Genomic DNA, 57,671 nt, shown 5'->3' on the forward strand with positions numbered 1-57,671 from the left:
GCATCTGCCCCTGCTCCCGCACCCCCGGCTTCGGCGGCTGAGGAAACCGTCGTCGTTCCTCCCCCTCCACCCGAGTCGGTGTCCGCTGCCGAGCCTGTGCGGGCGCCCCTGCCGAGGCCTGCCGCCGCTTCCGCGCCGGTGCCCGCGTCGGCCCTTGCCGAGCCTGTGCCGGCCTCTGCTGCCGGTCCTGGGCGACCGGGGCCTGTGTCCGCCCCGGGGGACCCCACCGCACCTGTGCTCCGCTCCGTCGCCGACCCCCTGGACCACCCCGATCCGTACACCGCCGCCCAGGCCGCGGCCACGGAGAGCCTGATCCGCTGCTGGACCCGGGAGGCCGACGTACCCGCCCCCGACAACGGCGTCCTCCACGTGCCGCTCCCGGCCTGGGGTGCGGGTGCGGCCCTGGCCGTTCCCGTCCACTACTGGTCCCCGACCGGGCTGCACCGCTTCGGCCTCCCACGCCTGGCCGGCGCGCCCGCCCCGGCGCCCCCCGTGGACGCGGTCACGCTGGCCGCGCTGCTTGTGCGGGAGACGGCCGGCGCCCCGGGCCCGGACGCTCCCGACCTCGTCGCGCGTGTCGCCGACTCCGTCCGCCGCACCGCCGTATTCCTCCGCGATCGCGAGGCACGCCCCGACTGCGACACCGGTCATCCGGCGCCGCCGCCCCCCGACCTGTTCCTCGCCGCCGAGCAGGCGCTTCTCCTCGGGCACCCGCTGCATCCCACCCCGAAGAGCCGCGAAGGCCTCACCGAGGCGGAGGCGCGCCGGTACTCACCGGAACTGCGCGGCTCCTTCCCCCTGCACTGGGTGGCCGTCGCGCCCTGCGTACTGGCCGCCGACTCGGCCTGGACCGAGCGCGGCCGCCCGGTCACCGCGCCCATGCTCACCGCGCGCCTGGCCGCGGACGATCCGGCGCCGCCGGACGGATACGCGGTCCTTCCGATGCACCCCTGGCAGTTCCGCGCGGTCATGCACCGGCCCGGGCCCGCCGCACTGCTGGCCGCCGGGCTGCTCAGGGACCTCGGAGTCCAGGGTGCCCCATGGCATCCCACCTCCTCCCTGCGGACCGTGCACCGCACCGGTGCCCCCGCCATGCTCAAGCTCTCCCTGGCCCTGCACATCACCAACTCCCGACGGGAGAACCTCCGCAAGGAACTCCACCGCGGGGTCGAGGTCCACCGGCTGCTGCGCCGCGGCCTGTCCCGCCAGTGGCAGGCGGCCCATCCGGACTTCGACGTCGTCCGCGACCCGGCCTGGCTCGCCGTCGACGGACCGGACGGCAGGCCCGTGCGCGGGCTGGACGTCGTCATCCGCCACAACCCCTTCCGGCCCACGGACGACGTGTCCTGCGTGGCCGGTCTCGTCGCGCCGCGACCGCACGCGCGCGTGGACGGCTCCGACCCGCACCCCGCTGCCGCCTCCGTCCCGCGCTCCCGGCTGGCCGAGGTCGTCACCCGGCTCGCCGGGCGGACCGGCCGCCCGCGCGGAGCCGTCGCCGCCGAGTGGTTCCTGCGCTACCTGCACCACGTCGTACGTCCCGTCCTGTGGCTGGACGCCCACGCGGGAATCGCCCTGGAGGCGCACCAGCAGAACACGCTCGTGCTCCTGGACGCCGACGGCTGGCCCGCCGGCGGCCGCTACCGCGACAACCAGGGCTACTACTTCCGCGAGTCCCGGCGCGCGGAACTCGACGCCAGGCTGCCCGGGATCGCGGAGCACAGCGACACCTTCGTGGCCGACGAGGTGACCGACGAGCGCTTCGCGTACTACCTCGCCGTCAACAACGTGTTCGGCCTCATCGGCGCCTTCGGCTCCCAGCGTCTCGCCGACGAACGGCTGCTGCTGGCCGCCTTCCGCCACTTCCTCGGCACGCTCTCCTCGGGCCCGGCCCCCATGGGCGGTTCGCTCCCGGCACGTCTCCTCGACTCGCCCGTCCTGCGTTGCAAGGCCAACCTGCTGACCCGTTTGCACGGCCTCGACGAACTCGTCGGCCCGGTGGACACCCAGTCCGTCTACGTCACGATCACCAACCCGCTGCGCGCCTGACCGGCTCGCCGCCGCCCTCTCACCGGCCCACTTCACTCCGCCCCAGCCCACTTCACACTCCGCCCTCCCGAAAGAGCGACACCTTGTCTTCCACGCCACCCACCGACGCGAGCGCCGACGACACCCTGGACCTGCACCTGCCCGACGACTTCCTCGCCCTCTTCGGGAACGCGGGTCCTGAGGGCACGGAGCACGCGGAGGCGGGCGCGACACCGGCCGGTCAGGACCTGCTCGACCGCGTCGCCGACTGGGGCCCGGCCCTCACCCCCGCGGGCGTGTTCCAGTTGGTGCCCGTCCGCGTCGAACGGGACGTTCCGCTGGTCGCCCGCTGGATGAACGACCCCGCCGTCGCCGCGTACTGGGAGCTGACCGGGCCGCGGAGCGTGACGGAGGACCACGTGCGGGCGCAGCTCACCGGCGACGGTCGCAGCGTGCCGTGCGTCGGGGTGCTGGACGGGGTGCCGATGAGCTACTGGGAGATCTACCGGGCCGACCTCGACCCGTTGGCCCGGTACTGTCCCGTCCGGCCGCACGACACCGGCATCCACCTCCTGATCGGCGATGACGCCGACCGTGGGCAGGGCATCGGGACCACGCTGATCAGGACCGTCACCGACCTCGTCCTGGCCGGACGGCCCGCCTGCACGCGGGTGCTCGCCGAACCTGACGTCCGCAACACCCCCTCCGTCGCCGCGTTTCTCGGCGCGGGGTTCCGGTTCGCCGCTGAGGTCGACCTGCCCGCCAAGCGAGCCGCCCTCCTGGTCCGCGAGCGCACGGCGCCCGAATTCCCGTGACTCCCGCGACTCCAGTGACATTCGTGATGCCCGTGATTCCCGGTCCCGCCCCATCAGGAGCCACCCTTGCCCCGGCTGTCCCCACCTGCCCTCCGGCCTCTTCCGTCCCTCGCGCCCGCCTTGCCCGCCCGTTTGTCAGTCCCGGGCCGTAGGGTGGTCGCGCTATGACGAAGCCCTCACTCCCCGAACTCCTGCACGCCGCCGTCACCGCCGTCGGCGGCACGGAGCGTCCCGGCCAGGTGACCATGGCCGGAGCCGTCGAGGAAGCCATCGACGGTGGCTCCCATCTGCTGGTCCAGGCCGGCACCGGCACCGGAAAGTCACTGGGTTACCTGGTGCCCGCGCTGGCGCACGGGGCGGGGGGTCCCCCGGGCGAAGCCGCCGGGAGGGTCGTCGTGGCCACGGCGACCCTGGCCCTGCAGCGCCAGCTCGTCGAGCGGGACCTGCCCCGTACGGTCGACGCGCTCCACCCCCAACTGCGCCGCCGCCCGGAGTTCGCGATGCTCAAGGGCAGGTCGAACTACCTGTGCCTGCACCGCCTGCACGAGGGAGTCCCGCAGGACGAGGAGGAGGGCCTCTTCGACCAGTTCGAGGCCGCCGCTCCCACCAGCAAGCTGGGCCAGGACCTGCTGCGGATGCGCGACTGGGCGGACGCGACCGAGACCGGTGACCGGGACGACCTCACGCCGGGCGTCTCCGACCGCGCCTGGTCGCAGGTGTCGGTGTCCTCCCGGGAGTGCCTCGGCGCCTCGAAGTGCGCCTACGGCGCCGAGTGCTTCGCCGAGATGGCCCGCGAGCGCGCCAAGCTCTCCGAGGTGGTCGTCACCAACCACGCGCTGCTCGCCATCGACGCCATTGAGGGCGCCCCCGTCCTGCCGCCGCACGAGGTGCTGATCGTCGACGAGGCGCACGAGCTGGTCTCCCGGGTCACCGGGGTCGCCACCGGCGAGCTCACGCCCGGCCAGGTCAACCGCGCGGTGCGCCGCGCCGCGAAGCTGGCCAACGAGAAGGCCGCCGACCAGCTCCAGACCGCCGCGGAGGGCTTCGAGCGGCTGATGGAGCTGGCGCTGCCGGGCCGCCTCGAGGAGATCCCGGAGGACCTCGGATACGCGCTGATGGCGCTGCGCGACGCCTGCCGCACGGTCATCTCCGCGATCGGCGCGACCCGCGACAAGTCCGTGCAGGACGAGGACGCCGTCCGCAAGCAGGCACTGGCCTCCGTCGAGTCCGTGCACGACGTGGCGGAGCGGATCACGAACGGCTCCGAGTGGGACGTCGTCTGGTACGAGCGACACGAGCCCCGCGGCGGAGCCGCATATCGACACAGTGGTGCCTCGCTGCGCGTCGCACCCATGTCCGTCGCGGGCCTGCTGCGCGAGAAGCTGTTCACCGACCGCTCGGTCGTCCTGACCTCCGCGACCCTGAAGCTGGGCGGCGACTTCAACGGCGTCGGGGCGTCGCTGGGCCTCGCCCCCGAGGGCACCGAGGGCGACGACGTGCCCCAGTGGAAGGGCGTCGACGTGGGCTCCCCCTTCGACTACCGCAAGCAGGGCATCCTCTACGTCGCCAAGCACCTGGCGCGCCCCGCCCGGGACGGCGACCGCGGCGACATGCTCGACGAGCTCACCGAGCTGGTCCAGGCGGCGGGCGGCCGCACGCTCGGCCTGTTCTCCTCGATGCGCGCGGCCCAGATGGCCGCCGAGGAGCTGCGCTCGCGCATCCCGGAGTATCCGATCCTCCTCCAGGGCGAGGAGACGCTCGGCGAGCTGATCAAGAACTTCGCCGCCGACCCGAGGACCTGCCTCTTCGGCACGCTGTCACTGTGGCAGGGGGTCGACGTTCCCGGGCCGAGCTGCCAACTGGTCGTCATGGACAAGATCCCCTTCCCGCGCCCGGACGACCCCCTGATGAGCGCCCGCCAGAAGGCGGTGGAGGAGGCCGGGGGCAACGGCTTCATGGCGGTCGCCGCGACGCACGCCGCGCTGCTGATGGCCCAGGGCGCGGGCCGGCTCGTCCGGGCGTCCGGCGACCGCGGTGTGGTCGCCGTACTGGACCAGCGGCTGGCGACGGCCCGGTACGGGAGCTATCTGAAGGCGTCCCTGCCCGACTTCTGGTTCACCACGGACCGCAACCAGGTCCGCAAGTCGCTCGCCGCGATCGACGCGAAGGCACGGCAGACCGAGGTCGCAGGTCAGACCGAGGGCGCAGGCCAGGCGGAGAGCGCGGGGCCGGTGGAGGGCGACTGACTGCTCGCCGCGGCCCGCCCCGCGCCCTGCCGGGGCCGCCGGACCCCGCACAGCGCGGGGCCCCGGAACCGGCGCAGAGGTTCCGGGGCCCGGTCGGGTCGGCGGGTCGCCGTCACGGCGTACCCGCCCGCCGCGGCGCTCAGACGCGGCGCAGTACGGCCACCACCTTGCCGAGGATGGTCGCGTCGTCACCGGGGATCGGCTCGTACGCCGAGTTGTGCGGGAGGAGCCAGACGTGGCCGTCCTCGCGCTTGAAGCGCTTGACGGTGGCCTCGCCGTCGAGCATCGCGGCCACGATGTCGCCGTTCTCGGCGACGGGCTGGCGGCGGACCGTGACCCAGTCGCCGTCGCAGATCGCGGCCTCGATCATGGAGTCGCCGACGACCTTCAGGACGAACAGCTCACCGTCGCCGACCAGTTGCCGGGGGAGCGGGAAGACGTCCTCGACGGACTCCTCGGCGAGGATCGGACCACCGGCGGCGATGCGTCCGACCAGCGGGACATACGACGCGGCCGGCTTTCCGGCGGTGTCCGTGGGCTGCACCGAGGCGGCCTGGTCGGAGCCGCGCACCTCGTAGGCGCGCGGACGGTGCGGGTCGCGGCGCAGGAAGCCCTTGCGCTCCAGTGCCATGAGCTGGTGTGCGACGGACGAGGTGCTGGAGAGACCGACGGCCTGGCCGATCTCCCGCATCGACGGCGGGTATCCGCGTCGCTGCACCGAGTCGCGGATCACCTCGATCACCCGGCGCTGGCGGTCGGTGAGTCCCGAGCTGTCCGCCCGGATGCCGGGAGGTCGTCCCGGCATGGAGCGCTTGTGCCCCTCGGGATTCACGGCGTCGTTCATCGCGTTCACCGGCTCAGGTCGGCCCTGGGGGCGGTCCTGGGCAGTGATGGTGGCACTGTCGGCGGTGGTGGTCACGTCGGCCCCTCTCGATGGTCTCCCTGCTGCACAACGGTAGTAGCTTTCGAAAGGTTGCGCCAAACACACGTTCGAGTGAAAAACCGCGAATCACTCGCCCGCATCGCATGTCTGGGTGTATGGCTACCGTGGTGCCTGGCGGACAAAAGGGCTCATTGCTGTACTCTTCACCGCCGTGGTGACAACCTCGGGGATGTCGCTCCAGTCTGCCATCCGGCATCCCGTTCGACGGGGCGGGTCTCCCATCCCTCGCGGTAGTCCCACGCCCCCTCCTCGCGGTGCCCACCGTATCTCCGCATGCTCCTGGGGGATACGGCTGTGCGCGTGTCCCCCGGCGCCCGCGTCACGACCCTGCGCGCGTGGGGCCGCCGTGTCCGCGTGGCAGTGCGGACGCGTACGTACAGGCGCGACACGCGTGCAAGGCGTGAATGTGTGCGCCAATCCCCACATGTAGTGGTTGGATTGCAGCAGCAGCCCACAAGTTGTGGTCCCCCGGGTCTTCGAGCCCGCCGCGATCGCCTATGCTGGGGGCTGCTTCGAGGGGCCTGAAGGGCCTTTCGAGGCCATTGAGTCTGCTGTGAGGAGGGTTCGGAGTCCATGCACTGCCCCTTCTGCAGGCACCCCGACAGCCGTGTCGTCGACAGCCGTACGACCGACGACGGCACGTCGATCCGCAGGCGCCGCCAGTGTCCTGACTGCTCCCGTCGGTTCACGACCGTGGAGACGTGCTCGCTCATGGTGGTGAAGCGGTCCGGGGTCACCGAACCGTTCAGCCGCACCAAGGTCATCAACGGTGTACGCAAGGCCTGCCAGGGCCGGCCCGCCACCGAGGACGCGCTCGCCCAGCTCGGCCAGCGGGTCGAGGAGGCGGTGCGGGCCACCGGAAGCGCCGAGCTGACCACCCACGACGTGGGGCTGGCCATCCTCGGCCCCTTGCAGGAGCTCGACCTCGTCGCCTATCTGCGATTCGCCTCCGTCTATCGGGCGTTCGACTCGCTGGAGGACTTCGAGGCCGCGATCGCGGAACTGAGAGAGACGACGGGGCATCCCGGCGCAGACGACGACGCCGGCGCGGGGAGCCAGGGGAACGACCGCGGGTCCACGGGGGCGGGACAGGTCCCCGAACCCGCAGGCGCCGCCGACTGACACGGCGGGCCGGCCCGGACTTCGGCGCCCGGGCCCGGCCGGACGGCGGCGAGTGAGAAAGACCTGTTGCGGGCGGGACGTGAGATGCCCGCAACACCAGACAGCACACCGTGCCACGGGAACAATCGCGGCACTTCAGGGCGTTTTCGCCCGTACAGGGAGGCGGCATGACAGAGACGGCGAGCGGTCCGGCACGGAGTACCCGTGCCAAGGGCACCAAGGCGGGCAAGGGGCTCCGCGTCGAACGCGTCCACACCACTCCCGGCGTCCACCCCTACGACGAGGTGGCCTGGGAGCGTCGTGACGTCGTCATGACCAACTGGCGCGACGGCTCGGTCAACTTCGAGCAGCGTGGCGTCGAGTTCCCCGAGTTCTGGTCGGTGAACGCGGTCAACATCGTCACCAGCAAGTACTTCCGCGGTGCCGTGGGCACCCCGCAGCGCGAGGTGAGCCTGAAGCAGCTCATCGACCGCATCGTGAAGACGTACCGGAAGGCCGGCGAGGACAACAAGTACTTCGCCTCGCCCGCCGACGCCGAGATCTTCGAGCACGAGCTGGCGTACGCCCTCCTGCACCAGATCTTCAGCTTCAACAGCCCCGTCTGGTTCAACGTGGGCACGCCCCAGCCGCAGCAGGTCTCCGCCTGCTTCATCCTGTCCGTCGACGACTCCATGGAGTCGATCCTCGACTGGTACAAGGAAGAGGGCATGATCTTCAAGGGCGGCTCCGGCGCCGGCCTGAACCTCTCCCGGATCCGCTCCTCCAAGGAACTGCTCTCCTCCGGCGGCAACGCCTCGGGACCGGTCTCCTTCATGCGCGGCGCCGACGCCTCCGCCGGCACGATCAAGTCAGGTGGCGCCACCCGCCGCGCCGCCAAGATGGTCATTCTCGACGTCGACCACCCCGACATCGAGGACTTCATCCAGACCAAGGTCTCGGAGGAGGAGAAGATCCGCGCCCTGCGCGACGCGGGCTTCGACATGGACCTGGGCGGCGACGACATCACGTCCGTCCAGTACCAGAACGCCAACAACTCGGTCCGTGTGAACGACACGTTCATGAAGGCCGTCCAGGACGGCGGCAAGTTCGGCCTGACGTCCCGCATGACCGGCGAGGTCATCGAGGAGGTCGACGCCAAGGCGCTCTTCCGCAAGATGGCCGAGGCCGCCTGGGCCTGCGCCGACCCGGGCATCCAGTACGACGACACCATCAATCAGTGGCACACCTGCCCGGAGTCCGGCCGCATCAACGGCTCGAACCCGTGCAGCGAGTACATGCACCTGGACAACACGTCCTGCAACCTCGCCTCGCTGAACCTGATGAAGTTCCTGAAGGACGACGGCAAGGGCAACCAGTCCTTCGACGCCGAGCGCTTCTCGAAGGTCGTCGAGCTCGTCATCACCGCGATGGACATCTCCATCTGCTTCGCGGACTTCCCGACCCAGAAGATCGGCGAGAACACCCGCGCCTTCCGCCAGCTCGGCATCGGCTACGCCAACCTCGGCGCCCTGCTGATGGCGACCGGCCACGCGTACGACTCCGACGGCGGCCGTTCCCTGGCCGGCGCCATCACCTCCCTGATGACCGGAACCTCGTACCGGCGCTCCGCCGAACTCGCCGCGATCGTCGGCCCGTACGACGGCTACGCCCGCAACGCCAAGCCGCACCTGCGGGTCATGAAGCAGCACTCGGACGAGAACGCCAAGGCCGTCCGCGTGGACGACCTCGACACGCCGATCTGGGCCGCCGCCACCGAGGCCTGGCAGGACGTGCTGCGACTCGGCGAGAAGAACGGCTTCCGCAACGCGCAGGCCTCCGTCATCGCCCCGACCGGCACCATCGGTCTGGCGATGTCCTGCGACACCACCGGCCTCGAGCCCGACCTCGCCCTGGTCAAGTTCAAGAAGCTGGTCGGCGGCGGCTCGATGCAGATCGTCAACGGCACCGTCCCGCAGGCCCTGCGCCGCCTGGGCTACCAGGAGGAGCAGATCGAGGCGATCGTCGATCACATCGCCGAGCACGGCAATGTGATCGACGCCCCCGGCCTCAGGCCCGAGCACTACGAGGTCTTCGACTGCGCCATGGGCGAGCGCTCCATCTCCGCGATGGGCCACGTCCGCATGATGGCCGCGATCCAGCCGTGGATCTCCGGCGCCCTCTCCAAGACGGTCAACCTGCCGGAGTCGGCGACCGTCGAGGACGTCGAGGAGGTCTACTTCGAGGCCTGGAAGATGGGCGTCAAGGCGCTCGCCATCTACCGCGACAACTGCAAGGTCGGCCAGCCGCTCTCCGCCAAGACCAAGGAGAAGCCCGCGACGGACGCCGCCGCGGAGAAGGCCGAGGCGACCATCCGCGAGACGGTCGAGAAGGTCGTCGAGTACCGCCCGGTACGCAAGCGCCTCCCGAAGGGCCGGCCCGGCATCACCACCTCCTTCACGGTCGGCGGCGCCGAGGGCTACATGACCGCCAACTCCTACCCGGACGACGGTCTCGGCGAGGTCTTCCTCAAGATGTCCAAGCAGGGCTCGACCCTCGCGGGCATGATGGACGCCTTCTCCATCGCCGTCTCCGTCGGCCTCCAGTACGGCGTGCCGCTGGAGACCTACGTCTCGAAGTTCACCAACATGCGCTTCGAGCCGGCCGGTATGACGGACGACCCGGACGTGCGGATGGCGCAGTCGATCGTCGACTACATCTTCCGCCGCCTGGCGCTGGACTTCCTGCCCTTCGAGACGCGCTCGGCGCTCGGCATCCACTCCGCCGAGGAGCGCCAGCGCCACCTGGAAACGGGTTCGTACGAATCGTCCGACGACGAGGTCGACGTCGAGGGCCTGGCCCAGTCGGCGCCGCGCGCCCAGGAGCTGAAGGCCGTCGCCACGCCGAAGGCCGAGGTCGAGGCGGCCAAGCCCGCTCCGCAGCAGGCGCACACCAGCGCCGAACTGGTGGAGATGCAACTGGGCATCCAGGCCGACGCCCCGCTGTGCTTCTCCTGCGGCACGAAGATGCAGCGCGCCGGTTCCTGCTACATCTGCGAGGGCTGCGGCTCGACCAGCGGCTGCAGCTAACGCTGACGCGTAGCGCCACATGAGTAAGGGGCGTCCGCCATGGCGGACGCCCCTTACTCATGCACTGACCGCCCTTCTCGATCGCTTCGATCGCCTCGCTCGTTCGCCTTGGCCACGCCGCTCGCACCGGCGCGGTCAGGGCCGGCGCGTCGCGCCCATCGTGGCGGCGAACGTGGCGGGATCGCCCTCGAAGCCGTGTACGCCGGCCCGGAACTCCCAGGCTCCCGTCTCGTCCCGGACGAACTCCGCGACCGTCGCCGCGGTGGCCCCCAGGACGCCGCCGAAGTCCTCCGTGGCCAGGTCCGTGTACCCCTCCCGGATGCGCAGGCCCGGGTGGGTCACGTCGCCGAAGGTCCGGTCCTCGGTGCCCTGCTGGATGGCGACGCCCACCACCACGCGCGCGTACCGGGCGTCTAGCCGCTCCAGCTCCAGCGTCATGACCTCGTCGAAACCGAAGCCCTTGCCGTCCTTGCTGTCCCGGTTGAGATAGATGGTCCCGTCGGGGGAGCGGCTGTCGAAGTGCACCACGTACGACGGGCTGCCGTATGGATCGTCGGCCGGATAGGTCCCGGCGACGAGGTCCAGGTCGGCGGGTGGCTGCCCCGCCGGATTCGGGTCCCACCGCAGCGCGACCTCGACCTTGCGCATGCCCTTGCTGAGGCCGTTCACAGACTTCCCCTTCCCAGGTCCCCCGCCCTGCCCGGCCATCTGAACTGCCGAGCGGTGACGGCCTGTTGTCCATCCTGCCACGCACAGAGACGGAGGTGCGGACAAGTGGTCCCGTGGAGAGTGACCGGTGCCACGTTCCCTGGCCTTACCATGGCGCGGTGCTGGTCAAGTGGATTCGCTGCACCGTGGTGGACCGCCGCGGTTTCGAGCGGGGGCAGCGGAAATGGGCGGGGCTTCCGGGGGAGCCGGGCTTTCGGGGACAGGGGGGTGGCTGGAGCCGGGGACGGCCGGACGTGGCGCACGTCTTCGCCTTCTGGGAGAGCCGTGCCTTCTACGACTCCTTCATGGCCCGCTCCCACGACAGGCTGGCCTCCGCCCAGATGGGCACCTTCAAGGACGCCCAGGTCAGGCTCTTCGACTACCGGTTCGACGTGAAGACCGGGTTCGAGCCGCGCTTCACCGACGCCGACCTGCTGCGGGTGGCGCTGTGCCGGGTCCACGAGGAGCGGGCCGAGCACTACGTCCTCATGCAGGAGAAGGTCTGGAACCCCGCGATGGCCGGCTCGCCCGGAATGATCCGCGGCCTGTTCGGCGAGGCGCCGGGGAACACGTACAACGAGTACCTCGTGCTCTCCATGTGGCGGTCGGCCGCCGAGCACGGCAAGTACCGCACCGAGCGGGTGGAGCGGCTCGCCCTGCGCGCCCAGACGGAGGCGGACGTCGCGGCGCTGACGGGGGACATCATTCAACTGGAACCCTCCTGGACCGTTTGAGATCCGGACCCACCGGTGACCGTCAGTGACCCGCCAGTCCCCGCCCACGTGTGGAATCTGTGTGACGTACGCCGTATGGGGCCCGTACGAGTGCTTGGTTCCACCCGACTCGATCTAGGGTTCTGGCATGGCACGACCACGGCGCATCGTTCTTGTCCGGCACGGCGAGTCGACCGGCAACGTCGATGACACCGTGTACGAGCGCGAACCCGACCACGCGCTGGCCCTCACCGACCGGGGCCGGACGCAGGCGGAGGAGACCGGCAAAGGGCTTCGCGAGGTGTTCGGCCGCGAGCGGGTCAGCGTGTACGTCTCCCCGTACCGCCGCACCCACGAGACGCTCCGCGCCTTCCACCTCGACCCCGAACTCATACGGATACGCGAGGAGCCCCGGCTGCGTGAGCAGGACTGGGGCAACTGGCAGGACCGCGACGACGTGCGCCTCCAGAAGGCCTACCGCGACGCCTACGGGCACTTCTTCTACCGCTTCGCCCAGGGCGAGTCCGGTGCCGACGTGTACGACCGGGTCGGCGGCTTCCTGGAGAGCCTGTTCCGCAGCTTCGAGGACCCCGGCCATCCGCCGAACGTGCTCCTGGTGACCCATGGGCTCGCCATGCGGCTGTTCTGCATGAGGTGGTTCCACTGGACGGTCGCGGAGTTCGAGTCGCTGTCCAACCCCGGGAACGCCGAGATGCGGATGCTCGTTCTCGGTGAGGACGGCAGGTACACCCTTGACCGGCCCTTCGAACGCTGGCGAGATCCGGAACCGTACGGGATCACCGGATAGAGTGGCAGGGCGATGACCGCTCATTCATCTCCTGACGGGCGCCTGGACCGGGCCCTGTCCAGCCTGCGCGGCCTTTCGGTGGGCGACGCGCTGGGCTCACAGTTCTTCGTCCCCGCGAACTATCCGCTGCTCAAGCGCCGCGAGCTGCCGCCCGGCACCTGGCAGTGGACCGACGACACGGAGATGGCCTGCTCCGTGGTCTCCGTCCTGGCCACCCACCACCGCGTCGACCAGGACGCGCTGGCGCTCTCCTTCGCCCGGCACCACGACTTCGACCGGGGCTACGGCCCGGCGGTCAACCGGCTGCTGCGGCTGGTCAGGGAAGGCGGCGACTGGCGCGAGCTGGCCGCGGCGCTGTTCAACGGGCAGGGCTCCTGGGGCAACGGCGCCGCCATGCGCATCGCGCCGCTCGGCGCCTGGTACGCGGACGATCCGGAACAGGCGACCCACCAGGCGGAGATCTCGGCCTACCCGACGCACCAGCACCGTGAGGCGGTGGTCGGCGCCATGGCCGTCGCGGCGGCGGCGTCGCTGGCCGCGGATCCGGCCGGCCCGCCCAGTGCGCACGCGCTCCTCGACGGGGTGATCGCACTGGTACCGAAGAGCGCGGTGGGCGCCGGCCTGCGCCGCGCCCGGGACATGCTCGACTACGCCGACGCGGCCACCGTCGCGGCGGTACTGGGCTGTGGCCGGCGCACGACCGCGCATGACACGGTTCCCTTCGCTCTCTGGTCCGCCGCCCGAGCCCTTGGAGCGTACGAGACCGCGTTCTGGACGACCGCCCAGGTCGGCGGTGACGTGGACACGACCTGCGCCATCGTGGGCGGCGTGATCGCGGCCGGGAAGGCGGGGGTGCCGCCGGCCGAGTGGGCGGGGCGGGTCGAGGCGCTGCCCGCCTGGATGGCGGCCCCGGCCTGACGACTCCACGTGGAGACTCTCCGTGTGTGACGGGAACTCTCCGTGACCACTTGCCCGTTGTCGTGACAACCGCTGTGCGAGGCCTCGGCCCCGCACGGGCCCGGGAAGGTCACGAGGGGGTGGGACGTGGGGGTGCTCTCGGTGTTCGTCGCGCTGTTGGCCGTCGTCGTGCCCGTCATCCTGCGCGGTCGGCCGACGACGCCGGCGACCGCGTGCCGACGGGGCCCGTCCCGGCGGGCGTGTGGGACGCCCGCCGGTGTCCCCCGCCCGGCCCGCGGTGCCGCAGGGTCAGCCCGCTCCCGGCCCGGCCGAGCCGGACAGGGCCTCCAGGTCGCTCTTGCGTACCCGGATCACCAGCCACGCCGTGGCCAGGGCGAGTACGGCCATGGCGGCGGCCGGGATGAAGGCGGCCGAGATGCCCTGTGCCAGCACGTCGTGCGCCCAGGGCGCCGGGAGCTGGTGCGTCTGGGCGAACTCAGCCTGCTGTTGCGGCGAAGCGTTGGTGAGGAAGTCCGGCACCTGCTTCTCCGCCTCGTTCTTGCCGGCGGTGCCGAAGACCGTCGTCAGGATGGCGAGGCCGATCGATCCGCCCACCTGCTGCATCGCGTTCAGCAGACCGGACGCCGCACCCGCCTCGTGCTGGGCGACTCCGGAGACCGCGGTCAGCGTCAGTGTCACGAAGTTCAGCCCCATGCCGAAGCCGAAGATCAGCATCGGCCCCAGGATCCCGCCGACATACGAGCTGTCGGCGCTGATGAGGGCCTGCCAGCCGAGTCCGAGCGCGGCGAGCGCCGAGCCGACGAGCATGAACGGTTTTGGACCGAAGACGGGCAGGAACCGCTGCGACAGACCCGCACCGAGCGCGATCACCACCGTGACCGGCAGGAAGGCCAGACCGGCCTCGATGGGGGTGTAGCCCAGCACGTTCTGCACGAACAGCACGATGTAGAAGAACATGCCGAACATCGCCGCGGCCAGGCTCAGCATGATCACGTACGTGCCGGAGCGATTGCGGTCGGCGAACATCTTCAGCGGAGTGATCGGTTCCTTGGCCCGCGACTCGATGAGGACGAAGGCCAGCAGCAGGACCGCCGCGGCGGCGAAGGAGCCGATGGTCAGGTTGTCCCGCCAGCCCTCGTCCGCGGCCCGGATGAAGCCGTAGACGAGGGATGCCATACCCGCCGTCGAGGTCACCGCCCCGGCGATGTCGAAGCGGCCGGAGTGCCGTTCGGACTCGCTGATGTACAGCGGGGCGAGCACGGCGATCAGCACACCAATCGGCACGTTGACGAAGAGCACCCAGCGCCAGTCGAGCCATTCGGTGAGCATGCCGCCCGCCAGCAGGCCGATGGCGCCACCGCCCGCGGAGACGGCCGCGAAGACGCCGAAGGCCCGATTGCGTTCCGGCCCCTCGGGGAAGGTGGTGGTGATAAGGGCGAGCGACGTGGGCGACGCGATGGCGCCTCCCATGCCTTGCAGGACGCGCGCCGCCAGCAGTTGCCAGGGTTCCTGGGCGAATCCGCCGAGCAGCGAGGCGAAGGTGAACAGCAGGATGCCGGTCATGAAGACGCGGCGCCTGCCGAGGATGTCACCGGCTCGGCCGCCGAGCAGGAGCAGGCCGCCGAAGGTGAGCGTGTACGCGCTGACGACCCAGGTGAGGTCGGTGGTGCTGAACTTGAGCGCGTCTTGAATGTGCGGGAGCGCGATGTTCACAATCGTCGCGTCGAGTACCACCATGAGTTGGCAGGCCGCGATGACGGCGAGTGCGATGCCGGGATGCCCCTCCCGGCGGGCCGCTCCCGGCTTCTGGTCTTTGATCAGAGAAGAGGTTGTCACTATGTGTCCCCCACGAACGACTTAGTGAACGCTCGCGTTCACTGTTGCCTCAACGTTAGTGACTCGCGGACAGTGAACGCAACCGTTCACTTTTTGTCTCGCCGTGTGCCCCGTCCCCCGTTGAGGTCGCGCGGCGCGTCACTCATCCCCGAATACCCGTTTTTCCCGCTTTCCGCTTTCCGCTTTCTGGAGACCAACGACATGGTTGCTTCGCACTGGGTGGCCGCCTCCGCCCAGACGTCCTCCCGCCGGCGCGGCGCGGTCCTGGAGCGCGCGATCCTCGATGCCGCGCTGGATCAGCTCGGCACCGTCGGCTGGAACGGACTGACGATGGAGGGTGTGGCCGCCGGCGCGCAGACCGGCAAGGCGGCCGTCTATCGCCGGTGGCCGTCCAAGGAGGACCTCGTCGCGGACGCGCTGCTCTCCGGGCTGCCCCACTTCGACACGGTGCCCGATCTCGGAAGCGTCCGCGAGGATCTGCTGGAGTTGTGCCGCAGGGCGCGCGACGCGATGTTCTCCCGGCCTGGCTTCGCTTGGCGTTCGGTGATTCACGAATGCGACCCCACGCAGGCCGAGCGCTTCCATGCGGTGATCATCAAGGGTGTGGTCGAGCCGACCCTCGAGATGCTCTGTGAGGTCATCAACCGTGGAATAGAGCGGGGAGAGGTTCGCCGTGACGCGGCCAACGGATACGTCTTCGACGCCATCCCGGCGATGATGATGTACCGATCGAAGATTTGTGCAAGTGAATTGACTGACCAGGAGCTGGAGGAAATGATCGACCAGTTGATGGTCCCGCTGCTGCGGCCCGACGGCGCCTGATCCCGGCCGTCGAGAGCCCCGGTCCCGTTTGGGGAACCGGGGTGTCGCCGGACGTTCACAGCGGCGTACGCTGGGGGCGCCATGCCGTACGAACCGCCTACTCACACCGTCGAGCGCTCCCTTCGCGCCACGACCGGAGTGAAGGTCATTGCCGGTGTCGACGAGGTGGGGCGCGGCGCGTGGGCCGGTCCGGTCACCGTCTGCGCCGCGATCACCGGACTGCGTCGCCCCCCGGTCGGCCTGACCGACTCCAAGCTGCTCACCATCAAGCGACGCACCGAACTCGCCGTGGAGTTGCGGACCTGGGTCACGTCCTACGCCCTGGGGCACGCCTCTCCGGAGGAGATCGACGCACTGGGGATGACCGCCGCGCTGCGACTGGCGGCGGTGCGAGCCCTGGAAACCCTGCCGGTCCGCCCCGAAGCCGTCATCCTCGACGGCAAGCACGACTATCTCGGGGTGCCTTGGCGGGTTCGTACGGTGATCAAGGGCGACCAGTCCTGCGTCGCCGTCGCGGCGGCCTCGGTGCTCGCCAAGGTCCAGCGCGACAAAATGATGGCCGAACTGGGTGTCGACCATGCAGACTTCGCCTTTGCGGACAACGCCGGGTATCCGTCGCCCGTGCACAGGGCCGCACTGGAGGAGCGGGGCCCCACCCCGCACCACCGGTTGTCGTGGGCGTATCTTGATGCGCTGCCCCAGTGGCGGCACCTCAAGAAGGTCCGCAGTTGGGTGGACGGAAGCGTTCCGGAAATCGAGGGTCAGCTCGGATTCGATTTCTGACGGTTCCGCTCGCAGGCATGTGCCACCCGCCGACGCGAGCCGCACCAACGTTTGATAAATATCAGCTCATGCCTCTCATTCCCGAGGAGCCTCAGATTCACGAGCAGGCCCAGGGTCCCCGCGCCACTCCGGCCAGTGGCCGCACCGCGCCGACCCCCCGCCCCGTACCCGGTCCCCGTCCCGCGGCTCCGCCGCGCCCCGGCCGTCCCGGCCCGGTGCGGCCGGCACCGCCGGCGCAACGCGCGTCGCGAGACACTGCCCCGGCCAAGCCCGGACCCTCGGGTCCGGCCACTCCGGCAGCCGCCCCGGCCGCCCCGCAGATCCAGTTGATCCCGGCCACGCCCGACGGCGCGCTCGACGCCGCCGAAGAGGCCGTGGACCTGCTGCTGGACTCGGGTCGTACCCCCGGTGACGTGCTGGTGATCACCACTGGCGAACCCCACCCGTGGGCGGCCCACGAACTGTCCTTCGGTGACGCCGCCTACTGGGCGCAGCACGACGCGGGCGACGACGTCTTCTACGCCGACGCCGCCGTCGCGGACCGTGCCGCGTCGCGGACCGTGGTCGTGGTGGCGCTCAACGGTGGCCCGGAGGCCGCCGCTGTCACCGCCCTGACCGTGGCCCACTCCCGGGCCGGCGCCCTGCTGATCGTCTGCGGAGACCCGCAGCGGATCAACTCGGTGCTGGGCGCGGGCGTCTGAGCCCGTTCCGCCGCGCGCGGCGGACGCCGGTGTGACACAGGGGGCGCCGGGCCGGAGCCCCCGCACGGTGGCGGCTTCGGTGTGCCCAGCCGCACCCGACGTCCTGGCGACGCACGCCGGCTCCCCGCGCGACGAGACAAGACGGGCGGCACGGGTGGGCGTGCCCGCCAGGACAACAGCGGCGTACGGGTGATGCCGCGTCCTGTCACTGGTCGGGCCCTCCCGTAGCGGTCCCCGGACCGCCACTCGTGGCGCTCAGCGGGCCGCCGCACGGCGCAGGACATCCGACGCGACACCGCCGGTGCGCGGCGGCGGAGGGGGCGTCTCCGACGTGGCGAAGGGCTCCGGCGCCGACGCCGCGTTCGGCCGGCGCCCGGCGCGGCCCTCGCCGAGGACCTGCCAGCCGTCCCGGGTCAGCGTGATGTACGCGCCGCAGCGCAGCCCGTGCAACGTGCACGCGTCCCGCAGCCCCCACATCCAGGCGCCGTCCTCCTCCGTCCAACGCGCGTCGCCCTCACGGCAGTAGAGCAGCACGGCGGTGCGCACCGGTGTGCGGCGCCGCAGATCGTGCGGGATGACGCGGCGCAACTGGGAGAGCAGTGCGTTGCGGAACATCCATCCGTCGGCGGGGGAGCGGCGGCTGGTGAAGGAGGCGCTGGCGCGCAGTCGTTCGTCCGGATCGAGTACGGCCACGACCGCCGTCGCCGGTCTGGGACGGTGCCGCGAGTGCAGCCCGCTGACGACCTCCCGAGGATTGCGCAGCAGCGGGATTCCGGCGGCAGCCCACTCCGCCGGTTCGAGCATGCGACTGGCGGAAACGGCGGACGACGAAAACGAGGCCGCCGAGGACGGAGCGAATCCGAAGGTCACGTTCCTCCCTTCGGCTACGCGCCCACACTGCGGGCAGGGTCGGATTCGGGGAGCGCGCACCGCAGTGAAGCCCTGCCGGATCACGGGAGGGCCGTGCGGGGAGCGGACTTCAATTCTTCCTGTCGAACTTGGATGCGGCAACGAGCAATTGAGACCGACGACCGTTATCGACTGATGTGCGTTCTATATCCCTACCCGGAGCGCCGCCTGGTGACGCATGGGACGCGGCACGCGCAACGGCACCGGAGCTGGCGGCCACGCGTGACGTTGTGGCTGATTCGCTGATTGTCAGTGCCATCGGGTTGCATGGGGGCATGGACCATCAGGAGCTCCGCACCGAAGCCGACGCCGTCCTCGCCGAGCTCGTCGGCGATCCCGGGGGCCCCGCGCGGCTGCGTGAGGACCAGTGGCAGGCGGTGGCGGCCCTGGTGGAGGAGCACCGGCGCGCGCTGGTGGTGCAGCGCACCGGCTGGGGCAAGTCGGCGGTGTACTTCGTTGCCACCGCACTGCTGCGTCGGCGTGGCGCCGGCCCCACGGTGATCATCTCCCCACTGCTGGCGCTGATGCGCAACCAGGTCGAGTCGGCGGCACGGGCGGGAATCCGGGCGCGCACGATCAACTCGGCGAACCCGGAGGAGTGGGAGAAGATCTACGGGGAGGTCGAGCGGGGTGAGACCGACGTTCTCCTGGTGAGCCCCGAGCGCCTCAATTCCGTGGACTTCCGCGATCAAGTACTGCCGAAGCTCGCGGCCACGACCGGCCTGCTCGTGGTGGACGAGGCGCACTGCATCTCCGACTGGGGTCACGACTTCCGTCCCGACTACCGTCGGCTGCGCACCATGCTCGCCGAGCTGCCGGCCGGGGTGCCGGTGCTGGCCACCACCGCGACCGCCAACGCACGGGTCACGGCCGACGTGGCAGAGCAACTGGGTACGGGGGGTGGGGACGCTCTGGTGCTGCGGGGGCCGCTTGACCGGGAAAGTCTTCGGTTGGGTGTGCTCCGGCTGCCGGATGCGGCGCATCGGCTGGCGTGGCTGGGGGAGCGGCTGGGGGAGCTGCCTGGCTCCGGGATCATCTACACCCTGACGGTGGCGGCGGCGGAGGAGGTCGCGGCGTTCCTGCGGCAGCGGGGACATCCGGTGGCTTCCTACACGGGGAAGACGGAGAACGCCGACAGGCTGCAGGCGGAGGAGGACCTGCTGGCGAACCGGGTGAAGGCGCTCGTGGCGACCTCGGCGCTGGGCATGGGCTTCGACAAGCCCGACCTGGGGTTCGTCGTGCATCTGGGGTCGCCCTCGTCCCCGATCGCCTACTACCAGCAGGTGGGGCGTGCGGGGCGCGGCGTGGACCACGCCGATGTTCTGCTGCTGCCGGGACGGGAGGACGAGGCGATCTGGGCCTACTTCGCTTCGGTGGGCTTCCCGCCGGAGGAGCAGGTGCGGCGCACGCTGGCGGTGCTGGAGGAAGCGGGTCGTCCCTTGTCGCTGCCGGCGCTGGAGCCGTTGGTGGACCTTCGCCGTTCGCGGCTGGAGACGATGCTGAAGGTCCTGGACGTGGACGGCGCGGTCAAGCGCGTCAAGGGGGGCTGGACCGCGACGGGACAGCCGTGGGCATACGACGCGGAACGGTACGCGTGGGTGGCCCGGCAGCGGCAGGCGGAGCAGCAGGCCATGCGGGACTACGTGGCGACCACGGGGTGCCGGATGGAGTTCTTGCAGCGGCAGCTCGACGACGAGAAGGCGGTCCCGTGCGGTCGCTGCGACATCTGCGCCGGGCCCTGGCTCGATCCCGCCGTCTCCTCCGCGGCCCTCGCGGCGGCGACGGGGGAGCTGGACCGCCCGGGCGTGGAGGTCGAGCCCCGCAAGATGTGGCCGACCGGGCTCGCCGCGGTGGGCATGGACATCAAGGGACGCATCCCCGTGGGCCGGCAGGCCGTCACCGGGCGCGCGCTCGGGAGGCTGTCGGACATCGGCTGGGGCAACCGCCTGCGGCCGCTCCTGTCGGCGCAGGCGGTGGACGGTCCGGTCCCGGACGACGTACTGGACGCCGTCGTGACGGTGCTGGCCGACTGGGCCCGCTCACCGGGCGGCTGGGCCGGCGGCGCTCCTGACGCGGTGGCGAGGCCCGTGGGCGTCGTCGCCATGCCCTCCCGCACCCGCCCCCAACTGGTCGCCTCACTGGCCCAGGGCGTGGCCCGGGTCGGCAGGCTCCCGCTGCTGGGCAGCCTCGCCCACACCCCCCACTCCGACGAGCACGCCGCCCACCGCAGCAACTCCGCCCAACGGCTGCGCGCCCTGGCAGAGTCGTTCACCGTGCCCGACGAACTGGCCGCAGCCCTGGCCGGCACCCCCGGCCCCGTCCTGCTCGTCGACGACTACACCGACTCCGGCTGGACCCTGGCCGTGGGCGCACGCCTCCTGCGCGAGGCCGGTGCCGCGGAGGTGCTCCCGCTCGTTCTCGCCGTGGCCGGATAGCCGGATAGCCGGGCAGTCGAACTCCGCCGGGGCGGGGGGCGGGGTGACGTGTCCCTGATGGGAGTTATCCACAGGTAAAAGCGGAACTTCCCGATTCGCGAGATCGTCGGTCCATGACGAACCACAGCGAAACGACTGGATCCTCCGAGAACGGCGACATCTCGGGAGCCGCGGAGCCTGGTCAGACGGACGGCACCGCGCACGACGGCCCCGGAGACGAACACCAGGTCACTCTGCGCACCCCCGCCGAACTGGCCGACGCCCTGCCGTACCTGCTCGGGTACCGCCCCGAGGACAGCATCGTCCTGGCCGCCCTGCGCGACAGGGACGGACGGGGCCGATTCGGCGGCCGGGCGAGGCTCGGCATCCCCGCGAGCGCGGACGACTGGGCGGGCGCGGCCGGGCAACTGGTCCACGGCCTGGTGATCGGAAGCGAGCGGCGAGGGGTCCGGCCCGAGCAGATGGTCGCCTACCTCTGCCAGGAACCGGCCCGGGGCGAGACCGGCCGGGACGTGATGGAGCGACTGCGGCCGCTGGCCCAGAAACTGCGCGTGGAGTGCGGTGCCCTCGACGTCCCCGTGGTCGAGGCCCTGTGCATCTCGGCCGGGCGTTTCTGGTCGTACTGCTGTGACGACCAGGTCTGCTGCCCGGACGAGGGCGTCCCCATGGGACTGCCGGGTACGTCGGTGCTGGCCGCGGCGGCCACCTACGCCGGCCTCCAGGTGCGCGGCTCGCTCAGTGAACTGCGGGCCAGGCTGCTTCCCGGGGAGAGCGCGACGGTCGAGCAGGTGGCCGCCCTGGACGCCGCCGCCACGACGCTGGTCTCCCGGATCCTGGACGCCGCAGGCCGCTCGGACGTGGCCGAGGAGACGCTGGAGACGGCGGAGCGGGCCATGCGACGCCTCGCCGAGGCCCCGCCCGTGTCCGGCACGCCGGCCCAGGACCTGCGCGACGACCAACTACTCGGGTACGACGAGGCGGCGGCGTTGATCCTCGGACTCCAGGACCGTACGACACGCGACCGCGCGGCCGCATGGATGGAGGGTGACGAAGCGGGACCCGCGATGCGCCTCTGGCGGGCGCTGGCACGTCGCTGCGCCGGACCGTACGGCGAACACGCGGCCGCGCCCCTCACCCTCGCCGGATGGGTCGCCTGGTCCACCGGTGACGAACTGGAGGCCCGGGAGGCCCTGGCCATGGCTCTCGGCGCTGATCCCGACTACCTCTTCGCCCGGCTCCTGCACCAGGCGTGCAACGAGGGCCTCGATCCCGAGTCGATCCGCCGCTGCCTGCGCGAGGGCAGGGGCGGCGGCGGGCGCACGGCGGGCGGCGCTTCGGACGCCGCTTCAAACGGCGCTTCGGACGGTGACGGGCAGAGCGGTGCGCCGGCGGAGCGGGAGCCCGCCGAGCCCTCGTCCGCTCCGCCGCCCGGCCGCCGGCGCCGCTCGCGCTCCCTCGCCCCGGCCAACGGCGCCCGTCGCCGCGGGAGGGCGCAGGGCCGCGAGCCGGGCGTGAGGAGTGTGCGACCCCGCACTCCGTCCGGGAGCGATCGCCCCGGGGCCACAGGGCCGGGCCAGACCCGTTCTCGCGTCTCCGGGACACGGCCCACGGGCCGAAAGGACGCCTGCCCGGAAGGCGCGCGTACGGCAGAGCGCGGGACCGAAGGGAGCGAGAGCGGCAGCGAGCGCCCCTGAAGCGGACGAGCGCCGGGGCGTCCCAGGAGTGAGGGCGCCCCTGGGAGAGCTTGCTCGGCGTGGTCGAAGAAGCGTCTTCCGGGCAGAAATCATGGGCTTGACCTGGTATGACGCGTCCGCACCCGGCCCTCCGGGCGGGCGATGGGAGGCGCGCGGGGCGGAAGTGGATCAGCGCCCGCAGCGGTTGGTGAAGGGAGTGTTTATCGTCAGGCAGACGACTATGATCGCCGCATGCCCTACGACCCGTCAGCCTTTCCGCCCTTCGCCGTCACTGTGGACCTGGTCGTGCTGACCGTGCGCCGCCACTCCCTGTGCGCGCTGGCGGTGCGCAGGGGCGAGCCGCCGTTCCAGGGCCGCTGGGCCCTGCCCGGCGGGTTCGTGCGGGCCGACGAGGACCTGGCGCAGGCCGCGGCGCGGGAGTTGGCCGAGGAGACCGGGCTGTGTGTCCACGACCCGGCGGCGCCGATCCAGGACAATGGCGCCCACCTGGAGCAACTCGCGACCTACGGCGACCCCGGGCGGGATCCCCGCATGCGGGTGGTCAGCGTCGCCCACCTCGCGCTCGCTCCCGACCTGCCCGCACCGCGGGCGGGCGGTGACGCCAGCAACGCTCGCTGGGCTCCGGTCGAGGAACTGCTGGAGCAGAGTGGCTACGGCCGCGTCGACGAGGCGGTGGCACCGCTCGCCTTCGACCACGCCCAGATCCTGGCGGACGGGGTGGAGCGAGCCCGCTCCAAGATCGAGTACTCGTCACTGGCCACCGCGTTCTGCCCGCCCGAGTTCACCGTCGGCGAGCTGCGCCGTGTCTACGAGGCGGTGTGGAGCGTGGCGCTCGACCCCCGCAACTTCCACCGCAAGGTGACGGGTACTCCGGGCTTCCTCGTTCCCACCGGCGGAACGACCACCCGTCAGGGCGGCCGCCCCGCCCAGCTCTTCCGCGCGGGCGGCGCCACCCTCCTCAACCCCCCGATGCTGCGTCCCGAGGTGTGACACCGAGCCCGGGCGGGGGACCTCGGAGCGAGGGGCGGACAAGAGGTCAACGGCCCGATAGGTCGTGCGATACCGGAAAAATCGGGTATGGCGCGCTATCTTGCTACGGGTGATCCAGGCCTTCGGACTGACCAGCAACCCCCGCAAGGAGCTTCCGCCCGCCGTCGACGACGTCTCGTTCGAGGCGCGCGCGGGCCGCGTCACCGCACTGCTCGGAGCATCGGGCGCCGGCAAGACGACGGCACTCAGACTCATGCTCGAACTCCAACGCGGCCGGGGTCTCACCCACTTCAGAGGCCGCCCCCTGCACCGCATCGCCCACCCCTCGCGCGAGGTCGGCGTGCTGCTCGGAGACGTCCCGGGGCACCCGGCCCGTACGGTGCGCGGCCATCTGCGCATGCTGTGCGCGGCGGCCGGTGTTCCGGTCCGCAGGGCCGACGAAGTCCTGGAGTCGGTCGGTCTCGTGAGCTTGCGCGACGAACGCCTCGGAACCCTCTCCCGAGGCATGGACCGACGCCTCGGACTGGCCTGCGCCCTGGTACCCGACCCGCACACCCTGGTCTTCGACGACCCCGCCGGCGCACTGTCCGCTCATGAGGCCCGCACGCTCCACGGCGTACTGCGAGCCCACGCCGCCCAGGGGGGCACCGTCCTGTTCAGCACGGCGGACCCCAAGGAGGCCGCGCGCACCGCCGACCACGTCGTCACCCTGGAGCGGGGCAGAGTCGTCGCCGACCAGGAGGCCGCGGACTTCTCCCGTACCCGGCTGCGCCCCCGCGTCGCCGTCCGCAGCCCGCACGCGGCCCGTCTCGCCGCCCTCCTGACCAAGGAGGCACGCGCGGCACGCCGTTCCGTCGAGGTCGTACGCGAGGGCGGCAACCGGCTCGCGGTGTACGGGAGTACGTGCGCGGACATCGGCGAGTCCGCCTTCCGCCACGGGATCCTCGTGCACCAACTGGCCGACGAGATCGGTGACATGGGCCCTGGAGCCGGTGCGGTTCCCGCGGCCCGGCAACAGGAGACCGACGGCGTTCGGGCGCAGGACGTCGGGAGGCCGAGCGTCACCCGCCCGTCGCCCGCCGGGCCACCGCACCCGGCCCCCGCCGACCCGCTCAGGCCCCCCGGCCCCGTCGGCCCGCGGCCCGGCGGCCCCACGTCGATCCCAGCCGACGCCACGCAGCCGCCTCCCGACGACGGACGACCCCTCGGCGGCCCCGGGCAGACGTCCCCCGCCACGGACGGGGGCACGGACGGGGGCACGGACGGCCCCGCGCCCGGGACCGCCCTCCACAGAGCCCCTGGGCCCCGCCACGCCTTCGCGCCCGCCCGCGCCCTCACCTCCGACAAGCAATCCGCACCCCACAAGGCCCCGGCGGCAGCCGGCACCGCTCGAGGCCCGCGCCCGTTCACCGTCCTCGTCCCCGGCACGGCGAAGTCCCGGGAAGCGGCCTCCGCACTTCCGCCTCCCATCTCCGTCCGCTCCGCCCCCAGCCCCCTCCGTCCGCTGCGCTACGAACTCCGTCGTGCGGTGGGTGTCAGTACCGGGTTCATCACCGGCACGGCCGTACTCGTCGTGTCCGTCGTCGCCGCTGTCATCCTGGCCCGCGTCGGTCACACACCCCAGGCGCGGCTCCTGGCCGCGTGGCCGCGGGAACTCCCACTGCCGCCCGCGGCGCTCGGCGCGGGACTGCTCGGCGCGCTCGCCTTCGGCGACGAGTTCCGCCACCCCGCCCTGGCGGCGGACCGCGGCACGGTGCCCCGCCGAATCGGGCTGCTGACCGCCAAACTCCTCGTCTCCGCGGCCGTCGCACTCGTGCTGGCCGCCCTGACGGTTGGCTGCAACGCCGAAGTGCTGCGTCTGTTCTACGGACAGGAGCTTGCGAAGGTTCCCGCCGACTGGCCCGCGCTGAGCGCCGGTTGGCTCGGGCTCGTGATCGGGTGCGCCTGGTCCGGCGTGCTCGCCGCCGGCGTCTTCCGGTCCACCACCGCCGGGCTGGCGGCGGTGGTGGCCGTCCCGGTCCTCGTCGTACCGCTCGTACAGAAGGTCTGGGACGGCCCGTCCGTACGGACGGCCGCCGGCTTCCCGATGCGGGTGCGCGAGGTCCTCCTGACGCAGTGGCCCTTCGGCGGTGAGCGGTACCTGGCGGACGTGCTGCGCCTGATCGTCCAACCGGTCGGCGGCGCAATGACGTTGTCACTGACGGCTCTGCTCTGCGCCTATCTGCTCATGACCTTGCGCAGCAGGGTTTGAAGACGGGTGTCTCACCCTTCCGTTCCGACCGTGTGCGCAACTCCCCGGGGAAAGCCCATTTCTTTCCGATAAGGCGTCAATTGCGACGGGGTGAGCGATCACCCTTTCGTGTGCTTTTCACCAAAGACCTCAAGGGAGTTGGGAACGACGCCGACAAAGGATGCGTGAGTACCCTTGCGCACACCATGATGACCGCCGCCCGCTCCGCCGACTCCGGCCTCGCGAACCCGGGCGAACTCGACCGCTACCCGTACGCCGAGACGCCCCCCGTCGACCGCGTCGCGGCGCCCTCCTGGGAAGGGGTGGAGCCCGAGCTGGGGCGCGTGGGCCGGCGCACCACGGGCAACCGTGGCCGCGGACTGCACGGGCAACTCGTCCAGCAGCTTGGCCAGATGATCGTTTCGGGCGACCTCGGCGCCGACCGCCCGCTGGTGCCCGAGGAGATCGGCCAGCGTTTCGAGGTCTCCCGCACCGTGGTCCGTGAGTCCCTTCGTGTACTGGAGGCGAAGGGCCTGGTCAGCGCCCGTCCGAACGTCGGCACGCGTGTGCGTCCCGTCAGTGACTGGAACCTCCTCGATCCGGACATCATCGAATGGCGTGCCTTCGGGCCGCAGCGCGACGACCAGCGCCGCGAGCTGAGCGAGCTGCGCTGGACGATCGAGCCGCTCGCGGCACGCCTGGCCGCCGGGCACGGGCGCGAGGACGTCCAGCAGCGGCTGTCCGACATGGTCGGGATCATGGGCCACGCGATGGGGCAGGGCGACGCCCTCACCTTCTCGCGTGCCGATGCCGAGTTCCACACCCTGCTCATCCAGGTCGCGGGCAACCGGATGCTGGACCACCTCTCGGGCATCGTCTCCGCCGCCCTCCATGTCTCCGGTGGTCCGGTCACGGGCTGTGACCGGCCGAACGACGTGTCGCTGGCGCAGCACGGCAGGATCGTCGACGCCCTCGCCACCGGGGACGGCGCGGCGGCCGAGTCGGCCATGCGTCAACTTCTGACCGTCCACCCCGAGGTGGAACGCGTGGTGCCCGCCCCCCGCGAGCACTGACCGCCTTCCGCCGGAACGGCGCGGGCCGGGCACGCCAAACCCCTCCTGTGGCAGTGGCCGGTCGTTCGCCGTCACCGTCGGACCCCGTGGAGTCGCCAGTGACTCCACGGGGTCCGACGGTGTGATGAGAGGCTGAGCCTCCCAGTGCGGCCGGGACGCACGCGTTGGTGACCTTGTTTATCCGTGTCTGACCGGTTTTGATCGCTTACGGGGTGTGACTCGGGCCACGCGGATTGGGCGTAACGCTCTTGGGAACAACACGATGACCTAAGAGGTGACAGCCGCGGAGGGAATACGGACGCCGTTCACGGCGCTGTGCATCTCCCCGGCCCGCCCGCGCCGTCGGCCCATTCCCAGGCCGGCGGTCGGCTCCAGTCCACCGTGGACGGGGCCGGAAGCCGTTTTTCAACGTTCCGAGAGGTTGTTCGTGTCGGCCAGCACATCCCGTACGCTCCCGCCGGAGATCGCCGATTCCGTCTCTGTCATGGCGCTCATTGAGCGGGGAAAGGCTGAGGGGCAGATCGCCGGCGACGACGTGCGTCGGGCCTTCGAAGCTGACCAGATTCCGGCCACTCAGTGGAAGAACGTACTGCGCAGCCTCAACCAGATCCTCGAGGAAGAGGGTGTGACGCTGATGGTCAGTGCCGCAGAGCCCAAGCGCACCCGAAAGAGCGTCGCAGCGAAGAGTCCCGCCAAGCGCACCGCCACGAAGGCGGTCGCGGCGAAGGCGGCGACCAGCAGGCAGGCCACCGCCCCTGCCGCCCCGACGGCGCCCCCCACCGAGCCCGCCGTCGAGGAAGAGGCGACCGCCAAGAAGGCGGCGGCGAAGAAGACGACGGCCAAGAAGACGGCAGCGAAGAAGACGACCGTCAAGAAGACGGCGGCCAAGAAGGCCACGGCCAAGAAGGAAGACGGCGAGCCTCTCGAGGACGAGGCGGCCGAGGAGCCGAAGGCCGCGACCGAGGAGTCCGAGGGCACCGAGAACGCGGGCTTCGTGCTGTCCGACGAGGACGAGGACGACGCTCCGGCCCAGCAGGTCGCCGCGGCCGGCGCCACCGCCGACCCGGTCAAGGACTACCTCAAGCAGATCGGCAAGGTCCCCCTGCTCAACGCCGAGCAGGAGGTCGAACTCGCCAAGCGCATCGAGGCCGGTCTGTTCGCCGAGGACAAGCTGGCGAACTCCGACAAGCTCGCGCCCAAGCTCAAGCGCGAGCTGGAGATCATCGCCGAGGACGGCCGCCGCGCCAAGAACCACCTGCTGGAGGCCAACCTCCGCCTGGTGGTCTCCCTGGCCAAGCGCTACACCGGCCGCGGCATGCTCTTCCTGGACCTCATCCAGGAGGGCAACCTCGGTCTGATCCGCGCGGTGGAGAAGTTCGACTACACCAAGGGCTACAAGTTCTCCACGTACGCCACCTGGTGGATCCGTCAGGCGATCACCCGCGCGATGGCCGACCAGGCCCGCACCATCCGTATCCCGGTGCACATGGTCGAGGTCATCAACAAGCTCGCGCGCGTGCAGCGCCAGATGCTCCAGGACCTGGGCCGCGAGCCCACCCCGGAGGAACTGGCCAAGGAACTCGACATGACCCCGGAGAAGGTCATCGAGGTCCAGAAGTACGGGCGTGAGCCCATCTCGCTGCACACCCCGCTGGGCGAGGACGGCGACAGCGAGTTCGGCGACCTCATCGAGGACTCCGAGGCGGTCGTCCCGGCCGACGCGGTCAGCTTCACACTCCTGCAGGAGCAGCTCCACTCCGTTCTCGACACCCTGTCCGAGCGCGAGGCGGGCGTCGTCTCCATGCGCTTCGGTCTCACCGACGGTCAGCCGAAGACCCTCGACGAGATCGGCAAGGTGTACGGCGTCACGCGCGAGCGCATCCGCCAGATCGAGTCGAAGACCATGTCGAAGCTGCGTCACCCCTCGCGCTCCCAGGTGCTGCGCGATTACCTCGACTAGGTCGCAGCAGGCCGCGGTAGTACGAGCGACAAGGCCCGGTCCCGCCAGGTGCGGAACCGGGCCTTCGCGCTGGGCAGCGGGTGCGCGGCACGGCGCACTGGATCACTGTGGGTGTCTCATGACCACCTAGGAGTGAGGAGCCCGCATGCGTCGTCTCTTTGCCCGGGCACTGGCCCGGCCGCTGGTTCTGGCGGCCGCCGCGACCGCGATACCGCTGGGGTCCACCGCCCCCGCGGCCGCCGACAGCATCGTCGTCGGAGGCTTTCCGGTCGAAGTGTCCGACAGCCCGTGGACCGTCGCCCTGTCCAGTCGTGACCGGTTCGGAGGTACGCGGGCAGGACAGTTCTGCGGGGGAGTGGCCGTCGGCCGGACCACCGTGCTCACGGCAGCCCACTGTCTGGGGGAGGAAGTCCTCGGGTCGCCGCCGGAGCAGGTGGACGACCTGAGGGTCATCGCCGGCCGGACCGATCTGCTGTCGGACCAGGGCCGGGAGATCCCCGTCCGTGCCGTATGGGTGAACCCGGAGCACGACGCGGTCAGCAACGCCGGCGACTTCGCGGTGCTCACCCTTTCCCAGGCCCTTCCCGCCGACTCGGTCATAGGGATGGCGGCCGACGGTGACCCCGCGTACACCCCGGACACGGGAGCGCTCGTCTACGGCTGGGGGGACACCTCGGGTGCCGGGGACTACGCGAACGGCCTGCGGGCGGCCCGGGTGCGCGTGCTTCCCGACGCGTCCTGCGAGCGGGCCTATCCGGGAAACGACGACGGGCGTTATCTCGCCGGCACCATGCTCTGTGCCGGGCAGGACGCCGGAGGCCGTGACGCCTGCCAGGGCGACAGCGGCGGACCGCTGGTCGGCCAGGGGCGGCTCATCGGTCTCGTGTCCTGGGGGAGCGGCTGCGGGCGCCCGGGCAGTCCCGGGGTGTACACGCGCGTCTCCTCGATAGTGCGGACGCTGGGCTGGGACACCGCCGCGCGGCAGCGCGAGGGCGTCTGACGGCCGCTGAGAGCCTTCCGGGCACGAGCACGGGCGGCCGCCTCCGGGGTCCGGAGGCGGCCGCCCGCTCATCGGCCTGTGCCGAGTCGGCTCGTCGTCGGGCGCGTAGTGTCAGCGCTCTTCCTCGGCGGAAGATTCCGGAACGGCCGTCAGCCGCTCCGTCTCGTCCTGTATCTCAGCGGCGATCTTCTTGAGTTCCGGCTCGAACTTGCGCCCGTGGTGGGCGCAGAAGAGCAGCTCTCCGCCGGTCAGCAGGACGACGCGCAGGTATGCCTGGGCGCCGCAGCGGTCGCAGCGATCAGCGGCCGTCAGCGGGCTTGCGGAAGTCAGAACAGTAGTCACGTCGCCTCTTCTCTAGCTCGACGAGCTGTCGTACCAGGGTCAACATCCAACCAGCCCCAAAACGTTCCCGCTCGTGGCTTTTCCTCGAAAAAACTTTCCGAGGGGCCGGCTGTTGCCGATTGGCGGCGAATGTGCCGTATTGCGTGTCTATGTGTCGTACGGGTTCGCGCAGTCGGTCAGTGTCGGTCCCGCCGGCTGGGTTGCCGGTTTGTTCATGAGGACGTGCCCGGAGCCTAAATGGTTCATGCGCCGAAGGGAACGTGATGTGTACTTCACCCCATCGAGGGATCGAACAGGCATACGACACTGGACTAGGGTGAGTCCGCGACGAGGGTGGCGTTACAACGGCTCTACCAGGCCTCGGTACCCTCTGACCGGTGAACCGAGCCGCGCCCTTACCCAGCGGGGCCCCATCTGAAATTCAGCGAGGAGCGAACCGCGTGACCGCCGAGACATCCGTGCCGTCCACTGCGCTGCTGGCAGGAGCAGACCGGGACGGATCCAATTACACCGCGCGGCACCTGCTCGTCCTCGAGGGGCTCGAGGCCGTACGCAAGCGCCCGGGCATGTACATCGGATCCACCGACAGCCGTGGCCTGCTGCACTGCCTGTGGGAGATCATCGACAACTCCGTCGACGAGGCCCTGGGTGGTCACTGCGACCACATCGAGGTGATCCTCCACGACGACGCCTCGGTGGAGGTCCGGGACAACGGCCGGGGCATCCCGGTCGACGTCGAGCCCAAGACCGGCCTGTCCGGCGTCGAGGTCGTCATGACCAAGCTGCACGCCGGCGGCAAGTTCGGAGGCGGCGCCTACGCCGCCTCCGGCGGTCTGCACGGCGTCGGCGCCTCCGTGGTGAACGCCCTGTCCGCCCGCCTGGACGTCGAGGTGGACCTCGGCGGGCACACCCACGCCATCAGTTTCCGGCGCGGGGTCCCGGGCGCGTTCGCGGGAGCGGGCCCGGACGCCGGGTTCGAGGCCGGGAACGGGATGCGCAAGGCCAAGAAGATCCCCAAGAGCCGCAGCGGTACGCGCACGCGGTACTGGGCCGACCGCCAGATCTTCCTCAAGGACGCGAAGCTCTCCCTTGACACGCTGCACCAGCGGGCCCGCCAGACCGCGTTCCTGGTGCCCGGACTGACCATCGTCGTCCGCGACGAGCTCGGCCTCGGCGACGGCGGCAGCAAGGGCGAGGAGTCCTTCCGCTTCGACGGCGGCATCAGCGAGTTCTGCGAGTTCCTGGCCGGCGACAGGCCCGTGTGCGACGTCCTCCGCTTCACCGGGCAGGGCAGCTTCAAGGAGACGGTCCCGGTCCTGGACGAGGACGGCCAGATGACGCCCACCGAGGTCACCCGCGACCTCGGCGTCGACGTCGCGATGCGCTGGGGCACCGGCTACGACACCACCCTCAGGTCGTTCGTCAACATCATCGCCACGCCCAAGGGCGGCACCCACATCGCCGGCTTCGAGCAGGCGGTGGCCAAGACGATGAACGAGGTGCTGCGGACCAAGAAGATGCTGCGCGTCGCCGAGGACGACATCGTCAAGGACGACGCCCTGGAGGGGCTCACGGCCGTCGTGACCGTCCGCCTCGCCGAGCCGCAGTTCGAGGGCCAGACCAAGGAGGTCCTCGGCACCTCGGCGGCCCGCCGTATCGTGAACAACGTCATCACCAAGGAACTCAAGGCGTTCCTGACCTCCACCAAACGCGACGCGGCCCAGCAGGCGCGGGTGGTCATGGAGAAGGCCGTCGCCGCGGCCCGTACCCGCATCGCCGCCCGCCAGCACAAGGACGCCCAGCGGCGCAAGACGGCCCTGGAGTCCTCCTCGCTGCCCGCGAAGCTCGCCGACTGCCGCAGCGACGACGTCGACCGCAGCGAGCTGTTCATCGTCGAGGGGGACTCCGCTCTGGGCACGGCGAAGCTCGCCCGGAACTCCGAGTTCCAGGCCCTGCTGCCGATCCGCGGCAAGATCCTGAACGTCCAGAAGTCGTCCGTGACGGACATGCTGAAGAACGCCGAGTGCGGGGCGATCATCCAGGTCATAGGAGCAGGGTCGGGCCGTACCTTCGACATCGACGCGGCCCGCTACGGCAAGATCATCATGATGACCGACGCCGACGTGGACGGCTCCCACATCCGCACCCTGCTGCTGACCCTCTTCCACCGCTACATGCGGCCCATGGTGGAGGCAGGACGAGTCTTCGCCGCGGTGCCGCCACTGCACCGCATCGAGCTCGTCCAGCCGAAGAAGGGCCAGGACAAGTACGTCTACACGTACTCGGACCGTGAGCTGCGCGACAAGCTCATGGAGCTCCAGAGCAAGAACATCAGGTACAAGGACTCGATCCAGCGGTACAAGGGTCTGGGTGAGATGGACGCCGACCAACTGGCCGAGACGACCATGGACCCCAGGCGCCGGACCCTGCGCCGGATCAACCTCACCGACCTGGAGTCCGCGGAGCAGGTCTTCGATCTGCTGATGGGCAACGACGTCGCACCGCGCAAGGAGTTCATCTCCAACTCGGCGGCGACGCTGGACAGGTCGCGCATCGACGCGTGATCACGCCCAGTCGTCGACCGGGCCCGGGGGCGAGATTCGGGCCCGGTTCTCCGTACGCGCATGCGCCCGGCAAGCTCTCTCCACCCCTGGGTGGACTTCTGTGCCTCGCGGGGATCCACCCATGATCCACCCGGGCTCCGATCCCGTGACCTCGCCGTTTCCGTAACGTCGAAGGCGCCGGCGGGATCCGCCGCCGGCATCACCTTCTTCCGCTCACGGAGGCACGATGTCCGGGCTCGTCGACGTGTTGGTGATCACGGCCGTGGCGGGCCTGGTGATCACCCGGCAGTTCCGCGCAAGCCGGATCGACACCGACCGGCGCTGGTGGGTGCTGCCCGTGGTGCTGGGCATCGTCGCGCTTCGCGAGCCGGGCATCATCGACGCCCACCACCACACCGCCTCCGTGCTGCTGCTCGCAGCCGGGATACTCGTCGGCCTGGTCACCGGAGCGGGCTGGGCCCGGACCACCCGTATCTGGGTCGAGGCGGACGGTGCGGTGTGGAGCAGGGGCAGCCGGGCGAGCGTCGCCGTGTGGGTGGCCGGCATCGTGCTGCGCGCCGGTCTCTTCGGGGTCGGTGCGGCCCTGGGAGTACGCCAGGACAGCTCCGCCCTCCTGGTCGCCCTCGCGGCGACCCTCCTCGTCCGGTCCGGCGTCCTGGCCTGGCGCGTTCAGGGCACGCGTCCGGCCGGGATGCCCGGCCCCGCGTACGGTGACGCCGTGTCCCGGCCCACCAGGAAGGAGCCCGCGTGACGGAGAACGTCTGGACGAGATGGCCTTCCAGGGAGGCGCTCCTGCACGAGGGGGTCTCCCGCCCCCGGCGACTGCTCGCCTGGGCGGTGCGTCTGGTGGTGTTCGGGGTGCTGCTGTGGAGCGCGTTCACCAGCAGCCCGCTGCACGGGTGGGGCGCGGTCGCCGCGGTCGTCGGTCTGCTGGCCGCCGTGTGCGTGGCATGGGCCTTCTTCCGGGCCACGCTCGCGCACCGGTTGTGGCCGTCCCTGGCCCTCGTCGCCGTGATGTTCGCGATCGCGGCCGTCGCCCAGCCCGTCGGCCTCCGGGTCCCCGCACTGCTCATCTGGTGCGGCTGCGCCGTCGTGGCCCTGGAACGGATGCCCATCGCGGCCGCGCTGCCCGTGGCCTCGGCGGGCCTGGTCTCTTACGCCCTGGTCAGCGACGACGCATGGCTGACCTCGGCGGCGACGTCGGGAGGACTGGCCCTGGCCGGATACGTCCTGAGACTCGACGCCGAGGCACGGGGGAACGCGCAGCGGCTGCTGACCCAGGAGCGGGCCGCCCGGGCGGCCGAGGCGGAGTCCGCGGCACTCGCGGAACGGGCCCGCATCGCACGGGAGATCCACGACGTGCTGGCGCACAGCCTCTCGGCGCAGATGGTGCACCTGGAGGCGGCCCGGTTGCTGATCGAGCGGGACGCCGACCGGCAGCAGATCCTCGACCGGGTGGTGGCGGCGCGAGGGATGGCCCGCGACGGACTCGCCGAGACCCGGCAGGCGCTGTCCGCCCTGCGCGGGGAGCTGACGCCGCTGGAGGACTTCCTGGCCCGCCTCGTCGACACGGCCGAGGGCGATGCCGAGGTCACCATTACGGGGGATCGCAGACCGCTGCCGGCCGAGGCGTCGCAGGCCGTGCGCAGGGTCGCCCAGGAGGCGCTGACGAACGCCCGCAGGCACGCCCCCGGCGCCAGGGTGCGGGTGCGGCTGGACTACAGCGCCCGCGAAGTGATGCTGGACGTGCGGGACTCGGGAGGCTCGTCCGGTGAACCCACCGGCACCGGAGGTGGGTACGGTCTGCTGGGCATGCGGGAGCGTGCCGAATTGCTGGGCGGCTCGCTGCGGGCAGGTCCGGGCGAGGAGGGGTTCGTGGTGACGTTGAAGGTGCCCGTATGACGCAGGAGGCAGGCGGGAGCCCGGCACGGGTGGTGGTCGTGGACGATCAGACCGTCGTGCGGGAGGGGATCGTGATGCTGCTCGGACTGCTGCCCGGAGTCGAGGTCGTGGGCGCGGCCGGCGACGGCGAGGAGGCGGTGCGCCTCGTCGCCGAACTCGCTCCGGACGTGGTGCTGATGGACCTGCGCATGCCCCGATGCGACGGGGTGGAGGCCACCCGCCGCATTCGGGCCGAACACCCCGCGACGCAGGTCGTCGTGCTGACTACGTACGCGGACGACGAGTCGCTGTTCCCCGCGTTGAGAGCGGGCGCGCGCGGCTATCTCACCAAGGACGCAGGCGGGGACGAGATCGTTCGGGCGGTGCACAGCGTCCTGTCCGGAGACGCGGGACTCGCTCCGGGCATCCAGCGGCGGTTGCTGGAGCGCCTGTCCGAGTCCGAGCCGCGGCGGGAGGGGCCGCCCGAGCCGCCGGACGGGCTCACCGTCCGGGAGACCGAGGTGCTGGTCCTCATCGCCGAGGGGTTCAACAACCACCAGATCGCGAGCCGACTGCACGTCTCCACCGCGACGGTGAAGACCCACATCAACAACCTGTTCTCCAAGACAGGCATCAAGGACCGTGCTCAGGCGGTGCGTTACGCCTATGGGAAGGGGCTGGTGCGGCCACCGGGGGGAGGAATCACCTGATGGGGTGAAGCGCGTGGGGAAGAAGAGTCGGGGATCTTCCCGTTCTGTCCATCCTTGGGCATGCAGTCAAGCAACGATCGGCCACGCGGTGCCGGGGGCGGTCCTCAAAGCGCTGTCCATCACCGTGCCGTGCCTGGCAGGGCCTACGTCGAGGCGGTCGGCCCCCGGCACGACGATCCGCGGTACGACGACCCGTGGTACGACGCACTCGCCTCCGGCTGGGGCGAGTCGGCCGGTCCGGGAACCCCCGAGCAGGCACTGCCACCGATGCCCCGGGGAGCGGCGGGGGCGCCGCCCCTGGCCGCGGCCGACGTGTACCTGGAGGTCCAGCGCAGCGCGGCCTTCCAGGAGGTCCGCAGCCGGTACCGGAGGTTCGTGGTGCCGACGGTCGCCGCCTTCTTCCTGTGGTACGTCGCCTACGTGGTGGCCGCCACGACGGCACCCACCCTGATGGCCCGGCCGGTGGCCGGCGCGGTGAACGTGGCGATGGTCGCCGGGCTCGGGCAGTTCCTCACCACGTTCCTGCTCACCTGGGCCTACACCCGGCACGCCCGGCTGCGCAGGGACCGCGCCGCGCTCGAACTGCGATGGGACACGCAGGAACTGACGCGCGGTGTGCGAGGCGGTGCGTCGTGACGGGCGACCATCAGACGCTGGCGCTGCTGCTGTTCAGCACGTTCGTCGCCGTCACGCTCGGGATCACCACATGGGTGGGCCGCCACCGCCACGGCTCGGCCGAGGAGTTCTATGCGGGCGGCCGCCTCTTCTCACCGATGGAGAATGGTTTTGCCATCGCCGGTGACTACATGTCGGCCGCGTCCTTCCTCGGCATCTCGGGACTCATCGCGCTCTACGGGTACGACGGCATGCTGTACTCGGTGGGCTTTCTGGTGGCCTGGCTCGTCGTCCTGTTCCTCGTCGCCGAACTGGTCCGCAACTGCGGGAGGTTCACCCTCGCCGACGTCGTGGCCGCCCGGATGAGGGAGCGGCCGGTACGGATCGCGGCGGGGACCTCCTCGGTCACCGTCTCCGTGCTGTACCTGGTGGCGCAGATGGTGGGCGCGGGCAGCCTGGTCGCGCTGCTGCTCGGCGGCACGACCGAGGCGGCGCGGACGTGGACCGTCATCGGCGTCGGCGCGCTCATGGTGATCTATGTGTCGCTGGGCGGGATGCGCGCCACCACCTGGATCCAGATCGTGAAGGCGGTGCTGCTGCTCGCCGGCACCGTGGCGCTGACCACGCTCGTCCTGGTGCGCTTCCACGGCGACGTCGACCGTCTGCTGCGCTCGGCGGCCGAGCGCAGCGGTCACGGTGAGGCGTTCCTCGCGCCCGGGCTGGCGTACGGCGGGGACTGGGTCTCCCGCTTCGACTTCATCAGTCTGGGGCTGGCCCTGGTGCTGGGCACCGCCGGACTGCCGCACATCCTGTCCCGCTTCTACACCGTGCCCACCGCACGGGCGGCCAGGCGCTCCGTCGTCTGGTCGATCGGTCTCATCGGCGGCTTCTATCTGATGACGATCGTGCTCGGGTTCGGTGCCGCCGCCCTGGTCGGGCCGGACACCGTGCGCGCGTCGAACGCCGCCGGGAACACAGCGGTGCCACTGCTCGCCCTCGACCTGGGCGGCGGGGCGCAGTCCACCGGCGGGACGGTCCTGTTCGCGGTGGTCGCCGCGGTCGCCTTCGCCACCATCCTCGCGGTCGTCGCCGGCATCACCCTGGCCTCCTCGGCGTCCGTGGCCCACGACCTGTACGCGTCCTTGCGGCGTCGCGGCTCCAAGCCGCGCAGCGAGGTCGCCGTGGCCCGGGTCGCCGCCGTCGGCATCGGAGCCGTCGCGATCGGGCTCGGTCTGCTCGCCCGCGACCTCAACGTCGCGTTCCTGGTGGGCCTCGCCTTCGCCGTCGCCGCGTCCGCCAATCTGCCGGTGCTGCTCTACTCGCTGTTCTGGCGCGGCTTCACCACGCGGGGTGCGGTGTGGGCCGTATACGGGGGCCTGGTCCCGTCCGTGGTGCTCGTGCTGCTGTCCCCGGTGGTCTCCGGCAGCCCGCAGTCGCTCTTCCCCGGCCTCGACTTCCAGTACTTCCCCCTGCAGAACCCCGGCCTGGTCTCGATCCCGCTGGGCTTCGTCGCGGGCTGGCTGGGCACGCTCACCTCGCCGGAGATCCCGGACGAGGCCAAGCACGCCGAGACCGAGGTGCGCTCGCTGACCGGCGCGGGGGCCGTGTAGGAACGGCGGCGGCGGTCCCGGGCGTCCTCGTCCGACGGGCCGTCTCAGGCGCGGGTCGCCCACTCGTAGCGGTGCTCGGGGCGGCCCGCGTCGCCGTACTTGAGCGTCAGCCGGGCCCGCCCGGTGCGTTCCAGGAGCTTCAGATAACGCTGCGCGGTCTGGCGGCTCACGCCGGTCCGCTCGGCGATCTCCTGGGCGGAGAGCGGCCCGTCGGCCTTCAGCAGGCACTGGCGCACCAGTTCGGCGGTGGTGGGGGAGTGCCCCTTGGGCAGCCCCGGCTCCGACGGCGCGGACAGGGCGCCGAAGATCCGGTCGACCTCCGCCTGCTCCGCCTCGCCGCCGCCGTCGAGCGTGCGGCGCAGCTCCGCGTACGCCTCCAGCTTGGCGCGCAGGCCGGCGAAGGCGAATGGTTTCACCAGGTACTGCAGGGCACCCTGACGCATCGCCGCCTGCACGGTCGACACGTCCCGAGCGGCCGTCACCATGATCACGTCGGTCTGGAGGCCGCGCCTCCGCATCTCCTGGACGACCTCCAGACCGGTCCGGTCGGGCAGGTAGTGGTCCAGCAGGATCAGGTCCGGGCGAGGGAGCTGCTCCACGCCGCGCAGCGCTTCCAGCGCAGTGTGGGCCTGACCGGCGACATGGAAGCCCGGCACCTTTTCGACGTAGGCGGCGTTGACCCGCGCGACCCGCGTGTCGTCGTCCACGACCAGGACCTCGATCATCGGGACTCCGTCTCGACAGCGATGTTCACATTCTCGACAGCGGTGTTCACCGAAGCGGTGAGGGCGGGCTCCGGGTCCGGTTCGGTCAGGGCCTCGGGCAGGACGACGGCGAACTCCGCGCCCCCGCCGTACGCCTCTCCGACGCTCGCGCTGCCACCCTGCCGCTCCGCCAGCCGGCGGACCAGCGACAGCCCGATGCCACGCCGGCGGTGTGCCGGCGGCTCCTTGGTTGACCAACCCGCCGTGAACACCAGCTCCCGGTGCTCCGCCGGAATCCCGGGCCCCGTGTCGCGCACCGTGAGCGTGGCGGCTCGCCCCTGTGCACGCAACTCGACCTCCACGCGCGCGTGCGAGGTCCCCGCCGCGGCGTCGAGCGCGTTGTCGACGAGGTTGCCGACGATCGTGACGAGCCCCCTGGGATCGACCAGGCGGTCCGGCAGCCGCGTCCGGTCCGAGACCCACAGCGCCACTCCACGTTCGGCCGCGACGGTCGCCTTGCCGACCAGCAGGGCGGCGAGAAGGGGGTCCTGGATCCTCTCGGTGATCTGCTCCGCGGTGACCCGGTGGTCGCCGACCACCTCGCCGACGAACTCCACCGCGTCGTCGTACATCTCCAGCTCGAGCAGTCCCAGCAGGGTGTGCATGCGGTTGGCGTGCTCGTGGTCCTGCGCGCGCAGCGCGTCGATCAGGCCGCGCGTGGAGTCCAGCTCCCGGCCGAGCTGCTCCAGCTCGGTGCGGTCGCGCAGGGTGGCGACGGCCCCGCCGTCGTCGGTGGGCATCCGGTTGGCGACCAGGACCCGCTGGCCGCGCACGGTCAGCAGGTCGGTTCCGGTCACCCGGCCGGCCAGGACGTCGGCCGTGCGTCCCGTGCCGAGCGCCTCGTCGGGGGAGCGGCCGACGGCCTCGCCGCCGATGCCGAGCAGACGCTGCGCCTCGTCGTTGAGCAGGCGCACCCGGCCGGCGCGGTCGAGGGCGACGACCCCCTCCCGGATGCCGTGCAGCATCGCCTCGCGCTCCGCCAGCAGCCCCGCGATGTCCGAGAAGGCCAGGTCCCGGGTCTGCCGCTGTACCCGGCGCGAGATGATCCAGGACGCCAGGGCTCCGACGGCCAGCGCGCCACCGGCGTACGCGAAGAGGCCGGGAATGGCGTGGATCAGCCGCGCCCGGACGCTGTCGTACGCGATGCCCACCGAGACCGCTCCGACGATCTCGCCGTCGCCGTCGCGCAACGGCACCTTTCCGCGGGCGGAGCGCCCCAGGGTGCCGTTGTCGATCTCCATGACCTCGCGTCCGGCCAGGGCCTGCCCGGGGTCGGTCGACACGACCTCGCCGATGCGCGTCGGATCGGTGTGCGACCAGCGCACGCCCTGCCGGTCCATCACCACGACGTACTCCGCCTTGGTGGCCTCGCGGACCCGCTCCGCCTCCCGCTGCACCGGGCCGTCCGCCGCCGGCCGGGTGGTCCGCAGGTCCCGTACGACCTGCGGCTGCTGAGCGGTGGTCTGCGCGATCGCCAGCGCCCTGCGCATCGCCTGGTCGTCAAGCTGGTCGCCGAGCGGTGCCAGGAACAGCCCGGTCGCGAGCACCGCCACTCCCGCGGCGATCGCAAGCTGCATCAGCAGGACCTGCGAGAACACCCGCCGCGGCAGGCCCAGGCGCAGACGGCGTACGGAGGGAGTGGAGCTCATACCCATGACGGTACGTGGGAGGTGGCGGCCTGCCGTAGAGGGGTGTGGCGCGGATCTCCCGTCCGCTGCGCGCCGGCCGGAGCGGAACGTCAGCTCGCGAGTGCCGCCGTCACCGACAGTTCGCGCACCCCGGTGACCTCCATCCGCGCAGGCGAGCCCAGGACCGACGCCCCGCAGCTCTCCGGGCGCGGTGGCGCCGACGCGCTCTGCACGACGGTGACGCGCCAGTGCCGGCCGTCGCGGTGGGCCAGGGTCACCTCCCAGTGCGGTGCGGCACCGTCCGTCCGTACGACGCTCAGCGCCTCGGCGGTGTCCTCGCCCACGGCCGACCGCACGGCCAGCTCGGCCGCCTGACCGGGGCGCTCCCACGCGGAGTGCCCGCGGCAGCCCTCGACGACGATCCGGCCCTCCCGCGCACCGTGCAGGATCTCCTTGACGGTGTGGGCCTGGACCCGGCCGTACACGTATCCGTGGGGCAGCACGAGCACGGTCGGTGAGAAACGGTGGCCTCCCAGGTGGGTGACTTCCCAGACGCCGTCGGCTCCGGAGGCGGCGAGTTCGGCCGCCAGGGGCCTGCCGAGGAGTGCGCAGCACCGGTCGCGCTTGCCGTTGGTGCAGACGAGAGCGAGCGGATCGCCCAGGTGGGCCCCGCCGTCGAGCACCGAGTCGAAGGCGTGGCGATCGCCCCGGCCGAGTGCCGCGAAATCGAGGTCGAGCAGCCGACGGGGGTCCCCGATCGTGGTGCCGTGCAGCCACGCGTCGCCCGGCACGGTGTGGGCCGCGTACACCCTGCGCTCGGCGGGCGTGCCACGGTCCGCGTGGCGTCCGGGGCGGCGGATGAGCGCGACGCGCACGCCCGTACCCTTCGCGGCCGTCTCGAGGGCACGGCCCAGCGCGAGGTCCAGGTGGCTCGAAGTGAGCCCCTTGGCGCCCCACGGGCCGGGCTGTTCGAGCAGCAACCAGGTCCTCGCGACGGGTGCGGTGCCCGAAACGGGCTCGTCGAGGTCCCAGGAGACGGTTGAGCACGTACTCACAGAGGTGAGCCTAACCTGACTTGCCCGGTGGCGACTTCCAGCCGCGCCTGCACGCTACTGAGGCAGTGGTCGTGGCGGCCTCGGTCCCGAGTAGAGCCCACTGGGACGCATGCGCAGCGGGCGTTCCCCGTACTCCTCCAGCGCGTGCGCGATCCAGCCCGCCGTACGGGCCACGGCGAAGATCGTCTCGGCCGCGGTGGTGGGCATGCCCGAGGACGCGGTGAGCACGGCGAGCGCCAGATCGACGTTGGCGTGCAGCGGGGCGTGGCGGGCGGCGGTGGCCTGGATGTCCCGGGCCGCCGCGAGCGCGGGCGCCGCCCGGGGAATGTCCTCCAGGAGCGCGAAGAGGGCACGCGCGCGTGGGTCCTCGCCGGGGTAGAGCCGGTGGCCGAGCCCAGGGATGCGCCGGCCGGCCCGCAGCTCCTCCGCCACCACCGGCGCCGCGCTGCCCACCTCGAGCACCTCCAGCAGCATCCGGTGGGCGAGCCCTCCGGCGGCGCCGTGCAGCGGCCCCTCGATCACGCCGAGCCCGGCGGACAGGGCCGCATAGGCGTGCGCCCGCGCCGACGCGGCGACGCGTACGGCGAGTGTGGAGGCCGCCAGATCGTGATCGACGAGCAGGGAGAGCGCCGTGTCGAGGGCGCGCAGCGTCGGTTCGTCGGCGGGCCGTCCGCTCAGTCGCGTCCACAGGCGACGGGCGATCGGGTCCCGGTCGGTTCCGTCGCGCAGTACGGGCGGCAGCGCGGCGACGAGGGTGGGGATGAGGACTCGCGCCGTGCCCAGCACCGCCTCCTCGGACAGGTCGAAGCGGAGCGGGTCCGCGACCGCCGCGGCGACCGCCGCGACGCGCAGCCGGTCGGTGGGACCGGCGTGTTCGGGCAGGGCGTCGACGGCCCGGCGGGCGACGGCCACGGAGGATTCGGGGGCGGAGAAGGTGATGCCGGGACGCAGCCGGCCCGTCCAGAGCCACTCGGCCACCTCCTCGTAGGTGTGGCGGGCGGCGAGTTCCACCGCGTCGACGCCCCGGTAGTAGAACCGGTCGCTCTCGATGAGCGTGAGACGGGTGCGCACGGCCAGCTCATGGCCGGAGGCCGCGGCGGCGCCGCTGTCGCGCCGGTTGCGTCGGGCCAGGTCCCGCACCTGGTCGGGGTCGAAGGTGCTGCCCCGGCCGCCGGGTGTGCGCCGGCTGCCGAGCTGGCCGCGGCTGACGTACGCGTACACGGTCTCGGGTTTCACCCCGAGCAGTTCGGCGGCCTCCCTGGTGGTCAGGCGCCGCTCGCCGCCGGCGGGGTGGTCGGGCTCTTGATCGCGCATGAGGTCACCGTATCGATCGAAGGACATCCGTCTTGAGCTGTGGATTGACTCAATCAATATTGACAGAGTCTCAGTCAAGTATGGACAGTTGAGTCAAGTTTGAGGAGGCAATCATGACCGTCAACAGAAACGCAGCCGCCGCGACGCTCGTCGAGGTGCCGCGCGGGCTCGCCGGTGTCGTGGTGGCCGACACCGAGGTCGGCGACGTGCGAGGGCTCGAGGGCTTCTACCACTACCGCCAGTACTCGGCCGTCGAGCTGGCACAGAACCGTGGCTTCGAGGACGTCTGGCATCTCCTGGTCCACGGCGAACTCCCCGACGCGCGACGCGGCGCCGCCTTCGCCGCCGAGACCGCGGCGCTGCGGCGGCTCCCCGACGCGGTGCGCGCGGCACTGCCCGCCATCGCCGCGGCCGGCGGACGCTCCGGCCCGCTCGCCGGTATGCGCACGGGCCTGTCCCTGCTGGGCGCCGCCCAGGGCTTCGGGCCCGTGTACGACCTGTCGCCCGAACAGCGCCGCCAGGACACCCTGGCGGCCGCCGCGGCCGTGCCCACACTGCTCACCGCGCTGCACCGGTTGGGGCGGGGGCTCGACCCGGTGGAGCCCCGGGAAGACCTGTCGTACGCCGCGAACCACCTCTACATGCTGACCGGCGAGGAGCCGGACGAGGATCGCACGCGAGCGGTCGAGCAGTACTTGATCTCCACCATTGATCACGGGTTCAACGCGTCAACCTTCACCGCGCGGGTCATCGCCTCGACGGGTGCGGATGTCGCGGCCTGCCTGGCCGGTGCGGTGTCGGCGTTGTCCGGCCCGCTGCACGGCGGGGCGCCCAGCCGTGCGCTCGACACCCTGGACGCGATCGGCACGCCCGACCGGATCGACGCGTGGATCCGCGAGCGGGTACTCGCCGGCGACCGCATCATGGGCTTCGGCCACGCGGTCTACCGCACGGAGGACCCGCGCTCGCGGATGCTGCGTGCGGTGGCGCAGCGGTTCGGCGGCCCGCGCGTGGAGTTCGCCGTCGAGGTGGAACGGCAGGTCGAGGCGATCCTCGCGGAGCTGAAGCCGGGGCGCGAGCTGCACACCAACGTCGAGTTCTACGCGGGCGTGGTCATGGAGCTGTGCGGTCTGCCCCGCGAGATGTTCACGCCCACGTTCGCGGCGGCGCGGGTCGTGGGCTGGAGCGCGAACATCCTGGAACAGGCCCGTGACTCGAAGATCATCCGTCCTGCGGCACGGTATGTGGGGCCGGAGGCGCCGGTGGGGGTGCCCGCGGTGGCCTGAGAAAAGCGAGCGGCCTGGTGCCGTTCGGGCGCCAGGCCTGGTCGGGGAGCGTCGAGCAGGGACGGGGTGCCGGGTTGCTCGCCGGGTGGTGGGTCCGTGCGCGGTCGGCGGTGGGTGCGGCCGGAGACACGGGGTGACGTCAGGCGTCGGGGATGTCCGCCTTGGCGCGGATCAAGGTCTCTCGGCTGATGACCACGATGCGTTCGTAGTCCGCGCGGGAAGCATCAGCCGGAAGCTCACGCTCAAGGGCCTCGGTGGCCTCCGCACCGATCACGGCGAAGTTGCCGTCGCTCAGTTCGAATAGATCCGGGCAGTTGGCTCCGGAAGTACTGCCACGCGAGCTTGGAGGCACACCGATGCGGCGCACGATTTTCAAGGGGTACCGGTCCTTACACAGGTTGGGCACACTGGTCGGCAGCACGTTACTGTGATCAGTGGGGCGAGTGTGACTGCATGGCCGAAATGAGTCGAGAGGTTCACTCGCCCGAGGTTGACGCTCCGTCTTAGTCAGGCGGAGGGGTGCCGACAACCCACCACTCGTCTGTGTCTGCCTCGTCCAGGTCCTTGATGAGGCCGTCAACCATAGCCCCGATTCGGGTCTCGTCGGACGACTCCTCCAGCGTCGCGCGCTGTGCCTTGGACGCCTCCCAGTACTCCCGCATCAGTGGCGTCTGGAAGATTTCGCGCAGGCGTCCGAACAACTCCTGCTGATCCAACAGGCCCGTTTGGTAGAGGTGGTACAGGTTGACGTACCACGCGTTGGCGTAGAAGAACTGACGCCGCTTCTCCGCCGGGATGTCCTTGTCGTACGTATCGATCACGGCAGCCAGGGACGAGTCGTCCATCGCCCTTGTGAGCAGCTCCCAGTGCATGCGCTGCTGGTGGGCCAGCGCCCTGCGTCGGGAGGTCGCCTCCTCCAGCTCCAGCCTCTTGATTTCGAGGCGTTGTGCCTCCAGCCGCCGCTGCCGCGCGGCCAGCGAAACCCCCGCCGTCGCGACAAGCATCCCGGCCGCGGCGGAGCCGAACCTCCCCGTGATCTTCTTCCGTGTGACCATGTCAACCCCCGAGTCAGGCGACCGCCCGCCGGTCGTCGAGTGCGGGTCGGCTGACGGGGACCGGCGAGCGATGCGTGGTGCTGCCGCCTCCAGGGTGCCGAGCGGCGCTGACCGGCGGGGAGGCGGAGAGGCGGCGCACGGAGGGAAGCGAGGGTCGCACGGTCCGGCGCCATGCAAAACGTCTGCCCACCAAGTGCTGCTAACAATCGTTCACTCCGCGGGTACTCCGCCGGCTCGTATCCTGAACAGGCAATTCCGTACGTGGATGTACGCCCTGGCGCGGGCCGGCGTACGTGTGGGTGAGAGAGAGGTCGCACGGTGGGGCAGCGCCCGATTCCGCAGCAGGTCCCGGTCGTCGTACTCGCCGGATTCCTCGGCTCCGGAAAGACCACACTCCTCAACCACCTCCTCCACCGCAGCGGAGGCAGCCGGATCGGCGCCATCGTCAACGACTTCGGCTCGATCGAGATCGACGCGATGGCCGTCGCCGGAGCGCTCGGCGACTCCACGGTGTCGCTGGGCAACGGATGTCTGTGCTGTGCCGTCGACGCGAGTGAACTCGACGGGTATCTGGAGCGGCTCGCCCGGCCCGAGGCCGGTATCGACGTCGTCGTCATCGAGGCCAGCGGTCTCGCCGAACCGCAGGAACTGGTGCGCATGCTGCTCGCCAGCGAGCAGCCGGAGATCGTCTACGGCGGGCTCGTAGAGGTCGTCGACGCCGCCGAGTTCGACGACACCCGTGCCAGACACCCCGAGATCGACCGGCACCTGGCGCTCGCCGACCTGATCGTGGTCAACAAGACCGACCGCGCTCCCGACGCCGAGCGCGTGCTGGCGCTCGTCCATTCGCTCGGCGACGGCGCCGCCGTCGTGCCCGCGACCTACGGCCGTGTCGATCCCGAGTTCCTGTACGACTGCCGGCCCAGTGAGGAGCGGGTGGGGCAACTGTCCTTCGACGACCTGCACGACCACGGCGAGGGCGGCCCCCACGGCCCCCACGCAGGGCATCTGCACGCCGCCTACGACACCCTGTCGTTCGTCTCCGGCCTTCCGCTCGACCCGCGCCGGCTCATGCGCTTCCTCGACAGCCGGCCCGAGGGCCTGTACCGGATCAAGGGGTACGTCGACTTCGGCCCGTACGACACGCGGAACCGGTACGCCGTCCACGCCGTCGGGCGTTTCCTGCGCTTCTATCCGGAGCCGTGGACGTCCGCCGACGACGCCGAACCCCGCCGCACGCAACTCGTCCTCATCGGCTCCGGCATCGACGCACCGGCCCTCCGCGAGGAACTCGACGCGTGCCGCCGGGACACCGACGCCCCACACGCCGACGAGCAGGGCATGTGGGGCGTCCTGCGCTACGTCCAGGACCGCGACGGCGAGGAGCCGCCGCCCACGGTCGAAGCCGGGCCCTACTAGGGGGCGTCGTTTGGATCTTGCCGCCGGTCGCGGGGTCTGGCACGCCCTCCCTCACTGCCTGAAGGGCGTGGGAGGTGCCCCCAGCGGCGCTGTCGTCGGTTGCCGGCGCTCCGCCCTGTCGCCCTACTCCGCCTTTAGCCGCACGCACCAGACCCCGCTCGGGTCGGGAACACGGCACCGTTGCCTGGAGCCGACCAGTTCCAAACGACGCCTCCTAGGCCGGACCCGCCACCACCGACACCGTCTTCGGCAGCGACACGCCCGAGCCGTCGCGGCGCGGGTCGATCTCCGGGAGCTGGGCCGGCGTGCCGTTCCGCTGCGCCGCGAGGGCCGGTGTGGGACCCGCCCAGGCGAAGGCCAGGCAGTCCTCGCCCTTCAGGAACCGCTGGCAGCGCACGCCACCCGTGGCACGGCCCTTGCGCGGATACTGGTCGAACGGGGTCAGCTTGGCCGTGGTCTGCACGGAGTCGTCCAGCGTGCCGCGCGAACCGGCGACCGTGAAGACCACCGCCTCCGCGGCCGGGTCCACCGCCGTGAAGGAGATGACCTTGGCGCCGTCGGTGAGCTTGACGCCCGCCACACCTCCCGCCGGACGGCCCTGCGGACGGACCTGCGAGGCCTGGTAGCGCAACAGTTGCGCGTCGTCCGTGATGAAGACCAGGTCCTCGTCGCCGGTGCGCAACTCGGCGCCACCGACGATCCGGTCGCCCTCCTTGAGGGAGATGACCTCCAACTCGTCCTTGTTGGACGGGAAGTCGGGCACCACCCGCTTGACGACGCCCTGTTCCGTGCCGAGTGCAAGGCCAGGCGAGGACTCGTCCAGCGTGGTCAGACAGACGACCCCCTCGTCGTCCTCCAGGGACACGAACTCCGCCAGCGGCGCACCGCCCGCCAGGTTCGGCGTCGGCATGGACTCCGGGAGCTGGGGCAGGTCCACGACGTCCACCCGCAGCAGCCGCCCGGCGGACGTCACCACGCCCACCTCGCCGCGCGCCGTGGCCGGCACCGCCGAGACGATCAGGTCGTGCTTGATCCGCTTGGCCCCTGCCGCCGTGACGAGCGGCTCGTCGTTCGCGGTGCGGGCCAGCAGGCCCGTCGAGGACAGCAGCACCCGGCACGGGTCGTCCGCCACCTGGAGCGGCACGGCGGTGACCGTGGCGCCGCCCGACTCCAGCAGCGTCGTACGGCGGTCGGTGCCGAACTTCTTGGAGACCGCGGCCAGCTCGGTGGAGACCAGCTTGCGCAGCTCCGCGTCCGAGTCGAGGATCCGGGTCAGCTCCTCGATCTCCGCGTTCAGCCGGTCCTTCTCGGACTCCAGCTCGATGCGGTCGTACTTGGTGAGCCGGCGCAGCGGGGTGTCCAGGATGTACTGGGTCTGGACGTCGCTCAGCGAGAAGCGCTCCATCAGGCGCTGCTTCGCCTGCGCGGAGTTCTCGCTGGAGCGGATGAGCCGGATGACCTCGTCGATGTCGACCAGGGCGGTGAGCAGGCCCTCCACCAGATGCAGCCGGTCGCGCTTCTTGCTGCGGCGGAACTCGCTGCGGCGTCGTACGACGTTGAAGCGGTGGTCGAGATAGACCTCGAGCAGCTCCTTGAGGCCCAGCGTCAGCGGCTGGCCGTCCACCAGGGCGACGTTGTTGATGCCGAAGGACTCCTCCATCGGCGTCAGCTTGTAGAGCTGCTCCAGGACCGCCTCGGGCACGAAGCCGTTCTTGATCTCGATGACCAGGCGCAGCCCGTGCTCGCGGTCGGTGAGGTCCTTGACGTCGGCGATGCCCTGGAGCTTCTTCGAGCCCACCAGGTCCTTGATCTTGGCGATCACCTTCTCCGGGCCGACCGCGAAGGGCAGCTCGGTCACGACGAGACCCTTGCGGCGGGCCGTCACGGTATCCACGGCGACCGTCGCGCGGATCTTGAAGGTGCCGCGGCCCGTCGCGTAGGCGTCCCGGATGCCGGGCAGGCCGACGATCCGGCCGCCGGTGGGCAGGTCGGGGCCCGGAACGTGCTTCATCAGGGCTTCGAGATCGGCGTTCGGGTACCGGATCAGGTGCCGGGCCGCAGCGATGACCTCGCGCAGATTGTGCGGCGGCATGTTCGTCGCCATGCCGACCGCGATGCCCGAGGCGCCGTTGACCAGCAGGTTCGGGAAGGCGGCGGGCAGCGCCACCGGCTCCTGCTCCTGGCCGTCGTAGTTGGGGCCGAAGTCGACGGTGTCCTCGTCGATGGACTCCGTCATCAGGCTTGCGGCCTCGGCCATGCGGCACTCGGTGTACCGCATGGCGGCCGGCGGGTCGTCGTTGCCCAGAGAACCGAAGTTGCCGTGGCCGTCCACCAGGGGCACGCGCATCGAGAACGGCTGGGCCATGCGCACCAGAGCGTCGTAGATCGACGCGTCGCCGTGCGGATGCAGCTTGCCCATGACCTCGCCGACGACGCGGGCGCACTTCACATAGCTGCGCTCGGGCCGCAGCCCCATCTCGTTCATCTGGTACACGATGCGGCGGTGCACCGGCTTGAGGCCGTCGCGCGCGTCCGGCAGCGCACGGGAGTAGATGACCGAGTACGCGTACTCGAGGAAGGAGCCCTGCATCTCGTCGACCACGTCGATGTCGAGGATCTTCTCCTCGTACGAGTCGTCGGGTGGCGGGGTCTTCGTACTACGGCGGGCCATCGCTGCCGGCTCCTTGCTGAAGCGTGAACGGTGATCTGACGCCGTCCATTGTGGACTGCGGCACTGACAGCGACCGACCAGGACCCGTCATGGGCTGCCCGGCTGCCCGGCCCGGCGCTGCCCGCAGGGTACGCCCTCGGCCCCGGCGGCCCACCCAGCGCGTTCTCGCTCTCGGCGTACGGGGCCCGGGAACTCCACCGGCTCCCCGGACGCTTGCATACAGTGGCAGGATCGGCGGAATTCCGCAGTTCCGCCCAGTGATTCACCCAGTGATTCACCGAGTGATTCAACCAGTGATTCCGCCAAGGATTTCGCGATCGAAGGGACGTACATGCCCATGGGTCACACGGCCACCGCCCAGGCAGGCTCCGGCGGCCTGACAGCGACCGAGCACCGCCTGGCCAACGGCCTGCGCGTGGTGCTCTCCGAGGACCACCTGACCCCGGTCGCGGCGGTGTGCCTCTGGTACGACGTCGGCTCCCGCCACGAGGTCAAGGGACGCACCGGTCTGGCTCACCTTTTCGAGCACCTCATGTTCCAGGGCTCCGCCCAGGTCAAGGGCAACGGCCACTTCGAACTGGTGCAGGGCGCCGGCGGCTCCCTCAACGGCACCACCAGCTTCGAGCGGACCAACTACTTCGAGACCATGCCCGCCCACCAGCTAGAGCTCGCCCTCTGGCTGGAGGCCGACCGCATGGGCTCACTGCTCGCCGCCCTGGACGAGGAGTCGATGGAGAACCAGCGGGACGTCGTCAAGAACGAACGCCGCCAGCGCTACGACAACGTCCCCTACGGCACGGCCTTCGAGAAGATGACCGCGCTCGCCTACCCGGAGGGCCACCCCTACCACCACACCCCGATCGGCTCGATGGCCGACCTGGACGCGGCCACCCTCGATGACGCGCGCGCGTTCTTCCGCACGTACTACGCGCCGAACAACGCGGTGCTGTCGGTCGTCGGCGACATCGACCCCGAGCGGACGCTCGCCTGGATCGAGAAGTACTTCGGCTCCATCGCCCCGCACGACGGCAAGCAGCCTCCCCGGGACGGTTCGCTGCCCGACGTCATGGGCGGGCAACTGCGCGAGGTCGTCGAGGAGGAGGTCCCGGCCCGTGCCCTGATGGCGGCCTACCGCCTGCCGGAGGACGGCACACGCGCGAGCGACGCGGCCGACCTGGCCCTCACCGTCCTGGGCGGGGGCGAGTCGTCCCGCCTGTACAACCGGCTCGTACGCCGCGACCGCACGGCCGTCGCCGCCGGGTTCGGCCTGCTGCGGCTCGCCGGGGCGCCCTCGCTGGGATGGCTGGACGTGAAGACGTCCGGTGACGTCGAGGTGCCGGTCATCGAGACCGCCGTCGACGAGGAGCTGGCCCGGTTCGCCGAGGAGGGCCCCACGGCCGAGGAGATGGAGCGCGCGCAGGCCCAGTTGGAGCGCGAGTGGCTGGACCGGCTGGGCACGGTCGCGGGCCGCGCCGACGAACTGTGCCGGTACGCCGTCCTGTTCGGCGACCCGCAGCTCGCCCTCACCGCCGTACAGCGGGTCCTCGAGGTGACGGCCGAGGAGGTCCAGGAGGTCGCCAAGGCCCGCCTGCGCCCCGACAACCGCGCGGTCCTCGTCTACGAGCCCACCGCCCCCACCGACGAGAACGACACCGACGAGAACGCCACCGACGAGAACGAGGAGGCGGCCAAGTGACCGAGCTCGCCACCATGGAATTCCACGCACAGCCGCAGGCCGGCGAGCCCAAGCCGTGGGCCTTCCCCGCCCCCGAGCGCGGCAGCCTCGACAACGGCCTCACCGTGCTGCGCTGCCATCGCCCCGGCCAGCAGGTCGTCGCCGTCGAGGTGATCCTCGACGCGCCCCTGGAGGCCGAGCCGGCCGGCCTCGACGGCGTCGCCACGATCATGGCGCGCGCCTTCTCCGAGGGCACCGACAAGCACTCCGCCGAGGATTTCGCCGCCGAGCTGGAGCGCTGCGGCGCCACGTTGGACGCGCACGCCGACCACCCCGGTGTCCGACTGAGCCTCGAGGTGCCCGCCTCGCGCCTCGCCAAGGCCCTCGGCCTGGTCGCGGACGCGCTCAGGGCGCCCGCCTTCGCGGACAGCGAGGTCGAACGGCTGGTGCGCAACCGGCTCGACGAGATCCCGCACGAGCTGGCCAACCCCTCCCGCCGGGCCGCCAAGGAACTCTCCAAGGAGCTGTTCCCGGTGGAGTCGCGCATGTCGCGCCCGCGTCAGGGCTCCGAGGAGACCGTCGCGAGCATCGACTCCGCGGCCGTACGCGCCTTCTACGAGCGGCACGTCCGCCCCGCCACGGCCACCGCCGTGGTCGTCGGCGACCTCACCGGCGTAGACCTCGACGCGCTCCTCGGCGACACCCTGGGCGCGTGGACGGGCTCGGCCGCCCAGCCGCGCCCCGTGCCGCCCGTGACCGCCGACGACAGGGGCCGGGTCGTCATCGTGGACCGCCCCGGGGCCGTCCAGACGCAGTTGCTGATCGGCCGCACCGGCGCCGACCGGCACGACCGCGTGTGGCCCGCGCAGGTGCTGGGCACCTACTGCCTCGGCGGCACCCTCACCTCGCGCCTGGACCGCGTCCTGCGCGAGGAGAAGGGCTACACCTACGGTGTCCGGGCGTTCGGGCAGGTCCTGCGTTCCGCGCCGGACGGCACGGGCGCCGCCATGCTCGCCATCAGCGGCTCCTTCGACACCCCGAACACCGGTCCCGCCCTCGACGACCTGTGGACGGTGCTGCGCAAGCTCGCCGCGGAGGGGCTCACCGATTCCGAGCGCGACGTGGCCGTGCAGAACCTGGTGGGCGTGGCACCGCTGAAGTACGAGACGGCGGCGGCCGTGGCGAGCACCCTGGCCGACCAGGTCGAGCAGCACCTGTCCGACGACTTCCAGGCGACGCTCTACCGTCAACTCGCCGCCACGGGCACCGTGGAGGCCACGGCGGCGGTCGTGAACGCCTTCCCGGTGGACCGCCTGGTGACCGTCCTCGTCGGTGACGCGGCGCAGATCAAGGAGCCCGTGGAGGCCCTCGGTATCGGTGAAGTCACCGTGGTCGCGGCCGAATAGCGGCACACGCGCGCGGTGGCCCTGGTGACCGGAGTGTCACCAGGGCCACTGTTTGTCCGAATTGGGGGAATGGCTGCCTGTCTGCCCTGTGGCGTGCGCTATAAAAACCCTGTTGCGTTTGAGGATTGAAGACAGGCCCGTTTAGCTTCGTCCGGGCTGTTCGTCAGGCAGTGCGCCGCACCCGCGGCACCGGACAGTCATCGCCGAGTCCCCGTACGGCGCGAGCCAGGGGAGCCGGGGACCCACGTAGTCCCTGGGGTGAATCGGACGCCCGCGCGCACCGCGAGGGGGTCCGTAGGAGACCTTCCACCTCCGAACCCGTCAGCTAACCCGGTAGGCGAGAGGGAAGGAAAGGACCAGCCTCTACATGGCGTTCACGCGCGCCACCGGGAAGCACCGGCGTACCGGCCGGGTGCACCGCACCACCGCCCGCGCGGCGGGTGTCGCGGCCCTCGCCACCACCGGCGTCGTCGGCACCCTCGCGGCTCCGGCGCTCGCTGCAGAGCCCGAGGTGGAGCAGAGCGGAATCACCCCGGTCATCACCATCGGCGACTCCATTGCCGACGAGATCGACGCCCAGGCCGTCGCCCAGAAGCAGGCCGCCGTGGACGCCGCCGCCCGCGAGGCGGCCCAGGAGGCGGCCCGCGAGCGGGCGGCCGAGGCGGCCAAGGAGGCGCGCGAGGACCAGGAGCGCGCCGCCCGGGAGGCGGAGCGCAAGCGCCTCAACACGTTCGTCGCGCCGATCACCGCCTCCTACGTCTCCACCGCGTACCAGGCCGGCAGCTCCCTGTGGTCCTCCGGCAGCCACACCGGAATCGACTTCCACGCCTCGAGCGGCACCTCCGTGCACGCGGTCGGCGTCGGTACCGTCGTCGAGGCCGGCTGGGGCGGGGCGTACGGCAACCAGGTCGTGATCAAGATGCACGACGGCACGTACACGCAGTACGGGCATCTGTCGTCCATCGGCGTCTCCGTCGGCCAGGCGGTCGGGCCCGGACAGCAGATCGGCCTCTCCGGCGCCACCGGCAACGTCACCGGGCCGCACCTGCACTTCGAGGCCCGTACGAGCCCCGAGTACGGCTCGGACATGGACCCCGTCGCCTACCTCCGCTCCCACGGCGTGGACGTCTGACGGCGGACGCGTACGGCGGACGGGTACGGCGGACCGTACGGCATCCGAGAGCCCCGGCATCCCGAGCCGGGGCTCTCGTATTCCGTCCTCGACGGCGGATACCCACTGCACGGACGCCCACTGCATGGGCGCCCACTGTCCAAAATACGTCCACGAAATCCGTCCCGCCGTCGGAATATCCGCTTGATTGGCCTAGAGTCGCTGAACACGCGTCAATCGTCGACGTTTCACGGGGATTAAGGCGGAGGTCGGTCATGCGTATTCCGGCGCATTCGGTGTGTACGGCGATCCGGGACGACATCGTCGCCGGCGTCCACGGGCGCGGGAGCCGGCTCACTGAGGAACTCCTCGCCCGCCGCTACGGCGTCTCCCGCGTCCCCGTCCGCGAGGCCCTGCGCACCCTGGAGGCCGAGGGCTTCGTGGTGACCCGGCGGCACGCGGGCGCGTGCGTCGCGGAACCGACCGAACAGGAGGCCGCCGACCTGCTGGAGACGCGCACGCTCCTGGAGCCCCTCGGCGCCTCCCGGGCCGCCCGGCGACGCACCGAGGCCCACCTCAAGGTGTTGCGCGGGCTGGTCAGACTGGGGCAGGAGCGCGCCAGGCAGGGCACCTTCGAGGATCTGCGCTCCCTGGGCGGCTGGTTCCACGAGACCCTCGCCCAGGCGGCCGGCAGCCCCTCGCTGACGGCGCTGCTGACCCAGTTGCGCCACAAGATCGCCTGGATGTACGTCGTGGAGGTGCCGGCCGGGCCCGTGGAGTACTGGGCGGAGCACGGTGCGATCGTCGACGCGGTGGCCCGAGGCGACGGCGATCGCGCGCGGGCGCTCATGACGCTGCACACCGAACGGTCGGCTCCGGCGCACCGGCTGCGATTCTCCTCCGACGGCGGGCGGCCGGAGCGTGTGAGGAAATCGCAACGTCCCGTAAACATGCCGAGCCTGCGCCATTAACACGGGCGCCGTATACAAAGAAGGGGAAATTTAGAGGGCTTTTTTCTGCTGCCCGCAAATAAATGGGAAAGCGGATCGAGAAGGCGAAAGGCCCACCCGGTGGGTCCGGGCAGGCCTTTCGATTCCGCTTGATTCCGCTCGATTCCGCTGTCCGTCAGACGGTCTCGGGAAGCTCCTCGAGCCCCTCGGCGACCAGCTTGGCCAGCCGGTCCAGGGCGGCTTCCGCGCCCTCGGCGTCGGCGGCGAGGACGATCTCCTCGCCGCCCTGGGCGCCGAGGCCGAGGACGGCCAGCATGGAGGCCGCGTTGACGGGCGACCCGTCGGTCTTGGCGATCGTCACCGGGACGCCTGTGGCCGTGGCGGCTCGGACGAAGATGGAGGCGGGGCGGGCGTGGAGACCCTCGGCCCAGCCGACGTTGACGCGGCGCTCAGCCATGTGATGCTGCCCTTCAGGTGTTCAGAGGGGTTGAAGTTGTCTAGACCAGTCTTGTCTAGACCAGTTTCCCACATCGTGAAGCATGCCGGGACTGGCCCTGTGCCGTCCCGGGCGATCGTCGGACCGCGGCCTCGGTCCGAGCTCTCGCCCCCACAGACTGCCCCGCGCCGTTGTCGTACGCGAGCCGTACTCTGGGGCCCATGCAGACCTCGTCGGACCGGCAGGAGTATCCCGCGCACTGGGAAGCCGACGTGGTGCTGCGCGACGGCGGCACCGCGCGCGTCCGCCCCATCACCGTTGATGACGCCGAGCGCCTGGTCAGCTTCTACGAGCAGGTTTCCGACGAGTCGAAGTACTACCGCTTCTTCGCGCCGTACCCTCGCCTGTCCGCCAAGGACGTCCACCGCTTCACGCACCACGACTTTGTGGACCGGGTGGGACTCGCGGCCACCATCGGCGGCGAGTTCATCGCCACCGTACGCTACGACCGGATCGGCGCCGGCGGAACGCCCGCCTCGGCACCGGCCGACGAGGCCGAGGTCGCCTTCCTCGTCCAGGACGCGCACCAGGGCCGCGGCGTCGCCTCCGCCCTCCTGGAGCACATCGCCGCCGTCGCCCGCGAGCGCGGCATCCGCCGCTTCGCCGCCGAGGTGCTGCCCGCCAACAACAAGATGATCAAAGTCTTCATGGACGCCGGGTACACCCAGAAGCGGAGCTTCGAGGACGGTGTGGTCCGCCTGGAGTTCGATCTGGAGCCCACCGACCGCTCGCTCGCCGTGCAGTACGCGCGCGAGCACCGCGCGGAGGCCCGTTCCGTCCAGCGGCTGCTGCAACCGGGCTCGGTGGCGGTCGTCGGCACCGGCCGCACACCGGGCGGCGTCGGCCGCAGCATCCTCGACAACATCCGGGACGCGGGCTACCCGGGCCGGCTCTACGCCGTGAACAGCTCCTTTCCCGAGGACCGGAAGGAACTCGACGGAGTCCCCGCCCGCCGCTCCGTGCGGGACATCGACGGGCCCGTCGACCTCGCCGTCGTCACCGTGCCCGCCGAGCACGTCCCCGACGTCGTCACCGAGTGCGGCGAGCACGGCGTGCAGGGACTGGTGGTGATCTCCGCCGGATACGCCGACAGCGGCCCCGACGGACGCGAACGCCAGCGCGCCCTCGTGCGGCACGCGCGTACGTACGGCATGCGGATCATCGGACCCAACGCCTTCGGGATCATCAACACCTCCCCGGACGTCCGGCTCAACGCCTCCCTCGCCCCCGAGATGCCGCGCCCCGGCCGGATCGGCCTGTTCGCCCAGTCCGGCGCCATCGGCATCGCCCTGCTGTCCCGGCTGCACCGGCGCGGCGGCGGGGTCACCGGCGTCACCGGCGTGTCGACCTTCGTCTCCTCCGGCAACCGGGCCGACGTCTCCGGCAACGACGTCCTCCAGTACTGGTACGACGACCCGGAGACCGACGTCGCGCTGATGTACCTGGAGTCCATCGGCAACCCGCGCAAGTTCACCCGCCTGGCCCGGCGGACCGCGGCCGTCAAGCCGCTGGTCGTGGTGCAGGGGGCCCGGCACGGCGGCGTGGCACCGCAGGGGCACGCGGTACGGGCGACACGGCTGCCGCACGCGACGGTCTCCGCACTGCTGAGGCAGGCCGGCGTGATCCGCGTCGACACGATCACCGACCTGGTCGACGCGGGACTGCTCCTCGCCCGCCAGCCGCTGCCGACCGGGCCGAGGGTGGCCATCCTGGGCAACTCCGAGTCACTGGGACTCCTCACGTACGACGCGTGCCTCTCCGAGGGGCTGCGGCCGCGCCCTCCCCTGGACCTGACTACGGCGGCCTCGGCCGACGACTTCCACGCGGCCCTGTCCCGGGCCCTGGCCGACGACACGTGCGACGCGGTGGTGGTGACCGCCATCCCGACCGTGGGGGAGGGGTCGGCCGGGGACGCCGCGCTGGCGGAGGCCCTGCGCTCGGCGGCGGCCGCGGTGCCCGCCAAGCCGGTCCTCGTGGTCCACGTGGAGCTGGGCGGCCTGGCGGAAGCCCTGTCGGCGGCGGCAAGCACCGCCCCCCAGGCCGCACCGAGCCCCACCGAGGAGCCCACACCCGCCGCCCCGACACAGCCCGCGCCCATCACGTCGGCGGAGCCCGAGCTCGGCGCTCCAGGGCAGCGTCCGCCTGCCGCCCCGAAACAGCCCGCGCCAGTCACGTCGGCGGAGCCTGGGCCCGGTGCTGCGGAGCAGCGTCCGCCTGCCGCCCCGGCGCAGCCCACGCCTGCCGCCCCGGCGCAGGCCGCGCCCGTCACGTCGGCGGAGCCCGAGCTCGGTACTGCGGGGCACCGCCCGCCTGCCGCCCCGGCGCAGCCCGCGCCCGTCACGTCGGCGGAGCCTGTGCCCGGCGCTCCGGGGCACCGCCCGCCTGCCGCCCCGGCGCAGCCCCCGCCCGTCACGTCGGCGCAACCCTCGCCCGCCGCCCCGGCGCAACACCCGCCCGGCGTCCAGGCCTCGGAAGGGACCCACCTCATCCCCGCCTACCCCGCCGCCGAGCGTGCCGTCCGGGCCCTCGGCCAGGCGGTTGCCTACGCCCAGTGGCGTCGCGAGGCCGCCGACCCGGGCAAGGTGCCGGAGTACGAGGACATCGACGAGAAGGGCGCCGCCGAGCTGATAGCAGGGCACCTCGCGCGCGGGCAGGGGCTCACCCTCGGCGCCCAGGAGACCTGTGACCTGCTCGGCAGGTACGGCGTCCACGTCCACCGCGCCCTGCCCGCCCCCACCCCCGACGACGCCGCGGCCGCCGCGCGGACCATCGGCTACCCCGTGGCCCTGAAGGCCACCGCCCCGCACCTGCGGCACCGCGCCGACCTGGGCGGCGTACGCCTGGATCTCGCGGACGAGGAGCAACTGCGACGGGCCTACGCCGAGTTGACCGAGCTGTTCGGGAAGCCCGCCGAGCTGCGTCCGGTGGTGCAGGGCATGGCACCGCGCGGTGTCGACACGGTCGTACGGGCGGTCATCGACCCGGCGGCGGGCGCGGTGCTCTCCTTCGGCCTCGCCGGTGCCGCCACCCAGTTGCTCGGCGACATGGCACACCGGCTGATCCCGGTCACCGACCGCGACGCCACCTCGCTCATCCGCTCGATCCGCACGGCGCCCCTCCTCTTCGGCTGGCGCGGCTCGGCCCCGGTCGACGCCGCCGCCCTGGAGGAGCTGCTGCTGCGGGTCTCCCGGCTGGTCGACGACCACCCGGAGGTCGTGGCGGTCACCCTGGAACCGGTCGTGGTGGCCCCGCGCGGTCTGAGCGTCCTCAGCGCCTCCGTCCGCCTCGCGCCCCCTCCCGCCAGGGACGACCTGGGTCCGCGG

The 57,671-nt window shown here is 71.4% G+C and carries 44 protein-coding genes and 1 riboswitch (1 of these 45 running past the window's edge); of the genes, 31 read left to right on the forward strand and 13 right to left on the reverse strand.

Annotation, left to right across the window (positions count from 1 at the left end; all coding sequences use genetic code 11):
• Window positions 1–78 precede the first annotated feature (78 nt).
• The 3 genes from KUM40_RS11900 (at window position 79) to KUM40_RS11910 (ending at window position 5,086) form a co-directional block, all read left to right on the forward strand.
• Entirely contained in the window at window positions 79–2,046 is a 1,968-nt protein-coding gene (locus KUM40_RS11900) for an IucA/IucC family siderophore biosynthesis protein (RefSeq protein WP_374227369.1), read from the forward strand.
• 83 nt (window positions 2,047–2,129) lie between these two features.
• Window positions 2,130–2,840, forward strand: a complete 711-nt coding sequence (locus KUM40_RS11905) for a GNAT family N-acetyltransferase (protein ID WP_254394979.1) — start codon at window positions 2,130–2,132, stop codon at window positions 2,838–2,840.
• Between the two features lie 164 nt (window positions 2,841–3,004).
• A complete protein-coding gene (locus KUM40_RS11910) occupies window positions 3,005–5,086 on the forward strand; it encodes an ATP-dependent DNA helicase (protein WP_217165778.1) in 2,082 nt (693 codons plus the stop codon).
• A 139-nt stretch (window positions 5,087–5,225) separates the two neighbouring features.
• Here the strand turns inward: KUM40_RS11910 and lexA are convergent, their stop codons facing one another.
• Window positions 5,226–6,005, reverse strand: a complete 780-nt coding sequence (gene lexA, locus KUM40_RS11915) for a transcriptional repressor LexA (RefSeq protein WP_217165779.1) — start codon at window positions 6,003–6,005, stop codon at window positions 5,226–5,228.
• Between the two features lie 597 nt (window positions 6,006–6,602).
• Here lexA and nrdR point away from each other — a divergent pair.
• Window positions 6,603–7,151: a transcriptional regulator NrdR gene (nrdR, locus tag KUM40_RS11920; RefSeq protein WP_217165780.1), complete on the forward strand. Its 549-nt coding sequence runs from the start codon at window positions 6,603–6,605 to the stop codon at window positions 7,149–7,151.
• Window positions 7,152–7,318: 167 nt separating this feature from the next.
• On the forward strand, window positions 7,319–10,216 hold the full coding sequence (locus tag KUM40_RS11925) for a vitamin B12-dependent ribonucleotide reductase (RefSeq protein ID WP_217165781.1): 2,898 nt from the start codon (window positions 7,319–7,321) through the stop codon (window positions 10,214–10,216).
• Window positions 10,217–10,351: 135 nt separating this feature from the next.
• Here KUM40_RS11925 and KUM40_RS11930 read toward each other — a convergent pair whose 3' ends face one another.
• The gene (locus tag KUM40_RS11930; RefSeq protein ID WP_217165782.1) at window positions 10,352–10,885 is read right to left on the reverse strand and encodes a TerD family protein; all 534 of its coding nucleotides are present in this window, start codon (window positions 10,883–10,885) and stop codon (window positions 10,352–10,354) included.
• A 158-nt stretch (window positions 10,886–11,043) separates the two neighbouring features.
• On the opposite strand from KUM40_RS11930, the gene KUM40_RS11935 reads away from it, so the two are divergent.
• The 3 genes from KUM40_RS11935 (at window position 11,044) to KUM40_RS11945 (ending at window position 13,363) form a co-directional block, all read left to right on the forward strand.
• Complete coding sequence (locus KUM40_RS11935; RefSeq protein ID WP_217165783.1) at window positions 11,044–11,658, forward strand: YdbC family protein; 615 nt, start codon at window positions 11,044–11,046, stop codon at window positions 11,656–11,658.
• Between the two features lie 127 nt (window positions 11,659–11,785).
• Complete coding sequence (locus tag KUM40_RS11940; RefSeq protein WP_217165784.1) at window positions 11,786–12,445, forward strand: histidine phosphatase family protein; 660 nt, start codon at window positions 11,786–11,788, stop codon at window positions 12,443–12,445.
• A 12-nt stretch (window positions 12,446–12,457) separates the two neighbouring features.
• Window positions 12,458–13,363, forward strand: a complete 906-nt coding sequence (locus tag KUM40_RS11945; protein ID WP_217165785.1) for an ADP-ribosylglycohydrolase family protein — start codon at window positions 12,458–12,460, stop codon at window positions 13,361–13,363.
• Window positions 13,364–13,651: 288 nt separating this feature from the next.
• Here the strand turns inward: KUM40_RS11945 and KUM40_RS11950 are convergent, their stop codons facing one another.
• A complete protein-coding gene (locus tag KUM40_RS11950) occupies window positions 13,652–15,199 on the reverse strand; it encodes an MFS transporter (RefSeq protein WP_217165786.1) in 1,548 nt (515 codons plus the stop codon).
• 201 nt (window positions 15,200–15,400) lie between these two features.
• Between KUM40_RS11950 and KUM40_RS11955 the strand changes: the two genes are divergently transcribed.
• The 3 genes from KUM40_RS11955 (at window position 15,401) to KUM40_RS11965 (ending at window position 17,505) form a co-directional block, all read left to right on the forward strand.
• Entirely contained in the window at window positions 15,401–16,021 is a 621-nt protein-coding gene (locus tag KUM40_RS11955) for a TetR/AcrR family transcriptional regulator (protein ID WP_217165891.1), read from the forward strand.
• 81 nt (window positions 16,022–16,102) lie between these two features.
• The gene (locus KUM40_RS11960; protein ID WP_217165787.1) at window positions 16,103–16,804 is read left to right on the forward strand and encodes a ribonuclease HII; all 702 of its coding nucleotides are present in this window, start codon (window positions 16,103–16,105) and stop codon (window positions 16,802–16,804) included.
• A 68-nt stretch (window positions 16,805–16,872) separates the two neighbouring features.
• A complete protein-coding gene (locus KUM40_RS11965) occupies window positions 16,873–17,505 on the forward strand; it encodes a hypothetical protein (protein ID WP_217165788.1) in 633 nt (210 codons plus the stop codon).
• 255 nt (window positions 17,506–17,760) lie between these two features.
• On the opposite strand, the gene KUM40_RS11970 is transcribed toward KUM40_RS11965, so the two are convergent.
• The gene (locus KUM40_RS11970) at window positions 17,761–18,375 is read right to left on the reverse strand and encodes a hypothetical protein (protein WP_217165789.1); all 615 of its coding nucleotides are present in this window, start codon (window positions 18,373–18,375) and stop codon (window positions 17,761–17,763) included.
• A 314-nt stretch (window positions 18,376–18,689) separates the two neighbouring features.
• On the opposite strand from KUM40_RS11970, the gene KUM40_RS11975 reads away from it, so the two are divergent.
• The 7 genes from KUM40_RS11975 (at window position 18,690) to KUM40_RS12005 (ending at window position 29,796) form a co-directional block, all read left to right on the forward strand.
• Complete coding sequence (locus tag KUM40_RS11975; RefSeq protein ID WP_217165790.1) at window positions 18,690–20,849, forward strand: DEAD/DEAH box helicase; 2,160 nt, start codon at window positions 18,690–18,692, stop codon at window positions 20,847–20,849.
• 113 nt (window positions 20,850–20,962) lie between these two features.
• Window positions 20,963–22,543, forward strand: coding sequence for a DUF4192 domain-containing protein (locus tag KUM40_RS11980; protein ID WP_217165791.1), 1,581 nt, complete (start codon window positions 20,963–20,965; stop codon window positions 22,541–22,543).
• 231 nt (window positions 22,544–22,774) lie between these two features.
• Complete coding sequence (locus tag KUM40_RS11985; RefSeq protein WP_217165792.1) at window positions 22,775–23,533, forward strand: NUDIX domain-containing protein; 759 nt, start codon at window positions 22,775–22,777, stop codon at window positions 23,531–23,533.
• Window positions 23,534–23,642: 109 nt separating this feature from the next.
• On the forward strand, window positions 23,643–25,784 hold the full coding sequence (locus KUM40_RS11990; RefSeq protein ID WP_217165793.1) for an ATP-binding cassette domain-containing protein: 2,142 nt from the start codon (window positions 23,643–23,645) through the stop codon (window positions 25,782–25,784).
• A 164-nt stretch (window positions 25,785–25,948) separates the two neighbouring features.
• On the forward strand, window positions 25,949–26,836 hold the full coding sequence (whiH, locus tag KUM40_RS11995; protein WP_217165794.1) for a sporulation transcriptional regulator WhiH: 888 nt from the start codon (window positions 25,949–25,951) through the stop codon (window positions 26,834–26,836).
• A gap of 427 nt (window positions 26,837–27,263) precedes the next feature.
• Window positions 27,264–28,796 carry an RNA polymerase sigma factor gene (locus KUM40_RS12000; protein ID WP_217165795.1) on the forward strand — a complete coding sequence of 511 codons (1,533 nt, stop codon included), beginning with the start codon at window positions 27,264–27,266 and terminating at the stop codon, window positions 28,794–28,796.
• Window positions 28,797–28,941: 145 nt separating this feature from the next.
• Window positions 28,942–29,796 carry a trypsin-like serine protease gene (locus KUM40_RS12005; RefSeq protein WP_217165796.1) on the forward strand — a complete coding sequence of 285 codons (855 nt, stop codon included), beginning with the start codon at window positions 28,942–28,944 and terminating at the stop codon, window positions 29,794–29,796.
• A 111-nt stretch (window positions 29,797–29,907) separates the two neighbouring features.
• Here KUM40_RS12005 and KUM40_RS12010 read toward each other — a convergent pair whose 3' ends face one another.
• The gene (locus tag KUM40_RS12010; protein ID WP_217165797.1) at window positions 29,908–30,138 is read right to left on the reverse strand and encodes a hypothetical protein; all 231 of its coding nucleotides are present in this window, start codon (window positions 30,136–30,138) and stop codon (window positions 29,908–29,910) included.
• 440 nt (window positions 30,139–30,578) lie between these two features.
• Here KUM40_RS12010 and KUM40_RS12015 point away from each other — a divergent pair, with 440 nt between their 5' ends.
• The 6 genes from KUM40_RS12015 (at window position 30,579) to KUM40_RS12040 (ending at window position 37,518) form a co-directional block, all read left to right on the forward strand.
• The gene (locus KUM40_RS12015; RefSeq protein ID WP_217165798.1) at window positions 30,579–32,702 is read left to right on the forward strand and encodes a type IIA DNA topoisomerase subunit B; all 2,124 of its coding nucleotides are present in this window, start codon (window positions 30,579–30,581) and stop codon (window positions 32,700–32,702) included.
• 226 nt (window positions 32,703–32,928) lie between these two features.
• Window positions 32,929–33,453, forward strand: a complete 525-nt coding sequence (locus tag KUM40_RS12020; protein ID WP_217165799.1) for a CcdC protein domain-containing protein — start codon at window positions 32,929–32,931, stop codon at window positions 33,451–33,453.
• Window positions 33,450–34,604, forward strand: coding sequence for a histidine kinase (locus KUM40_RS12025; RefSeq protein ID WP_217165800.1), 1,155 nt, complete (start codon window positions 33,450–33,452; stop codon window positions 34,602–34,604). Before KUM40_RS12020 ends, KUM40_RS12025 begins: the two co-directional genes overlap by 4 nt.
• Window positions 34,601–35,293, forward strand: a complete 693-nt coding sequence (locus KUM40_RS12030; RefSeq protein ID WP_217165801.1) for a response regulator transcription factor — start codon at window positions 34,601–34,603, stop codon at window positions 35,291–35,293. Before KUM40_RS12025 ends, KUM40_RS12030 begins: the two co-directional genes overlap by 4 nt.
• 60 nt (window positions 35,294–35,353) lie before the next feature.
• Complete coding sequence (locus tag KUM40_RS12035) at window positions 35,354–35,929, forward strand: DUF485 domain-containing protein (protein ID WP_217165802.1); 576 nt, start codon at window positions 35,354–35,356, stop codon at window positions 35,927–35,929.
• A complete protein-coding gene (locus KUM40_RS12040; RefSeq protein ID WP_217165803.1) occupies window positions 35,926–37,518 on the forward strand; it encodes a cation acetate symporter in 1,593 nt (530 codons plus the stop codon). The genes KUM40_RS12035 and KUM40_RS12040 overlap by 4 nt, the downstream gene beginning before the upstream one ends.
• A 44-nt stretch (window positions 37,519–37,562) precedes the next feature.
• Here KUM40_RS12040 and KUM40_RS12045 read toward each other — a convergent pair whose 3' ends face one another.
• The 4 genes from KUM40_RS12045 to KUM40_RS12060 all read right to left on the reverse strand — a co-directional run bounded on the left by KUM40_RS12045 (window position 37,563) and on the right by KUM40_RS12060 (window position 42,279).
• Entirely contained in the window at window positions 37,563–38,243 is a 681-nt protein-coding gene (locus KUM40_RS12045; RefSeq protein WP_217165804.1) for a response regulator, read from the reverse strand.
• Complete coding sequence (locus KUM40_RS12050; protein WP_217165805.1) at window positions 38,240–39,931, reverse strand: sensor histidine kinase; 1,692 nt, start codon at window positions 39,929–39,931, stop codon at window positions 38,240–38,242. The genes KUM40_RS12045 and KUM40_RS12050 overlap by 4 nt, the downstream gene beginning before the upstream one ends.
• 89 nt (window positions 39,932–40,020) lie before the next feature.
• Window positions 40,021–40,965, reverse strand: a complete 945-nt coding sequence (locus tag KUM40_RS12055) for a sucrase ferredoxin (RefSeq protein ID WP_217165806.1) — start codon at window positions 40,963–40,965, stop codon at window positions 40,021–40,023.
• 54 nt (window positions 40,966–41,019) lie between these two features.
• Window positions 41,020–42,279: a citrate synthase gene (locus tag KUM40_RS12060; RefSeq protein WP_217165807.1), complete on the reverse strand. Its 1,260-nt coding sequence runs from the start codon at window positions 42,277–42,279 to the stop codon at window positions 41,020–41,022.
• Between the two features lie 113 nt (window positions 42,280–42,392).
• Here KUM40_RS12060 and KUM40_RS12065 point away from each other — a divergent pair, with 113 nt between their 5' ends.
• Window positions 42,393–43,565, forward strand: a complete 1,173-nt coding sequence (locus KUM40_RS12065; protein ID WP_217165808.1) for a citrate synthase/methylcitrate synthase — start codon at window positions 42,393–42,395, stop codon at window positions 43,563–43,565.
• Between the two features lie 139 nt (window positions 43,566–43,704).
• Here the strand turns inward: KUM40_RS12065 and KUM40_RS12070 are convergent, their stop codons facing one another.
• Complete coding sequence (locus tag KUM40_RS12070; protein WP_217165892.1) at window positions 43,705–43,941, reverse strand: hypothetical protein; 237 nt, start codon at window positions 43,939–43,941, stop codon at window positions 43,705–43,707.
• A 127-nt stretch (window positions 43,942–44,068) separates the two neighbouring features.
• Window positions 44,069–44,620, reverse strand: a complete 552-nt coding sequence (locus KUM40_RS12075; RefSeq protein WP_217165809.1) for a DUF6082 family protein — start codon at window positions 44,618–44,620, stop codon at window positions 44,069–44,071.
• A gap of 318 nt (window positions 44,621–44,938) precedes the next feature.
• Here KUM40_RS12075 and KUM40_RS12080 point away from each other — a divergent pair, with 318 nt between their 5' ends.
• Window positions 44,939–46,039 (forward strand): GTP-binding protein, encoded by a 1,101-nt coding sequence (locus tag KUM40_RS12080; RefSeq protein ID WP_217165810.1) that lies wholly within the window; start codon window positions 44,939–44,941, stop codon window positions 46,037–46,039.
• 214 nt (window positions 46,040–46,253) lie between these two features.
• Here the strand turns inward: KUM40_RS12080 and KUM40_RS12085 are convergent, their stop codons facing one another.
• Complete coding sequence (locus KUM40_RS12085) at window positions 46,254–48,710, reverse strand: DNA topoisomerase (ATP-hydrolyzing) subunit A (RefSeq protein ID WP_217165811.1); 2,457 nt, start codon at window positions 48,708–48,710, stop codon at window positions 46,254–46,256.
• A gap of 331 nt (window positions 48,711–49,041) precedes the next feature.
• Between KUM40_RS12085 and KUM40_RS12090 the strand changes: the two genes are divergently transcribed.
• The 4 genes from KUM40_RS12090 (at window position 49,042) to KUM40_RS12105 (ending at window position 53,873) form a co-directional block, all read left to right on the forward strand.
• The gene (locus tag KUM40_RS12090) at window positions 49,042–50,406 is read left to right on the forward strand and encodes a pitrilysin family protein (protein ID WP_217165812.1); all 1,365 of its coding nucleotides are present in this window, start codon (window positions 49,042–49,044) and stop codon (window positions 50,404–50,406) included.
• Window positions 50,403–51,791: a pitrilysin family protein gene (locus tag KUM40_RS12095; protein WP_217165813.1), complete on the forward strand. Its 1,389-nt coding sequence runs from the start codon at window positions 50,403–50,405 to the stop codon at window positions 51,789–51,791. The genes KUM40_RS12090 and KUM40_RS12095 overlap by 4 nt, the downstream gene beginning before the upstream one ends.
• A 191-nt stretch (window positions 51,792–51,982) precedes the next feature.
• Window positions 51,983–52,146: riboswitch (cyclic di-AMP (ydaO/yuaA leader) on the forward strand.
• A gap of 12 nt (window positions 52,147–52,158) precedes the next feature.
• Entirely contained in the window at window positions 52,159–52,923 is a 765-nt protein-coding gene (locus KUM40_RS12100) for a M23 family metallopeptidase (RefSeq protein ID WP_217165814.1), read from the forward strand.
• Window positions 52,924–53,177: 254 nt separating this feature from the next.
• Window positions 53,178–53,873, forward strand: a complete 696-nt coding sequence (locus tag KUM40_RS12105; protein WP_217165815.1) for a GntR family transcriptional regulator — start codon at window positions 53,178–53,180, stop codon at window positions 53,871–53,873.
• 154 nt (window positions 53,874–54,027) lie between these two features.
• Here the strand turns inward: KUM40_RS12105 and KUM40_RS12110 are convergent, their stop codons facing one another.
• On the reverse strand, window positions 54,028–54,309 hold the full coding sequence (locus KUM40_RS12110; RefSeq protein ID WP_217165816.1) for an HPr family phosphocarrier protein: 282 nt from the start codon (window positions 54,307–54,309) through the stop codon (window positions 54,028–54,030).
• Between the two features lie 200 nt (window positions 54,310–54,509).
• On the opposite strand from KUM40_RS12110, the gene KUM40_RS12115 reads away from it, so the two are divergent.
• Window positions 54,510–57,671: the 5' portion of a bifunctional GNAT family N-acetyltransferase/acetate--CoA ligase family protein gene (locus KUM40_RS12115; RefSeq protein ID WP_217165817.1), read on the forward strand. The gene runs 18 nt beyond the window's last position; only the first 3,162 of its 3,180 coding nucleotides appear in the window; its start codon is at window positions 54,510–54,512; its stop codon lies beyond the right edge, outside the window.

It is taken from the genome of Streptomyces sp. AC512_CC834 (assembly GCF_019049325.1).
GTDB lineage: Bacteria > Actinomycetota > Actinomycetes > Streptomycetales > Streptomycetaceae > Streptomyces.

Excerpts from the sequence above, each read along its gene's own strand:
- KUM40_RS11910 (WP_217165778.1), top strand. The coding sequence starts at position 3,005 with ATGACGAAGCCCTCACTCCCCGAACTCCTGCACGCCGCCGTCACCGCC.
- nrdR (WP_217165780.1), top strand. The coding sequence starts at position 6,603 with ATGCACTGCCCCTTCTGCAGGCACCCCGACAGCCGTGTCGTCGACAGC.
- KUM40_RS11925 (WP_217165781.1), top strand. The coding sequence starts at position 7,319 with ATGACAGAGACGGCGAGCGGTCCGGCACGGAGTACCCGTGCCAAGGGC.
- KUM40_RS11940 (WP_217165784.1), top strand. The coding sequence starts at position 11,786 with ATGGCACGACCACGGCGCATCGTTCTTGTCCGGCACGGCGAGTCGACC.
- KUM40_RS11945 (WP_217165785.1), top strand. The coding sequence starts at position 12,458 with ATGACCGCTCATTCATCTCCTGACGGGCGCCTGGACCGGGCCCTGTCC.
- KUM40_RS11955 (WP_217165891.1), top strand. The coding sequence starts at position 15,401 with ATGGTTGCTTCGCACTGGGTGGCCGCCTCCGCCCAGACGTCCTCCCGC.
- KUM40_RS11960 (WP_217165787.1), top strand. The coding sequence starts at position 16,103 with ATGCCGTACGAACCGCCTACTCACACCGTCGAGCGCTCCCTTCGCGCC.
- KUM40_RS11965 (WP_217165788.1), top strand. The coding sequence starts at position 16,873 with ATGCCTCTCATTCCCGAGGAGCCTCAGATTCACGAGCAGGCCCAGGGT.
- KUM40_RS11975 (WP_217165790.1), top strand. The coding sequence starts at position 18,690 with ATGGACCATCAGGAGCTCCGCACCGAAGCCGACGCCGTCCTCGCCGAG.
- KUM40_RS11980 (WP_217165791.1), top strand. The coding sequence starts at position 20,963 with ATGACGAACCACAGCGAAACGACTGGATCCTCCGAGAACGGCGACATC.
- KUM40_RS11985 (WP_217165792.1), top strand. The coding sequence starts at position 22,775 with ATGCCCTACGACCCGTCAGCCTTTCCGCCCTTCGCCGTCACTGTGGAC.
- KUM40_RS12005 (WP_217165796.1), top strand. The coding sequence starts at position 28,942 with ATGCGTCGTCTCTTTGCCCGGGCACTGGCCCGGCCGCTGGTTCTGGCG.
- KUM40_RS12020 (WP_217165799.1), top strand. The coding sequence starts at position 32,929 with ATGTCCGGGCTCGTCGACGTGTTGGTGATCACGGCCGTGGCGGGCCTG.
- KUM40_RS12030 (WP_217165801.1), top strand. The coding sequence starts at position 34,601 with ATGACGCAGGAGGCAGGCGGGAGCCCGGCACGGGTGGTGGTCGTGGAC.
- KUM40_RS12035 (WP_217165802.1), top strand. The coding sequence starts at position 35,354 with ATGCAGTCAAGCAACGATCGGCCACGCGGTGCCGGGGGCGGTCCTCAA.
- KUM40_RS12045 (WP_217165804.1), bottom strand. The coding sequence starts at position 38,243 with ATGATCGAGGTCCTGGTCGTGGACGACGACACGCGGGTCGCGCGGGTC.
- KUM40_RS12050 (WP_217165805.1), bottom strand. The coding sequence starts at position 39,931 with ATGAGCTCCACTCCCTCCGTACGCCGTCTGCGCCTGGGCCTGCCGCGG.
- KUM40_RS12060 (WP_217165807.1), bottom strand. The coding sequence starts at position 42,279 with ATGCGCGATCAAGAGCCCGACCACCCCGCCGGCGGCGAGCGGCGCCTG.
- KUM40_RS12065 (WP_217165808.1), top strand. The coding sequence starts at position 42,393 with ATGACCGTCAACAGAAACGCAGCCGCCGCGACGCTCGTCGAGGTGCCG.
- KUM40_RS12075 (WP_217165809.1), bottom strand. The coding sequence starts at position 44,620 with ATGGTCACACGGAAGAAGATCACGGGGAGGTTCGGCTCCGCCGCGGCC.
- KUM40_RS12085 (WP_217165811.1), bottom strand. The coding sequence starts at position 48,710 with ATGGCCCGCCGTAGTACGAAGACCCCGCCACCCGACGACTCGTACGAG.
- KUM40_RS12090 (WP_217165812.1), top strand. The coding sequence starts at position 49,042 with ATGCCCATGGGTCACACGGCCACCGCCCAGGCAGGCTCCGGCGGCCTG.
- KUM40_RS12100 (WP_217165814.1), top strand. The coding sequence starts at position 52,159 with ATGGCGTTCACGCGCGCCACCGGGAAGCACCGGCGTACCGGCCGGGTG.
- KUM40_RS12105 (WP_217165815.1), top strand. The coding sequence starts at position 53,178 with ATGCGTATTCCGGCGCATTCGGTGTGTACGGCGATCCGGGACGACATC.
- KUM40_RS12110 (WP_217165816.1), bottom strand. The coding sequence starts at position 54,309 with ATGGCTGAGCGCCGCGTCAACGTCGGCTGGGCCGAGGGTCTCCACGCC.